We start from the raw sequence: 57671 nt of genomic DNA on the forward strand, positions 1-57671 counted from the left end.
GGTGGCATTTGCCACCTTTTTTAATACCTAAAATTTATAACACTCACGACATTTTACGAATTGTACTAAGTGGTGCTAAGCGTAAAATCCAATGCAGGAATGCCCACGGCCAGCTTGGCACAAAGCTGTTGGCTTTTTCTTTATTTATTGCTTTTACCAGTGCTTTGCAGCCAGTTTCGGTATCAACAATAAACGGCACTGTTTTTACTTTTTCGTTTATTTCGCTTCTTATAAAACCTGGATGTACACAGCTTACTTTTATAGGCGTGTGCATTACATCTATGCGTATGCCCTCACTTAATGAGGTAATAGCCGCTTTAGTGGCGGCGTAAACGGTCATGGCGCGCCTAAAACCACGTACAGCACTAATAGATGAAATAGTCACTAAGTGTCCATGGTTTTGCGCTCTAAAAATTTCCATTGCGGCCTCAGCTTGCGCCAGTGCGGCCACAAAGTTAGTTTGTGCGGTTTGTTTATTGGCATTAAAGTAACCCGTACCAATAGAAGCCCCCTTGCCCATACCAGCATTTATAATTACTCTATCAAGGCCGTTAAGCTCTTCTTTAAAGGCATTAAATACGCTAAATACTTGTTCGTGATCGTTAACATCAAGCACTTTTATGCTAATGGTTATGTTTGGGTTTATTTGTTCAAGCTCACTTTTTAGCTGCTCTAACAGCTCAAAGCGCCGAGCACATAAAGCAAGATTACAACCTTGTTTTGCAAACTCTTTTGCCATGCCTTTGCCTAAGCCTGAACTTGCACCTGTTATTAGTATGTTTTTGCGCATAATTAGATCCTTAGGTGTATGTAATTAATTTTTGTTGTGGGTGGCACTCTAAAAAGTGATGCTCGTTTAAACTACTTATCGTTAATTTTTGATTTTTTCCTTTGCCGCGCGCCACTACTTTGGTTACGCCTGCGTTTACTAAGCTCCAATTAATATCAATAAAGCGCTCGAGCTTTAGCCCCATTAAATGGCTGGTTATAATGCTAATAGGCCCGCCAGAGGTGTAAATAAGTACTTTTTTACCGTGGTTTTCATTGGCTATTTGTTCAAGTGCGCCCAGTACTCGCGCAGTAAATGCATTAAAGCTTTCGTTATACTGAGTGCTGTCGGGGTTGAGTACCCATTGCTGTATGGCGCTGATAAATACCGTTTTAAAGTATTCCATAGGCTCGGCTTGCTCGCTAAGTGCAGCACGCACTTGGCTTGGGGTGGCAAGCTGTGGGTTATAAACCGCTAAAATGTGTTCGTGATCGTACTCGTTTAAACGCGCATCGTTTATTACCACAGGCGTATTATTAACACTTGCTAAACTAAGCTCTGCGGTTTGATTATGGCGCAGCATAGTGCCTGCAAATACAGCATCGGGTGTTAGCTGCTTTTTAGCTAAATATTCACCCAGTAGTGTGGCTTGCTGTTGCCCTTTTGTTGAGAGCGTATCGTAATTATCAGCCGAAAAACTGGCCTGCCCGTGGCGTACAAAATATAAAATACACATTAGACTTTACCTTGGTTGTTAATGGCTTTTTTACAGCGCCATAAAAGGTAATGTACAAACACCCAAAAGTGTTTAAAGGCAGGGTTTTTAGTTTGCCCATGGTGATAGCGGTAATAAATTTGCTGCACAATGCCGGCAAGTCTAAATAGTCCGTACACTTCGTAAAAGGTAAAGTCATCTACGGTTATATTCATTTTTTTACAGTAGTAGGCCACCACTTCTTTGCGCGTTAGCATACCCTCTAAGTGAGTGGGTTGACGGCGGGTGGCTTGGGCTAAAAAGTCATCTCCTGGCTCTACCCAGTAAGCCAGTGTATTGCCCAAATCCATAAGTGGGTCGCCAAGGGTGGCAAGTTCCCAATCTAAAATACCCAGTACGTTGGTGTAGTCGTTTGCATCAAGCACAACGTTATCAAACCTAAAATCGTTATGTGTTATGCAAATGCGCTCGTTACTTGGCATGTTGTTTTCAAGCCATTTAATTACTTTTTTGCCGCTGGGTACATTCCAAGTTTTGGCTTTAGTAAAGCGCTCGCTCCAGCCGCTAATTTGGCGCTGTGTATAGCCTTTGCCTTTGCCTAAATGGCTTAAGTTGGCCTGTTTGTAATCTACTTTGTGTAACTCTACTAGGCAGTCGAGTACGTTTTCGCACAGCTTTTTGGTGCGCTCGGGCGTTAATCCGCGTGGTAAATTTTTACGCGGAATTATCCCCGTAAGCTTTTCCATAACGTAAAAATCGGTTCCGAGTATGTTTTCATCGTCGCAAAACGCCTCCATATTTGGCACATAGCCGTAAACTGGCTTTAGCGCCTGCTGAAGTTTAAACTCGCGGCCCATATCGTGTGCGCCTTTGGCTTTGGTGCCTTTGGGCGCACGGCGTAATATAAGCGACTGCTCTGGGTATTCTAAGCAGTAGGTCCAGTTTGATGCCCCCCCTGCGTATTGAGTAACACTTGGCTCGCCAGTTAATTGTGTAATGTGTTGCTTAAGCCAGGCATCTACTTTTTGTGTGTCGAGCTCTTCGCCTTGGCGTACGTTTTTGGCTTGATCTAATAATTGTGTGTTCATTGCTAGCCTTTATTATTTTGATTTTAAACGTTGCATAGAGCGTGTTTTTTTCAGCATGCTTTTAATGTACCACTCAACGGGGAGTAGTTTTTTCATTAAAAAGGCCTGTTTACCTAATTTATGGGTCAAAATTAAAAATGGGCGTTTAAGTGACTGCTTATAAATAATATCGGCAACTTGCTCTGCGTTTATGGGGGAGCGCTCAAAGGCACGGTTAAGCATGGTTTTCATGGCCGGCTCGCTAGTGCGCATTGATTCACCAAGATTGGTTTTAAAAAAGCTTGGGCACACTGCGCTTACATCTATATTATCGTGGGCGAGTTCAAGTTTTAAGGTTTCGCTAAAGCCAATAACTGCCGCTTTTACGGCGTTATAACTGCTCATAAACGGAATAGGGGTAAGCCCTGCTTGTGAGGCTATATTAATAAAGTAGCCACTGCCTTGTTGCTTAAAGGCGGGATAAAACGTTTGGCACATCCGCACCATAGAGAGCAAATTAATATCCATAATCCACTGCCATTGCTCAAGCGATTCGCCCTCAAGCGAGCCGCCCGTGGCAACACCTGCATTATTTATAACAATATCTACGCCCTGCCACTTGGTTTGGATAATATCGTAAAGCCCCTTTACATCTGCTTGCTTGGTTACATCGCAGGCGTAAAAAAAAGCATCGGCTTTTAGTGCTTGCAGCTCACTAATGGTTGTGGCTGCACGCTCGGCGTTTATATCGGCAATACAAATTTGTAAGTTAGCGCCCAAATTACTTGCGTAACTCAGGGCTAACGCTTTACCCAGCCCTGTGGCTCCACCTGTTATTATTAGTCGTGTTTTCATGGTGTTGCCTTAGCGGTATTTGTTAAGTTCGAGGCGCGAAACCATGCCCATATGTACTTCGTCTGGGCCATCTGCAAGGCGTAAAATACGCCCCATTGCATTAAACGAGGCAATAGGAAAGTCGCTCGACACCCCAGCGCCACCAAACACTTGTATTGCCATATCTGAGACCATTTGCAGCATATTAGGCACGACTACTTTTATGCTCGATATTTCGGTCATGGCGTGTTTAACGCCTTGAGTGTCTATTTTCCATGCCGCGTGCAGGGTTAATAAACGGGCTTGATCTATTGCCATACGCGCTTGCGCTACACGTTCTAAATTACCGCCTAATTTAAGTAAGGGTTTACCAAAAGCGCTGCGCGACAGGCCTCGTTTAATCATGAGCTCTAAACAGCGCTCTGCTGCGCCAATTGCGCGCATACAATGATGAATTCGCCCAGGCCCTAAGCGCCCCTGTGCAATGGCAAAGCCTTTACCTAACCCTAAAATAAGGTTTTGCTTTGGTACGCGTACGTTATTAAATTCCATTTCACCGTGGCCGTAGGGGGCATCAAAATCGCCACAGGCACTTAGCATACGCTTAATGTTTACACCGGGTGTGTTTAGCGGTACAAGTACCATTGAATGCTGGCTGTGTTTATCGTTTTCGGGGTTGGAAAGCCCCATAAAAATAGCCACCTGTGCATTGGGATGACCAAGGCCGGTGGTCCACCATTTTTTGCCATTTAAAATGAGATCTTCGCCATCAACATCTATGGTAGCTTGCATGTTTGTCGCATCTGATGAAGCGACATCGGGCTCGGTCATGGCAAATACTGAGCGAATATCGCCATTTAATAATGGGGTTAACCACTGCTGTTTTTGTTCATCGTTTGCAAAATGATAAAGCACTTCCATATTGCCGGTATCGGGGGCGTTACAATTAAATATTTCTGAGGCAAATAAGCATTTACCCATTTGCTCTGCAATAGGGGCGTATTCTAAGCAGGTTAAACCTTTTGCTAAATTGGCATCGGGTAAAAATAAGTTCCACAGGCCAGCGGCTTTTGCTTTCGCTTTTAATGGCTCAATGTGCTCACTTAGTTGCCAAGTGGTCCAATCGTTTGAATTATTTTTAGCATGGTTATGCGCAACTACCGCTTGCTCAATAGGCAAGATGTGTTCATCCATAAAGGCAGTTACACGCTTTAGGTAGTCTTGGCTTTTTTGGCTTGGCTCAAAGTTCATTAGGGTTGCCTGTTTATTTTTTAGTTAACCCAGCATAAAACATTCGCCTCAATGAATTAAATGAAATATATTACCAGTTAAGTGTGAATTACATTCATAGTATGAGCGGGTAATAATGATAGAAGCTAAAAATATTCAGCAGTTGGATTTAAATTTACTTAAAATATTTGAATGCCTATACCGTGAAAAAAACATGAGCGAAACCGCAAAGGTGCTGTACATAACGCCCTCAGCAGTTAGCCATGCTATAAAACGTTTGCGCACTGTATTAAACGATCCGTTATTTGAGCGCCAAGGGCAATTAATGCTGCCCACCCCTGCGTGCCAACGTATGGCACCCGAGCTAATAGATTTACTCGAAAAATTACGCCAAGTGCTACAAGCCTGCGGTGACTTTAATTTAGAGACCACAGCGCAAACCTTTAAAATAGCCCTGCACGATGCAATAGAGCCTATTGTTTTGCCTAAATTGCAACTTGCACTGGCAAAACATGCTCCCAATGCAAGCTTAGCGAGCGTAAAATTAAGCCGTGAAGATATGCATAAGCAATTAGCTAATCATCAAATAGATATGGCAATTGATGTAGCACGGCCAATAAAAGCGCCCATTAGCCACGCTGTTCTCTCAAGCGATCACTTTTGTGTACTCATGAAAAAAAACCACCCGCTTAAAAACCAACTCAATATAGACAATTATTTAGCGGCTAAGCATGTGGCGGTATCTAACCGGGCAACCGGTACTGTTATTGAAGATATTGCGTTATTGCAATTGAGCTTTAATAGGCAGGTGGCTATACGTTGTCAAAATTATTTTGCCGCGAAAGAGGTAATAAAAGACGCGCCATTTTTACTTACCTTACCTTCAATGGTTGCCAGTCAATTGTTGGATGACACACTAATAGCAAGGCCTGTGCCCACCACTATGCCTGCTATTTATCAGCATTTATATTGGCATCAAAGTACTGATAAAGACGACGCGTTAGTATGGTTACGCGGGCAAGTGCAGCATATTTTTAAACGTTAATAGCTATAAAAAAAGCGCCAAATTTAGTGAACTAAATTTGGCGCTTCGCATTATTTTTTAAGCGTTTACAAGGCGTTTGTTTTTAAACTTAAGCCCAGCAATTAATAACAGCGGCCCAATAAACATGGCAAGGCCATATACACCACCAGTTACGGCATACTCAGGCTTATTTAAAAAGCTTATAGCAATTAAAATAGCCAGCGATGCGTTTTGAATCCCTACTTCAATGCCAAGTGTTAGCGAATCAGTTAAAGATAGTTTTGAAAGCCTTGCTATTAGCAAACCAATGATCATTGAACCAATATTAAGTGCTATACACGCCCAAAATACATCGTTAAACGAGCTTGCCAGTAAGGCGCGTTCTTTTATTACTAGCGCGGCTATCATGGCAAGCATAAAAAATAACGAAAAACGCCTAAAAAACGGCTCGCTTTTAATCGCAAATTCGCTTTTAAAATGGCGCAGACTTATACCTATGGCTACAGGCACTAAGGTGATTACGAATAGCCCAAGTGATGTAGTTAATATTGAAAAGCTGGCATCGTCTTGCGGCGCAAATTGGTGCATGGCAAAGCCAATAATAAACGGGGTGGTAATAATGCTAATAGCAGTTGAGGCGGCGGTTAAGCTTACCGAAAGCGCTAAATTAGCTTTTGCTAGCTGGCTCACTACGTTTGACATAGTACCGCCAGGGCATGCGGCTAAAATCATTAACCCTATTGCAATTGGTGTGGGTAAATTAAGTAAATAGCATAAACCTAAAGCCAGTAGCGGCATGGCGATAATTTGGCCTACCAAGCCCATAGCAATTGCAATGGGCTTTTTAAAAAGTATTGTAAAGTCAGTAGTTGTAAGGCCTAAACCCATACCAAACATAATGAGCGCTAAGGCTAGGGGTAATATTATTTCTGTTAAAAAAGATGCATTCAAATTAGGCGACCTCGTTAGTTATTGTTTTTATAGCGAGTACTTCATAGTTAAATGAAAACGGGGTTAACAGCGCCTTTATTTGAGGCTGTAACTCGTTTATTTCGTTTTCATTTACAAAAATATTTGCTTTTATGCCTAACTTTTTATCAGCAAACACATTTATTTGCACGGCTTTGTTTTTTAAATGCGCGTTAATTGCCTCTGTAATGGTTTGTTTTATTTCTAGGCAAACCAGTTCAGGCTTATAAATTTTACCTACTGCGGTCAGTGGTATTTCGTCAATTATATAAATGGCTTTTGGTATTGCTGCTCGTTCAGGTATGTTGGCGCTAACGTACATGTTAAGATCATCAAGTTTAAGCGTGCTATGTGGGCTTAGCATGACGTAAAGTATCGGCACTTCGCCTGCGTAGCTGTCTGGGCGTGGCACGGCGGCTGCAAGTGTTACATCGGGGTGGCTGGTTGCGGCATCTTCTATCATTTTGGGGTCTATATTGTGCCCGCCGCGTATTATTAGCTCTTTTTGCCTACCGCATAACGATACATACCCGCTCTCATCTATTTTTCCTAAATCCCCGGTTCTAAAATATTGTTGGCCGTTTTCATCAACTACCCATGCGCCTTGGTTATGCGCATCTTCTACGTAACCCGGAAATACGTTATTACCGGTTATTATTATTTCGCCAACATCGAGTGTATCGCACATTTTAATAAGCGTGCCTTGCTCGTTTATATCGGCAATTTTAAGCGTAATCCCCGGTATTGGTAGCCCTACAGAAGCCTCTTTATTAATTGGATTTACAGGCATTAACGTACTTACCGAGCTGCCCTCAGTTGAGCCATAACCCTCTACCAGTGGGGTATTGGTGAGTTTAGTAAACAGGGCTTGTAAATCTGATGAAAGCGGCGCAGCCCCACAAATGGCAAACTTCATTTTAAGCGGTGGTACAGTAATTTTTTGCGAGGTAATTTGTTCAACCATAGCAGCGTAAACCGTGGGTACGGCGGTCATAACGGCTACATCGTAATTATTAATTAGGGTGAGCAAGTTTTGAATGATGTTTTTACCCCTAAAGCCAGAAGGGCTTGCGAGTAAAATTTTACAGCCTTTCATAACCGAGGCTATGCCCGTGGCTACCGCCGCATTTACATGAAATATAGGTAAGCCTACTAGCATGGTGTCGCCTGCGTTTACTGGCGAAAGTAAATTAACCTGCCCTGCATTGGTGAGCTGGTTTAAGTGCAAGTGCTTTGCAAGTTTTGGTAGGCCGGTGGTACCACCCGTATGAAAATACGCGCACACATCGCTTTGCTCAGGCAAAGTAAAATTAGCTGCTTGCGTATTTTGCGCAGCCAGTAACTTTTTAAACCCATACACGGGTACTTTATTATTTTGCGAGCACGCTATGTCGTCACCAAATAAGCTAATAACCGCTTTTAGGCCGGGAATATGCTCTTTAATTGCCATTACTTTCTGCCAAATATCGCTACCAGGCACTGGACCTAGGGCAATAATTACTTTGGTATTGGCTGAGATCATAATTTCTTTCATTATGGACTCATCAAGCAAGGGATTTATGGGGTTTGCAATGCCTGCGGCCTCTGCTGCCCAAAGCGAGACATAGGTTTCAGGGAAGTTAGGTAACACCAGCGAGGTTACCTCGGTTTTAGTAATACCCAACGAGTGCAATGCATTGCCAAGCCCTGTTACGTTTTTTGCGAGCGCTTTGTAACTCATTTTACGGTGCGGATTAGCAAAGCTTTTGCCTTTAAAGGTCATTAAAATACGGTGAATAAGCTTTTTTGCAAACGGAATTTGCGCTTCGCTAATACAGTCGCCATCTAAAATGTATTCAATAGCGGTTGCATCACCAAAGTTTTGGGCCGATTGTAAAATGGCATGATAAGTAGAGCGAGGAAGTTGCGCTGGTGATATTTCAGCAAGGTTTAAATTGCCAACATCGGCGTGGTTTTTAATTGTTGTTATAGTCATAAAACTCTCAACGTATTTTTATAATGTGTGTTTGCGTGTGAGTGCATGGTGTTTAACACGGCTTTGGTTGTGTGGGCCATTACCGCATAAAATTTAGTCTATCAAAAACTAAGTTATTGCCATTTTTTAATCTAAAAAACTGTTGTCTTGTGCAGCAACTACCTGATACATGGGCTGAAAGTTCCCCCATGTAACCAGCTCTGAGCCATTAGCATGTTTTGTATGTAGTGCTACCTCGTGCGAGATAAGCTTAGGTTCGCCTGCGGCTTGTGCTAATAACTGGCTTTGGCAGCAGCTATCTAGCAATACAAAGTTGGCAACTGCAGCATCAACCGACGAACCAGCGGTAAGTAAACCATGGTTTTGCAAAATAACAGCGCAGTGATCAGCCAGCGATTTAGCTATCATGTCGCCCTCTTCGCTGTCGGCTACTACGCCGCTAAATACATCAAAAACGCTGTGGTTTTCGTAAAATACGCAGGCATCTTGCGAAATTGGTTTAAGTAACTCACCTAATGCTGAAAACGCACGGCCATAACGTGTATGCGCATGGGCTACTGCGTTTACGTCGGGGCGCGCCATATGTATGCGTGAATGTATAGCAAACGCCGCATTATTAATCGGTGTGCTGCCTTCAATAATATTACCTTTATGATTAACCCGAATAAGATCTGACGCTTTAATATGCGCAAAGTGCATACCTACGGGGTTTACCCAAAATGTATCGGGCTCTATGCAATCGCGAAGTGTTATGTGCCCAGCAAGTCCTTCATCAAAACCGTACATAGCAAATACTCTAAAGCCCGCGGCTAGGCGTTGTTTTTCGTAGGTGCGTTGCTCGTTTAGGGTGTTAAATTTAGGCGGCATAATAAGTTTAAATTTATCGCTGCCTATGGTCATTTTTGCGGCTTGCTGCTCTAGTGTATTGCTCATAATAATCCTAAATTAAAGTCTATTGACTTTAGTTTAGTCTCGCTTAAGATAAATAGAAGTGATGTTAATTAATGGTTAAACATAAATGCTATGCATGGAAAGATAGATTTAAACCTGTTTGTAATACTCAAAACGGTATACCAAGAGGGGAGCATTACCAGTGCTGCAGATAAGCTGCATTTAACGCAACCAGCAGTTAGCCATGCGCTTTCGCGCCTAAGAGATAAGTTTGACGACCCCTTATTTATTCGCCACGGTCGGCGTATGGTGCCCTCGCCTTTTTGCCAAAAAATAATAGCCCAAGTGATTGAGTCGGTGCAGGCATTAGAGGCAACCATGAACAACGAGCGGCTTTTTGATATAGCCGCCTTTAAGCGCGAAATTAAATTTGGCTTTAGAGATATTTTAGAATCGATATTTTTTCCGCCGCTAATGAGCGACCTACTCACAAACACCCCTAATATCACGATTAACAGCCGACAGGTGTCGCATGTTGATATGGAAAAATCACTCGAAAACCAAGAGCTAGATATAGTCATTGATGTGCTTACCCCAACGAGCAACCATATAAAAAATACCTTTATTTGTAATGAGCATTTTTCGCTAATTTGTAGGCACGATCACCCAATATTAAATGACTTAACCGTACAAAATTACGCAAAGGCATCGCACGCGTTGGTGTCGTTAAAAGGTGCGCAGGTAGATATTATTGATATGGCGCTGGCAAAGCATGCACTTGCCCGTAATGTAGTGCTTAAATGTGAACATTATTTTGCGGCGACTAAAGTGATTAGCCAAAGCGACATGATAATGACAATGCCAAACGCGTACGCGCAGGTATTAAAAGAGCAAATGCCTGTGCATGTAACTAGCTTGCCGTTTGATGTGCCGTTAATGCCCGTGCACATGTATTGGCACGAACAAGCCGATGACGATTTAGTAAATAGTTGGATGCGAGAAAAGCTGCTAGGTTTAGCCCAGCAACTTATCCCTGCTGACAAACTTAAAAGCGGTAATTAAATTGTGCGTGATAACTGCGCCCACGCTCTGATAAAAAACGGTGTGCGTAGCTAATTACTGGCACATCGTTGGCCTGCGAAAAAGTGTGTTTATCGGTTAAATTTTTAGCCAATAACGCCACCGACCAATCTCCTTCACTGCTACCTAGCTCTATGCGTAAATTTAGCTTTTCAAAAGCGCTTTGCCTTGCTATTGGGTCAAGATCTTGCTCTAAAAAGTAATCGTCACTAAAGTTAAGCGCTAAATTGCTACTTAAAGTAAGGTTTGAAAACACCTCGGTATTGTAATCAATCGCTATATTGCCTGAGTAATCGGGAGCAAACGCGCCAGTTTGCCCGGTTAAATCTTGAAACGCTTGGCCAAGTAGCTCGCTTTGCATAACCGTTGGCGAGGCACTGGCGTATTGCTCGTATTCAAAATCAAGCACAGCAAGGTTTGCCGATAGCTGCCAACTTTGATTTATTGCCCAGCGCGAATCGAGCTCAATCCCTTTTACTTTGGTTTCGGCGGCATTTTTAACTACAAATGCATTACCATTAAATTCAGATACTTGTAGGTCATCGTACAGGGTGTAAAACAGTGTAGCGTTTACTTGCAGAGTATTTTTAATTGGCTCGGCTTTTATGCCAAATTCAAAGTTTGTGGCTTTTTCGTCGTCAAACTCAAAGCCTGAGTTTTCATCAACCGTGTTACCTTGTGAGCCATTTAAGCCAGAACCATCAAAACCACCGGCTTTGTAGCCTATGCCAGCGCTTGCAAATAATATGGTGTTGTTAAACCCTAAATACTGCACACTAATATTGGGTGATAAGTGCGATTCATCACGCTTAGCGTTAAGGTTATGTACCCCCGCGCCTGAGAGCTGCCCTGCAATAGTGGGCGCAGCCGCATTGGCAAATTGTTGTACGGCTTGCGGTGTGTTGGGCTCAAATACGCTATACACATTTTGTACGCTACTTACTTCTTTTTCTTCTTTTTGATAACGCAGGCCAAAATTAGCGCGCCATTGCGTGTTTACATTCCAAGTAAGGGCGGTAAATGCGGAGTAGCTTTGTTGGTCTTGATCAAACAGCGCATTTACGCCCAATGATGTACCCACTAAATCAGGAATAAGTAACGATGCGCCAAATAAAATATCGTTTGGGTGTTTAAGCTCGCTGCTCATGTAAAAAATGCCCGCTACGTATTCAAGCGTGCGCCCTGTTGGCGAGCTTACTCTAAACTCTTGCGTAAACTGGTTATAGGTTTCTAAGTAGTCTTGTTTTATAAGCGGAACTTCAGAAAAGTCGGCATCAAAGGTTGAGTCCCAATCATACTCGCTATACGTGGTTACAGAGGCAAATTCGTATTCGCCATGGTTATAGGTTAATTTAAGTGATGCGTTATCAAGCGTTGTTTTACTTTGCTCATTAAGCCCGCCTGGGTGGCCATCGCCCGATACCGAACTTGTGTAATCAAGGCCTGAGTTGTCGCTTAGTAAAAGTGAGCGATAGCCCACGTTACCCGGGTTAGTAGGGTCATTTGCTATTTGTAAGTCGCGGTCGGGAGTATCGATAATGTATTGGTAGCGCGAGCCATGCGATTCAAACTCACCGTGTTCCCATTTAAATAATGCATTTATATCATCGTTTATTTGCCAATCTATTGATAAACGCGCACCTGATGAGTCGTTAGATTGCTCATCGCTTTGGCGCGCTTGGTTATATAAAAAGCCATCAACAGAGTGGTCAAACGCGGCAATACGTATGGCTAAATCATCGTTAATAGGAATATTTATAACGCCTGTAAAGCGCTTTTCGTTATCAGAGCCAAACTCTGCCGATACGTTGCCTTCAAGTACATCGGTTGGCGAATTTGAGATCATACTAAAGGCACCTGCTGTGGCGTTTTTACCAAACATAACCGACTGCGGGCCTTTTATAAGTTCAAGGCGCTGCATATCTAAAAATGGAAATTTAGCCTGATGCCCGCGCCCTAAATACACGCCATCTTTATACATAGCAACCGATTGCTCAAAGCCTGAGTTAGTACCCGAGCCTATACCGCGTACAAAAATACGTTTACTGCTTGAGGTTTCGGTTATATGCACGTTAGGTAGGTTTTCGCTTAGGGCGAGTAAATCGTCAACACTGTTTTGCTCGAGGTAATCGCCAGAAAGCGCTTGAATAGAGGTAGGAATATCTTGCAGTGATTGCACCCGCTTTTGCGAAGTGACGGTAATGGTTTCAAGCTCACTTTTATTTACTTTATTCTCGGCGGCTTGTGCCATACCCACGCTTAATGCGCTGAGCGTAAATAAAGTCAGTGCTTTTTGCTTTAAAAAAGCTGGCTTTAAACGTGTGTGTGACTGTGTGTGTTCAGTTGTCATAGCTGCAACTCCATTATAGAGGTTATTTTTATTGGATAATTTTGCGTCTATTTCATACTGACGAGTCTTAAAATAAATAACAGTGATGTTTATTTATTCAACACTATTAGTAATATTTATAGTTAAGCGAAAAAGTGTTGTGTTAAAGGGGGTTATAGCGGGTTTAAAGTGGGTTAAAAAATACTTGTGGATTAGCCGTTTTATTAGCGATTGCCGAGCTTGGAGTGTTTGCTGCATTGATAAAGGCGGTAAGCTGTGGTGCATTTTCGCAAAAAATAATATCCAGTGCTAAACGGTTTTTGCCGTATAAGCCTCGGTGAATCATATTGGCTGAAAATAGCAGTAAGTCACCCGCATTAAGTTTAATAACTTTGCCTGTAGTTAGGTTATCGCTTGGCAGTTTATTATTTTTTGCATGACGTACATTTAGCTCGTTGGCGCTGTAAAGCCCCTTTACAAGCATATAACCGTTTGATTTATAGCTATTCATTGTGGCTCTTTGTTTAATACTTTAGCAACACGCTCAGCAAGTTCTGGCAGTACATCTTGTGCAAACCATGGGTTCTTTTTAAGCCAAATATTATTGCGTGGGCTTGGGTGTGGTAGCACCAAATGCTCCGGCCAATACTCACGCCACGATTTTACTAACTCGGTTAAGGGCCTGTTTTTAGTATGCGGTAAATGATAAGCCTGTGCGTATTTACCGAGCACGATTGTCAGTTCTAAATTTGGCAGAGCGGCCAGTAATTGCGCTCTCCATGCGGGTGCACATTCTTTACGCGGAGGTAAGTCGCCCGACTTACCTTTACCTGGGTAGCAAAAGCCCATAGGTAAAATAGCTACTTTTTGCGGGTCATAAAACTCATCAACACTTAGCCCAAGCCATTCGCGTAGGCGGTTTCCGCTAGCATCGTTAAAGGGCTTGCCAGTTTCGTGTACTTTTATGCCCGGTGCTTGGCCGGCAATTAAAATACGCGCATTGGCATTAAATTGTATAACGGGGCGAGCACCTAACGGTAAATGAGGTTCACAGATCACGCATTTACTAACTTGCTCAATTAAATTGATCGGATCCATATAAATTTGGCCTTAAATGCTTAAATTTTGTTCTAAATGGCCATTTAGACCTAATGAGTTGGTAAAAAATCGGTTTATTTTACTCAAATTAGTTATTAGTTGGTAAAATTGTGATCTCATCTAAAAATAACAACTAATCACTTGATATATTTATTGTTTTTCTGACCATACGGCAAATTCGTTACCACTAGGCTCGGTAAAATGAAAGCGGCAACCACCGGGGAACTCAAAAATAGGTTTTACTATTTTGCCGCCATATTGCGCTACTTTTTTATAGGTTGCGTGAATGTCGTTACTGTAAAACACCAGCAGTGCGGCTCCATGTTGAGTAAGTGATTTAAGCGGTGCTTTAAAAAAGCCACCATCAAGTCCTTGGCCGCTAAACGCCGTATATTCTGGGCCGTAGTCGGTAAATTGCCAGTTAAACACGTTAGTAAAAAAGTTTTTTGTGGCTGATAAATCGCACGTGGGAAACTCTACATAATTTAGTTTTTCGTGGTTGCTCATTTTAAATTTACTCTTTGGCTTGCCAGTATTGACCACTGTAAACCTTCGTTATTAGCTAAGCAATAACCCTAAAAGAGCAGAGATCAGTATTTTACTAACATGCTAGGGATTAATGTAAAATTATCTATAATATACAAATGAGAATCACTATCTTTTGTATTTGTAAGCTTTATAATAACCCCTTATTTTTATCCTCGTATTTGAATAAGGGATTTGTTAACTATGCAGGCACCTCTGCACATAGTACCTTTTACAAAAACTAACCTAGCTGCGCTTTTAAAGGTGGCCCAAAGCTATAGAGTGTTAGTATTTTTGCGTTTTATTATTGCCATAGTGGGTGGCTATGCGTTTACCTCAGCGTGTATTTCATTATTAAGTGTGCTGCTGCCTATTGCTAAGCAAGATGCCGTATTACTGTGTGTGTCTATCAGTATTTTAATTTACGCCGCAGTGTTTATTTATGCGTTTTCGGTTAAGTCGTTAAAAACTGCATGGATCAGTATTTTACTAAGTACCGGTTTTTTTGTTGCTGTATTGGCGTTACTGAAGGGTTGGCTATGAAAGACAGCTTTTTTAGGTCGATGACCTGGCTGCATACCTGGGTGGGCTTACTTACCTGTTGGATTATTTACGTAATATTTTTTGCAGGTACAGCGAGTTTTTTTAGAGACGAAATAAACCTCTGGAATCAACCTGCTATACACAATGTGCAAGCCCAAACCGACAGAGTGGCCGCGCAAAGGCAGCAAATTATAAAGGGCTTTGATTATTTAAATCAGCACGCTGCAAACTCCCCTAGTTGGCGTATTACCTTGCCCGAAGAGCGAATACCGTATTTAGTATATGGCTATGCAAAACCTAAAGAGCCAGGACAGCGCCGCAGCCAGTTTGTAAATACCCAATTAAACCCAAACACCATGCAAGCGCTGCCCCCTTTTGTTGAAACCAAAGGCGGTAACTTTTTTTATCGCTTGCATTATCAGCTTTATTATTTAGATGCCATAACAGGGCGTTGGGTGGTGTGTTTTGCCAGCTTTTTTATGCTGCTGGCAATAATTTCGGGCGTGGTTATTCATAAGCGCATATTTAAAGATATGTTTACTTTTAGGCGCAATAAAGAGACTCGTAGCTGGTTAGATGCGCATAATTTAAGCTCGGTACTTGCCTTGCCGTTTCATTTAATGATTACCTACACAGGCATTATTACGCTTATATTTATGTTGTTCCCCTACCCTGCGTTAACGACCTACGACAAGGGTATGCGTGGCTTTTTTAACGATGTAACACCTAGCAATAACGTGACTAATAACGCCCAAGGCAGTGCAGATTTGCTCCCTATAAACACTATTTTGGATCAAGTTTATACTAAGTGGCCTAGTGCAGATATTACGCGTGTTCAGGTTAGTAAACCGAATATGGCCGCTTCAACAGTAACGGTATTGGTAAGCCCTGCAAAGGCGCTTCGCGATCAATCTCCGCGGCTTTTGTTTAGTGGTGCTACCGGCAAATTAGTTGCACAAACTGATGACGAACTTAGCAGTAGTAAAGCACTTTATGAGTCACTTAACTCTATGCATACAGGGCGCTTTGCTACGCCTTTACTGCGCTGGTTATACGTACTTGGCGGTATTGCAGGCTGCGTAATGATTGGCTCTGGCTGCATAATGTGGGCTAAACGCATACGCGAGCGTAATAAGGGTAAAGACTCATTTGGCTTACAATTAGTCGAAGGTTTAAACCTTGCCACTATTATGGGTTTACCACTGGCTACTTGCGCCTTTTTTATTGCCAATAGATTACTTAGTCCGACCTTAGCAGGGCGTGGTGAAAAAGAAGTTACAGCGTTCTTTTTAGCATGGTTAGTGGTTGCCCTTATGGCACTTTTAAAGCGCGATAGGCTGCTATGGCGTGTAATGGCTGCCATAAATGCCCTCGCGTGTTTGAGTGTACCGGTAATAAATGCGCTTACCACACAGGGCAATATAGTGAGCTACTTACTTAATAAACAATGGGCTTTGTTTATTTTCGATGCGGTATTTTTACTGTTTAGCATACTGTTTTTAGTACAAACCGAAAAATTACGTACTGCTTCTAGCGCTTCTAAAAAAACAGCTAATAACCTAACCAATAATAAAAAGAGGCAAAAAGCATGATTGATTTACTTAGCTTTAGCCTCTGTTTGTTTGCTTTTAATGGTTTTGCTTTGGCAAAACCAGTGCATTTTAAAACGGTGTTTACAACGCGTCCCTCTAATCTGCAAAGTAATTTGCTGCTAATAGTTGCTTGGATCAGTATTTTACTAAGTTTATTGTTCTGTGTTGTTACGCAGCAAGGATATGGAGCTTTACTGTTTTGTGGTTTTATGGGGTTAAGTGTATTAATTATAACGATTTTTTATAATTTTATAGAAAAGTTGATTAAGCCATTTAGCTTTTTAAATATGCTACTGATTGGCTTATCAGGGCTATTACTGGCAGTAGACTCACTTTAGTTAGTAAAAATCTGATCCAAAGAAAGCCATTAATTTTAGGCAAAAAAAATGGCAAGCTATAAAGCTTGCCAACAATAGGGGGGATATTCAGTATGTCCAACACTTGCATGTCTCGTTGCAAGTGCAGCTAATATAGCCCAAACATATTTAACTTACCTTACAGTAAGATGATCGTTTTATTACAGCTGTAACAATCATTAGCACAACAACTGTAAAGCCCCTTTACATAGCTAAATAGCCTACTGTTTAACCCAAATAATTTGTTCTGTGGCAAAGCCTAGTTTGTTTGCTTTAGCTATAAAATGCTGTTTAAGCTTGTCACTAACGGTAGGTGTACGTGATAAAAACCATAAAAAGTCTCGGTTGTAACTGGTTATAAACGCATATTGGTAGTCGTCTTGGTCTAATTCAAAAATTACGTAAGCACCATAAAATGGGCCAAAAAACGAGACTTTAAAATGGCCTGTGTCAGTCCCTTCTACAAATTTTGCTAAGCCTTCTGCTTCATCCCACTTTTGCTCTTTAGTTATGAAACCTTTGTTGAGCACTTTTACTGTGCCGTCGTCGTTTACTGTGTAAGTTGCGGTTACTTGCTCCATGCCCTCTTCAAATGAGTGATCAAGGCGGGCGATTTCGTACCACTTACCTTTGTACTGCTCAAGGTCAAAGTTTTTAACGGGGGTAATTCCTTCAGGTGCACTTGTGCAGGCAGTGAGTAAAAATAACCCTGTAATAAGTAAAATAGTCATAATGGCCTTCATGAAAGCTCCTTTTTAAATGTGATGCAGTTTGTACGGCTTTAACCAAATAAAGTTTGCTAGCCGATTAAAATAAATTGCTATAGGATCAGCTAAATACTAGAGCAATTAAAAGATTTAAGCATGAAAATATGGGTAGATGCCGACGCATGCCCTGTGGTAATAAAAGAAATACTTTTTAGAGCCGCTGAGCGCACGCAAACACCAACCATTTTAGTGGCTAACCATGCAATGCGCATTCCGCCTTCAAAATTTATAAGCCGCGTACAGGTTTCGAGCGGGTTTGATGTGGCCGATGACGAAATAGTAAAGCGTGTAGAAAAAGGCGATTTAGTTATTACTGGCGACATTCCCCTTGCCAGTGAAGTTATAGATAACGGTGGCCAAGCACTTAACCCGCGTGGTGAGCTTTACACGCCAGAGAATATTCGCTCGTTATTAAACGTGCGCGACTTTATGGATACCATGCGCTCAAGCGGCGTAGAAATGAGTGGCGGGCCACCACCGCTTAGCCAAACCGACCGCCAAAACTTTGCCAATAACCTCGACCGTATTTTAGCGCAAAAAAAGGCGAGTTAGTGTGATTGAGCAAGCTATTGGCCTAGGTGAGCATGATTTTAATGTAGCCGTGTATGTCGCAAAAGCACCGCCTATGCCCTACTTTGAAACCCTGAAAAGTGTTGAGCCTGTAATAAACGAGCAAATAAATACCATAAACCAGCACTGTGGTAATGGCTGGCGTAAAGTGTTTAACGTATACGCTAAAGTATTGTTTGCGCTACCGAGTGAGCATTACAGCTTTGCTAAACAAGCCGATAGCTGGCAAGCGTATCGCGATACATTTTTACTGCAAAAAAACAGTAAAACAGCGCTGCTATTTAGTGTCCCCATTATTAACGGCACTAATAAAAACCAGCTACATATTATTGCTGGGCGAACCCATGCTAAAAACTTATTACAACAAGGTAAGCTTAATGCGCAATTTAATTGGCTAGACGATGAGTTTGCAATTGATACAACGAATAACATTATTGTGTGCCCATACTTTGATTACAGGCAGTTAAGTAATATTAAAATAGCCCGATTAAGCGGGCTTGTAGCTAAGCTTAAAACAGCTAATTAAAAATGTAAGGAGTCAACATGGTGGGAATATTAGAGCTAAATACGTTATTAAAATCAATGAACCCCGAGCTTAAACAGGGTGAATATATATTTTGCTGTTTAGCAGGTAGCCTTGCTGACTACGCTCATTTAAACCCGCTTGCTAGTTACGTTGAAGAAGAAGGCCTAAGCCTTATTTTAAATGCAGATACCGCCGATAAAGCCGGTATTACTTACGAAGGTAAATATAATTTAATAACCCTTAATGTGCATTCAAGCCTTGAGGCTGTTGGCTTAACCGCTGCGGTATCGGCCAAATTAACCGAGCATAATATTAGCGCCAATGTAGTGGCTGCGTTTTATCACGACCATATTTTTGTACAAATAGATAAAGCACAGGCGGCGCTATCTGCGCTTAAAGAGATTGGTTAAACTTAATTTCATTAAAAGTCCCCGGTTCTGGGTTGTTTAACGTTCAGTAACCGAGCTTTTAATATTTTAATTACACTATAGATTCAACAATTTTCAATGCTTTAAGTTCGTTTTCGTGGGTTATGCCATCAGCTTCAATTACTTGCTTAAGAAGCTCTAAAACAAACACCCTCATTGGTTGGTCAATAATGTGCGACATACGGTGTTGAATAAATGACTCTATTTCGTTTGTTTGCACCGCTGAAACACATTTTTTAGTCATTTCTATTATGTAATTGTCTATTTCTATTGCTGAGTTCCATTCAATTTTTTGTGCCCAAGCACTCACTACATTTAGCTCTTCGTCAGCAATAGAACCATCAACAGTGACAAAAAGTAAAGCCAGGTCTAATAACGACTCTTTTTGAAGTTGCTCAACACACACGCCCATATCAAAATTATTTAATAACTGTTCAAACTTCATAGTGCTTCCTTGATGGATAAAAATACTGCTAAAGAGCTTATACCAAAGCACACCAAAAAGTAATTTTAATGGGTTTGTTTAATTGCAACATTTTGTAAGTAATTAATAATACGAGCCTTGAAGCTAGATTAGCTTTTGGTGTTATTTATATTTAGGCAAAAGCTGTCATTAGCCGCTTCTAGCTTTACTTTATTTCCTGTTTTTACTCTTACACAGCGAGTATTTTTCGGCAGTTTTGTCTTTTGAATTACATTAAATTCGCCGTTATCTACATCGTTAAGTGTGTATTGGTATGCTGTGTTACCGCCTTCAAATAATGCCGTAAAAAGTCCGCCAATCAATGCTCCGGCAATTGCACCGCTGATCATGTCTTCGGTGTTACCATCTAAATCCTCGGCTAAACCAATGCCTGCACCAACCATGATTCCGGTTCCGATTTCTGATGACAGCTTTACCTTTTCAATTGATTCGACCGTAGCATAGTAATGCTTAATGATATGACCTTGGTCATCGCGATCAACGCCCTGAGAGGCACAGCCAGACAGTAATAAAAGGGCAATTAAACTTTTTTTCATGATTATTCTCTGTGTTGGTAATGAGTATAATCATATTCACTAATTAGTAATAAAACTGTGAGAGCTTTGTTTGTACCTGTTAGAAGATGTAAGAATGTGTTCAAAGGAAAACACCGACTGAAGCCAGATCGGTGCTAAGGTTAAGACTATTTAACAACGTATCCGCTAAAACCAAGCGCTTTAAAATAAAGCTTAGGAATACCGTATTTGCACTCGTTAAGTAATTCACTTAAGCGCATTCTATCAAGTGGGTAAAACTCACTTTCTAAATTTTGAGCTGTGTAGGCTTGCCCTGCGTCACTTAAGCCTAAATCGGCACACACAGTAATTTGTGCTTCGCGCTCAAAGTCGGTTTCGGGTTTCATTAAATCGCTAATAAATAAGTTTGCGCCTTTATTTAAATTAGCTTTAATATTTTTTAGTAGCTGCTTTTTGCTGCCGTCGTCTTTTAAAAAGTGCATTACGAGTAGACATAGCGCCGCATCAGCCTTAGTTGATAGCTTATCGAGCTCACCTTCAATAACGTTAACGCGCTTTGCTATGCCGTGCTCTTCAAACGCTTGTTTAGCAATTACGAGCATATCCCTTGAGGTATCTTGCGCGGTAAATTGCCAAGTAGGGTTAAGCGCGGCAAGGGCGAGTATTTCTTTACCTGTACCGGCTCCTACTACTAAAATATGGGCGTTGTCTGCTAACGTAGCGAGTAGTTGTGCATTGGTTAGTTGGTGTAATAGCTCGTAACCAGGTACTAAGCGGGTAATGCGACTATCGTAATGTGTTGCTTGCTCGCCTGTAAATGTCGGCATTTTTAACTCCTTTAATCAGCTTATAAAACTTCAATAGTGGAGTATCCACCACTTTGCTTACTTACATGAACTTGCGTGGCTACACGTTCGCTCATTTCGCTCACATGCGATATAACCCCTACTTTGCGGCCCTGTGCTTGCAACGAATCGAGCGCGTCCATAGCAACGCTGAGTGTTTCGCTATCTAACGTACCAAACCCTTCGTCAATAAACAAAGAGTTGATTTGTACTTTGTTTGACGAAAGGGATGCAAGCCCTAATGCCAGTGCTAGTGATACTAAAAACGATTCACCGCCAGAGAGTGTATTAACCGAGCGTTGTTCGTCGGCCATATCGCGGTCAATAATGGCAATATCGAGCGATTGCGCAATGGCTGTAAGCTCGTAGCGTTTATTAAGGGTTTTTAAGTGGCTATTAGCGTAATGCAGTAATATTTTTAGCGTTTGTGTTTGCGCTAAGTTACGCATGGTTTTACCGGTTGCATCGCCCAATACTTTATTAAGTAAGTGCCATTGTTCAACTCGCTTTTTAAGGGTGGCTAGCTCAGTTTGCTTACCCTCAAGTGCTTTGGCATTTTGATTGTGCTGTTCTATAGCAGTATTGGTGATAAGTAAGCTGTTTTGCTGCTCAGTTTGCTTTGCATTTAATGCCGCTAATTGCTCGGTGAGTTCAGTATGGTTTTGTGATGGCTTGTTGGTATTTTGGTGATCTGTATGCGCACTTTGTTGCTGTTTAAGCGCTGCATTTGCATCAGTAAGTGCAGCTGAAAGCTGCTCAAACTGGGTTAAATGGGCTTTAATTTGCTCACTGCTTAACGTTAGTAAAATTGTGATCTGCTCGTGCGTTGCCTCACTGTACTGGGCTTTAAAGTCGCTAAACCATTCGTTGTAGCGCTCTTCAAGTGTTTTAAGCTCCGTGCTTTGATCGGCTAAACGCAGCTCTGCGTTTTTAAGCTCAATTGCATGCTCGTCTCGTTTTTTTACAGCGTTATCGTAAGTTTGCTGGCTGTTAGTTAACTGAGCTTGGCATTGCTCAAGCTGGGCATTAATTTTTGTTTGGTAGTCGTTTACGCTTATTTGCTCGTTATTAAACAACCCAAGGCGCTCACTTTGGGTTGTATTTTTTAGCTGTTGAGCATTGTCTAAATCATCTTTTAGCGTTTTAAGTGCACTTTCGCTTTTAGTTATTAATGGCGTAAGCTGCTGTAATTGCTGATTGGCTGTGTCTATTTGTTTTTGACTTTGCTCAAGTTGCGCATATGTATGCTGATACAGCTCAACCTGTTGGCTTAAATCATTTAAGTTAAGCGAGCCAGTTTGCAGCTGTTGCCAAAAGTTGCTGTTTTCAAATTGTGCATTAAGTGTTGTAGCGAGCTCATTAATTTGCGACGTTAGCTCAGCGTGCTTTGTATTCACTTGGCTTAGTTTATTGGTTAGTTCACTGTTTAAATTATGCAATTGCTGTTGTGTTTGTTGCTCTGCTTTCAAGGCGTTTGTTTGCTGATTTACTTTTTCTTGCAAGGCTGTTTGCTGTTTTTGTGACTCAAAATAGTGAGACTTTTGGTTGCTGAGCTGGGCGTGGGTTTCATCAAGCTGCTGCTTTGTTAAATCGTTAAGCTCTGTACGCGTTCCTTGCATTGTTGTTTTAATTTCTAGCTGTTTTGCCTGTGCGCTTTGTATGGCCTGACTGTGCTGGGCGTGCTCAGTGACAAGTACAGCATGTTGTGTTTGATGCTGATGCAGCTTAGTTTGAGCGCTATCGTGTAGCTGTTTAGCCTGATTATAACTTGCTTCAAAATCGGCTATTAAGTTAATTAATTGCGGGCTTTGGCTGCTTGCATACGGGTGCTCTTTTGCCCCGCACACTACACATGGCTCGTTTGAAATAAGCTGAGTGCGTAAATGCTCTACGTTTTCGCTGGCACGCAGGCGTGCTTGGTTTAATGCGTATTCGCTGTGTTTAAGTGCTTGTTCGCATGAAGCTAAGCTTTGTTGCAATGTTGTTTGCGTTTGCTCACTGTTTACAAGTTTGGCTGCAACCGCCGCTTGTTGTTGTGAGCTGTGTTTTATTTCTTGATTAAACTGCTGGTAGCGCAAGCGCTGATCATTTAAATATTCAATATTTTTAAGTTTGCTATCGCATTGCTCAATATTGAATTGACGTAGTTGCTCACTTAATTGTTTGAGATCTTTCTTCTGATGCGCAAGTTGTTGTTCTTGTAGCTCTACTTTTTTAGTTTGATCTGCTAACTGTGTCGCGTGTTTAGTTTGCTCTTCTAGCAGCTGTTTGCTTTGAGAAGCGGTTGCCTTTATTTGCTCATTGGCACTTAAATACGTATTAAAGCTGTGTTGGTAAAAATTCCAATCATTCGCGAGCGGGTTAAGCTGCGTATGTTCAGTAAGCCATTGCTGATGCTGCGTATTTAGCTTAGTTGCTTCATCAAGCGCGGTTTGGCTGTGTTTAAACTGAATTTGTAATTCGCTAAGTTGTTGCTGCTCTTTATCACTTTGCTGACTAAGGCTAGTAATGCTTTGTGCGTGTATAGCAAGCTGACTGTCGAGCTCGCGGGCTTTTGCAATAATTGGCTCTGCAGATTGCTTTTGCTCTTGCGCTGTTTTTAATTCGCTTTGTTTGGTTTTAAGTGCCTTTGCTTGCTCTTCAATAAGCGTTTCATGGTCAATATTTTTTAAGTCACTTATTTGTTTATTTAGTGTGTTATTTTGCGCCGTTAAATACTCATGTCGTTTTCGGTTATCTTTTATCTCAAGTGCGCTTTGTGCTTGTTTTGCTTGTTCACTCTGTTGAGCAATTTTTGCAAGCTCGTTGGTAGCATGCTGCTGACTTTTTGTTGCCTCTTTAAGTGCTAGCTCAAGTGCACTTGCTTGCTTGTACCAATTTAGGTTTTGTTCTGTGCTTATTAGCGTTTTTTTAGTGTGTTCTATTTGCTGTTTTAGCTCATTAAGTGTGGTGTGTTTTATTGCTAATTCGTCTTCACTCAATAAGGTATAACTTGAAAGGCTTGCTTGTAGTAAATCAAACTTATCTTTTAACTCTTTGTTACGTTCAAAAATACGCTTACCAATCAGGCTAAATTTGTCGGTGCCCGTTAAGCACTCTAATAATTGCGCGCGTTCATCGCCAGTGGCTTTCAAAAACGCAGCAAATTCGTGCTGCGCTAATAATACCGCACGCGAGAATTGCTCAAAGCTTAGCCCTATTTTATTTTCTATTTGTTTTAAGGTTTGGCTTTTGTCGGCTATTAATGTTTCATCTGGTAGGGTAACTAACGTGTGCTCGGCGACTTTTAATTTACCGGTTACTTTTTTATGGGTGCGCTGTATAGAATAACGGGCGCGGTAAAGGTGTTTGTCTTGCCCTACAAAGTCAACCTCAGCAAAGCCTTCCCATTTTCCACGGCGTAATAAGTTACGCGCATCGTTTAATTTTATGCTGTCGCCATTAAAATCAATTAGGTTACCTTTATCGCCTTTTAGGCGTGCCGTTTTTGTATAAAGTGCTAAACAAATAGCATCTAAAAAGGTACTTTTACCCGCGCCGGTGTCGCCGGTTATTGCAAATAAGCCCGCATCTTTTAATGGGGCTTGAGTAAAGTCGATTTCGGCGTCTACTATTGATGCTAAGTTATGAATGCGTACTGCGGTTATTTTCATAGTTGGTCTTGCTCCGTCAGTTCACTTATTACATCGTTTAAAAGCACTTTTAGTTCATCGGGTACGTTCTGCCCTGCCATGTCTTTATCATTTGCAAAGGCTTGTTCTAATAAATTGAGCGGATTGAGCATTTCAACTTCACTTAAATCTTCAAATACTGTGTCGTTGTCGGTATGGGTTGTTTGTTCACGAACGCGTTCGATACCGCAAAATTTTACGTGCTTACCTTCTAGTGCTTGTTCTATTTGTTCTCTGAAGGTGGTGTCGGTATCACTTGATTTAAGTTTTACGCGTAAATAAGGGGCAATAGTATGTTGTGATGTATCGAGTGCTTTAATTTGTTCACATAAGTCATTCAGTGGCACACACTCCCCTTTTGGTAAAATAATAACGTCGGCCGAGCGCGGAATGTAAAGGGGGTTTACAGTTGTGCTAATACTCTGTTTTTTATCGCTTTTAAATTCGACAACATTAACTTGGTGAGTATAGTTACGCTCTGAAAACGACATGGGAATAGGCGTGCCGCTGTAGCGAATAGCCTCGTTTTTAGCAACTTGTTGCGCTTTGTGTAAATGCCCCAGTGCTACGTAGTCTGCCTTGTTACCAAATACACTGGCTGAAATAGACTCTTCACCACCAATCACTAAGTTGCGCTCTGAATCGCTTGATATGTCGCCGCCTTTAGCGTGTAAGTGCCCCATTACAATTAACGGTGATTTTTGCTCATTAATTTTATAGGCATGCTCTAAAGCAAGCTCATAGGCATTTGCAACGCCTTGTGCATAGCTAGGGCCGTTTTTTGTTTGGCTTAGTGAGCTGACATCGCTTGAGCGCAAAAAAGGCATAGCGACGATTACAGCGCGTTTATTATTAGTATTTATTTCTATAATAATATCGCCAGGCGCTGATACATCAAAACGCCCTACTACGTGGGTATCAAATTGAGCAAGTAAGGGCTGAGCCGCTAAAATACGATTTGCAGAGTCATGATTGCCAGCAATAATTACCACGTGCATGTGTGGGCAATGTTTTTTAGCGTCTTTTATAAACTGGTAAAGTTGGTTTTCGGCGCTGGCACTGGGTGTTGCCGTATGATAAATATCGCCTGCGACTAATAACAAATCTATTTGCTGCTCAACAAGTGTGGCAAGTAACCAGGTAAAAAATGCTTGATGCTCAACACGGCGGTCGTGTTCGTAAAATTGTTGGCCAAGGTGCCAATCGGAGGTATGAAGGACTTTCATGTCGCGCTCTTAAAAACCAGTAAGAGCGCCAATATACCCAAGGCTGCTAAAGATGCAAGCCTCAGTATAACTAAACAGTTAGCTTAAGCTGTACCAAATGCCAAAAATTACTGGCAAAGCAATCAATGCGATGAGTAGAGGTTTTTTTAACGTTTTAGTTTGTTTGGATTGTAGTCTTTTAAGTGCGTTAGTTTCGTTACAAGCAGCTACTTTATCAATGTAAAAATAACCTGAATCAAGGTACTGCTTACAGCTATTTTCGTTGGCTGGGATTGCAATTAGTTCTTGTTGTTTTTTTAGGATATAAAAATCCATGAGCCCACCGCATTTCTTACTTGTAATCGATAATATTTGAGGATAAATAGTCGTTATTTATTTGCCTCAAATAAAAAGGTGGGCGATTTTAAATACAAATGACTACAAAGATCAACCAAAAACTACGGTAATTTCAATTTATCGTACAAATAATTAAAATTAGTGAAAACACCGCAATATTTACGCCAATTATGAGCTGTTTTTTACTGTGTTTTTGTTCAGTGGTTAGCCGTTTTAGGGCATCTTCTTTGTTGCAGGCCGACACAATATCTACATAAGAATAATGGTCAGCTTTATAGCGCTCAAGTAGTTCTTTATCAGCAGGAATTGCGTCTAGTTTGTTTGCCTTTTTTACAATATAGAATTTCATAGCGTGGACCTTTAAAATCTCACTTAACTCCACTGTAATCTCATTTGATGAACTTGACCTGAAGTTGGCTAATACGTGAGTGTTTTAATGCTCTAGTCGGTTTAAAATTTGTAAACCCCCTTTACATTTTTAAATGAATTAAAATAGCTAACAAATTATTGTTATTTGTGCGTACAAAACTTTAGTGAATATCACCCTAAAAATAGGGTGTTTGGTCGCTATTTAATTGAAGAAAACGGCTACATTTGACACAGTATGATCACAAAATTATTTTAGGACTAACAATGAAAAAAATAAGTCTTACGCTTAGTGCTCTTTTATTGCCAATGGTAATGTCGGGTAGTGCTATTGCGTCTTCAGTTGAACAAACAAAAGGCTCGTTTGTTGATAAGTTTCGTCAGTTAGATGAAGCATTGCCGACACCAAATGTTTACCGCAGTGCTGCGGGAGAACCAGGTGAAAATTACTGGCAGCAAAAAGTTAACTACGATATTGACGTGAAGTTAGATGAAAAAAAGCGTCGTCTTAGTGCAAGCCAGAGCATTGAGTATAAAAATAACTCACCGCATACATTAAAATATTTATGGTTACAGTTAGACCAAAATATTTTTAAAAGTGATTCAATTGCTGAAACCACTAAAACCTTTAAAAGCACGTTACAAAGCCTGCCTGCGCAAAAGCCCGCAAAACTGAGCCTAGGGCAGTTACGTCGCCATCAATTTATGAGTGACAACGAACTTGGCTTTGCAATAAGCAATGTTAAAGACGAAGACGGTAAAGCACTACGTGTAACAATCGTAGATACATTAATGCGTATTGACTTGAATGAGCCGTTAAAGCCAGGTAAAGAAGTTGAGTTCAGCATGGACTTTGCGTTCAATATTGTTGAAGAAGATGCTGTTGGCGCACGCTCAGGTTATGAGCATTTTGAAAAAGATGGCAACGATATATTTTTACTTGCCCAGTGGTTTCCGCGTTTAGCGGCGTACACAGATTACGAAGCTTGGACGAATAAAGCCTTTTTAGGTTCGGGTGAGTTTACGCTTGAATTTGGCGATTACGACGTAGAAATTACAGTACCCGCTGATCACATTGTATCGGCGACGGGTAAGTTAGATAATCCAAGCAAGGTACTTACAAGCACGCAGCGTAAACGTTTAAAGCAATCTGAAACTGCTAAGCGTCCTGTGTTTATTGTGACCGAAGAAGAAGCACTCGAAAACGAAAAAGAAGGCACAGACAAAACGAAAACATGGCGATTTAAAGCCGACAATGTGCGTGATTTTGCATGGGCGTCTTCACGTAAATTTATGTGGGATGCAAAAGGTTACCAACAAGGCGGTGATGTTCAACCACTTGTTATGGCCATGTCTTTCTTCCCTAAAGAGGGCGGTGACTTATGGAAAAAGTATTCTACTGAATCTGTTGTGCACACAATGGAAGTGTATTCAAAGTATTCGTTTGATTACCCTTACCCAACTGCACAATCGGTAAATGGTCCGGTAGGTGGTATGGAATACCCAATGATTACTTTTAATGGTCCGCGTACTAAATTACAAGATGACGGTACACGCACCTATTCTCAGTCTGAAAAACGCTTTTTGATTGGCGTTGTGATTCATGAAGTTGGCCATATTTACTTCCCAATGATCGTTAACTCTGATGAACGTCAGTGGACGTGGATGGATGAAGGCTTAAATAGCTTTTTAGATGGTGTTGCTGGACGTGAATGGGATCCTACTATTCCGTGGGGTGTTGAGCCTCGTGATATTGTTTCGTATATGAAATCTGAAGTTCAGGTGCCTATTATGACGCAATCAGATAGCGTACTTCGCTTAGGCCCTAATGCTTACACTAAACCTGCTGCCGCGCTTAATATTTTACGTGAAGTGATTTTAGGCCGCGATTTATTCGACTTTGCATTTAAAGAGTACGCACAGCGCTGGAAATACAAGCGCCCTACCCCCGCTGATTTTTTCCGTACTATGGAAGAAGCGTCAGGTGTTGATTTAGATTGGTTTTGGCGCGGCTGGTTTTACACTACCGACCATGTAGATATCTCGTTAGATAAAGTGTATCAACTGCGTTTAGATACTAAAAATCCAGATATAGATTACAGCCGCCTACGTGATATTGAAGCTGACAAACCAACATCGTTATTTGTTGAGCGTAACCGTGCAGAAGGTAAAAAAACATGGGTTGAGAAAAACCCTGATATTACTGATTTTTATGACGAAAATGACCGTTTCACGGTAACGAATAAAGAGCGCAATGCGTACAACAAGTTTTTAAAAGGGCTTGAGCCGTGGGAGCGTAAAACGCTAGACCGTGCTTTAAGTGACGATCAAAACTATTACGTGATGGAATTTTCAAACTTAGGCGGTTTGGTGATGCCAATTTTACTTGAGCTCACGTATGAAGATGGCACTAAAGAAGAGCGTTACATTCCTGCTGAAATTTGGCGTCGTAATCATAAAAATGTACAAAAGCTTATAGTTACTGATAAAAATAAGCCGCTTGTATCAGTAAGTGTTGATCCACGCTGGGAAACTGCAGACGTTGATGTAGAAAATAATAACTACCCACGTCGTATTATTCCTTCACGTATTGAAGTATTTAAAAAGAGTAAGAGTAAAGCTAAAGTGAGTCGCGATATCATGCAAGATATTAAAACAGAGCTTAAAAGCGATGAGAAAAAAGACACAAAGGATGAAGTAGAGGAACAGCAATAATGCGTTTTTTGCTTATTGTTGTTTGCTTTTTAATTGCTGCGCCAAGTATGGCGCATCAATTAAAATCATCAGTAACGACTGTGCTTTTTAACAAAAGAACGCATAATGTTGAGCTTATGCATCGGTTTTACTTACACGATACTGAGCATGCTGTTAGCAGCTTATTTAAAGGTAAAATTGATATAATTAGCAATAAAACCGATCAACAACGCTTTGCCAAATATGTTGAGTCACATGTGGCTTTGCAAACATTAAATGGTGATGTTGTGCCGCTTAACTTTGTTGGCGCTCAGGTTGATGGTAAGTTTTTTTGGGTTTATCAAGAAGCGCCTATCCCAGAGGGAATTCAAGGGATAAAAATGAGCAATGGTGCGCTGCGTGATTTATGGCCATCACAAGTTAATATGGTGAACGTTGAAGGCAAAGGTAAAGTTAAAACCCTAAACTTTGCTCAGGATGATACCTGGCTTGAAGCTCGCTTTGAGGCTAACTAACTCATTGTTAATATAAAATACGCGCTTATTTAAGTGCGTATTTTATTACACTATTTAACGTGCGTTCATAATTGATCGGTAAAATACCAAGTTACGTAAAAAGTTGGGTTGTTTATATTTACCTTGTTTTGCGCAACATACAACTAGCTGCTAAGCTTTTGTTCATTGGTAGTTGCAGTGAAGTTACTGACCACCTCGCACTATTAATTTAAATATAATTAGTATTAATTGTTCCCACTTAAGGGTGTAAGCTCAGAGTATTTTTATGTTTGAAAAAAGCTCAACTAATTATTTTCACAAACAAGGATTGGTATGACGACTCAGGTAGAGGCTATCCATGGTGTTATTTTTGATTTAGATGGTACTTTGGTATCGTCAGAACTCGACTTCTCACTTATTAAAGCCCAAATTGGCTGTCCCGATAACGAAGATTTACTCGACTTTATTGCGCAACTTCCTTCTCCTTATATGCGCGAAGAGGCAATGAACATTGTTCACCAGCACGAATTATTAGATGCACAACATGCCACGTTGTTGCCAGGTGTAAGTGAAGCCATTTCACTATTAAATGACCGAAATATTCCTATGGCAATAGTGACGCGTAATTTTGACAAAGCCGCTGCACTTAAATTAAAAAATAACCCGCTTCCTATCAGTACAGTACTTACACGAAGTGACGCACCAGCAAAACCCGATCCAAGTGCATTAAATGCTATTGCTACGCTTTGGAATATTAGCGCAGATAACCTATTGTACGTAGGCGATTACTTATACGATATTCAAGCTGCACACAATGCTAATATGCGTGCCTGCTTATATGCTCCCAATGAAACGCCTCCTTATGCTGATCAAGCTGATTATGTGTTGCATGATTTTTACGATTTGGTTGCTTTAGTTGAAAGCTACTCCAAAAAAGTAGAGTTATGTTAAATTGGCGCTTTATTAGCTTTAGTAAATTTACCTCTCATAATATGGGCGCTCATTCACTAAGGTTTACTAGCCCAATACGTTTTGAATTGGTAAAATAATAAAAAATGTAATGTATTTATTAGAGGCACAAAATGGGTAGAGCATTTGTAGTTCGTCAAAGTTCTATGATCAAAACAGCTAATGCAAAAACAAAAGTAAACTCAAAGTACGGTAAAGAGATTTACGTTGCTGCTAAAAATGGTGAACCCGATCCTGAAGTAAATCAAACTTTGCGTCGTCTAATCGAAAAAGCTAAAAAAGACCAAGTTCCTGCGCACGTTATCGAAAAAGCAATAGAGAAAGCCGCCGGTGGAGCAGGGGAGGATTACTCGGTTGCTCGCTACGAAGGCTATGGGCCTGGTAATTGTATGGTGATTGTTGACTGCTTAACTGATAACCCTAACAGAACCATCAAAGATGTGCGTTTACCGTTTACTAAAACTGATTCAAAAATAGGGACGCCTGGTTGTGTAGCCCATATGTTTGATCATTATGCAGTATTAGGCTTTGCAGGCGATGACGATGAAGTTGTTTTAGAAGCGCTAATGATGGCCGACGTTGACGTTGCTGACGTAGAAGCTGAAGATGGAAAAATTTCGGTTTTTGCACCGCCTACAGAATACTTTAAGGCTAAAACAGCTCTTGAAGACGCATTTGAAGGTATTAACTTTGAGGTAGACGAAATTACTTTTATCCCTCAAGTTAATATTGAAATTGATGATGAAGAGGTTATTGCTAACTTCGATAAATTTATAAATATGCTTGAAGACTGTGATGACGTACAAAATGTGTATCACAATGCAATTATAAAAAAATAATTTTAACGTCGTTTTTTATTAGCAAATAGAAATTAAAAAGACGTGTTTTGTGTATACAAAACAACGCTTTTTTGTTATTTACAGAAATGTTAGGTATTCATAGAGGTTATTGATTTATGTGTTTCTATTTTAAAATGAGTTGTTTTAATTATGTTTAAACACATTTTTATGAATATTGGTGTGCTTATTTGTTGATTTAAAAATAAAAAACCAGCCCTAAGGCTGGTTTTGACACGAAATAAACAATTAAGATACAGCGTTAAACATTTGGAGTGTATTAACTTTGCTGTAACTTATACTGTATACGGTAGCTATGTAATAACGGTTCAGTATAGCCACTAGGTTGTGTTGTTCCTTCAAGTACTAAGGCGAGGGCTGCTTGAAACGCAATACTATTTTTTAGTGTTTCAGGGCTGCTTGCCATTGGGGTATAGGCTTTATCGTGTTCGTTTTGGCCGTCTACTACCTTGGCCATTTTTGCCATAGTGGAAGTAATTTGCTCTTGTGTACATATGCCATGTAATAACCAGTTAGCCATATGTTGACTAGATATTCTAAGTGTTGCTCTGTCTTCCATTAGCCCTATATGGTTAATATCGGGTACTTTAGAGCAGCCCACACCTTGGTCTATCCAGCGTACTACGTAACCCAAAATACCCTGTGCATTGTTTTCAAGTTCGCTTTGTATATCTTCTTTAGAGAGTGTTGACGTATCTTGCATAAGTGGCGGAGTAAGTAAGTCGTCAAGGCTTGCTATTGTACGCTCAGCAATTGCGTGTTGCTCAGTAAAAACATTAACATCATGGTAGTGCATAGCATGAAGCGTTGCGGCAGTAGGAGAGGGCACCCAAGCTGTATTAGCACCCGATTTAGGGTGTGCTAACTTTTGCTCCATCATCAGCGCCATTTTGTCAGGCATAGGCCACATGCCTTTGCCTATTTGAGCTTTTTGGCTTAATCCACAGGCAAGGCCAATATCTACGTTGCGATCTTCGTAAGCACTTATCCAAGGCTGTTGTTTTATTTCAGCTTTAGGGAGCGCAACACCTGCTTGCATTGAGGTGTGAATTTCATCGCCTGTACGGTCTAAAAAGCCGGTGTTAATAAATACAACACGTTGTTTTGCTTCATTTATACATGCTTTTAAGTTTACAGATGTACGGCGTTCTTCATCCATAATACCCATTTTTAAGGTGTTTTTAGGTAAGTTTAAGGCTTCTTCTACATGGGTAAATAGTGTGCTTGTAAAAGCAACTTCTTCTGGGCCATGCATTTTAGGTTTTACAATATTAATGCTCTGCGCGCTGCTGTTTTTTACGCCAGAATTTTTATTTAAGTCGTGGAGGGCGGCTGTGGCGGTAAACATTGCATCCATTATACCTTCAAAAACAGGCTCGCCATAAACGTCTGTAATAGCTGGGTTTGTCATTAAGTGGCCCACGTTTCTTACAAACATCATGCTTCGGCCTTTAAGCGTTATGGTACCGCCATCAATGGAAGTATACGTTTTGTCGCTTTGCAACGTACGTTCTACAACTTTGTCGCCTTTTTTAAACGATTCGACCAAGTTACCTTGCATTAAACCAAGCCAGTTTTTGTAAACTTGCACTTTATCTTGTGCATCTACGGCGGCTACAGAATCTTCACAATCCATAATAGTAGTTAGGGCTGCTTCAAGTACCACATCTTTTAAACCCGCTTTGTCAGCTTGGCCAATAATATGATGGTGATCTATCTGTAATTCTATATGTAAGCCATTGTTTTTAAGTAATACAACGCTTGGGTTTTGGGCTTCGCCCTGGTAGCCAATTAACTGAGATGGGTCAGCTAAAGTGGTTTGAGAGCTGTCACGCAGCGTAATAACTAATGCGCCGTTTACAACAGAATAATTGGTGCTTTCAATATGTGAGCCGTTTTCAAGTGGCAGTGCTTTGTCTAAAAACTGGCGTGCGTATGCCATTACTTTAAAGCCACGAACCGGATTATAGGTAGTGCCTTTTTCTGCCCCGTCATCTTCACTTAACACATCTGTGCCATATAAGGCGTCGTATAACGAGCCCCAACGTGCGTTAGCTGCATTAAGTGCAAAGCGTGCGTTACTTACTGGAACAACTAACTGTGGGCCTGCTGTAACCGCTATTTCGGGTTCAACCTGTTGTGTTTCAATTTTAAAATTTGCAGGCTCTGGCACTAGGTAGCCAATGTCACTTAAAAAACGTTGGTATTGCTTGCTATCCCACGTTTTATTTGCAATGTGGTACTGATCAATTTGCTGTTGCAGCTGTTCTCGCTTAGCCAGCAACGCTTTATTTATTGGCGTGAGCGTTTGAACAATCTTTGCAAAGCTTTGCCAAAATTGTTGTTCTGATAAGTGTGTACCAGGTAATAGTTTAGTTTTAACAAAGTCAGCAAGCTCTAAATCTACGCTGAGTCCTGAATGTGTGAGAGTGTGGGTCATAATTGCCTTCCTTAAACGGTCGCCATAGTATTTGTGCGTTTGAGCAACAATAACGTAAAAAAGCCATGTTGAGTGTGTTTTTGATATTCACAAAAAATATAGTCGTAATAAAAACTATAAATTTACTAAATCTAAAAATAAGCCTAATGTTGAATTAAGCGCTACGGAGCACTAGCAACGTTGCCACTCTCACAACATTAAATTATTTATATACCCGTTCGAAGGACTTTATTATGACAACATATCAACGCGAAACCGACACACTTTCTACTTTATGCCAATCTCAAGGTAATGCATGGCAGGCAATTAACCCAGAGTATGCAACTCGCATGCGTTTACAAAATCGCTTTCGTACTGGGATAGAGATTGCACAATACACAGCTGACGTAATGCGTGAAGATATGGCAGCTTACGATAAAGATACAAGCCAGTACACACAGTCTTTAGGATGTTGGCATGGATTTACTGCCCAGCAAATGATGATGGCTATTAAACGCCACCAAAAAACAACTAAACGTAGTTATGTTTACTTAAGTGGTTGGATGGTTGCTGCACTTCGCTCTGCGTTTGGTCCGTTACCTGACCAAAGTATGCACGAAAAAACATCTGTTCCAGCGCTTATTGAAGAAATTTATACATTCTTAAAGCAAGCCGATGCCCGTGAGCTTGACCACTTATTTAATGACCTAGATGAAGCAAAAGCGAATGGCGGCAACGTTCAAGCTGTGCTTGATAAAATTGACAACTTTGAAACACATGTTGTGCCAATTATTGCTGATATTGATGCAGGTTTTGGTAACGAAGAGGCAACTTACCTACTTGCTAAAAAAATGATTGAAGCAGGTGCATGTGCTATTCAAATCGAAAACCAAGTATCTGATGCCAAACAATGTGGTCACCAGGCGGGTAAAGTAACCGTGCCTCACGAAGACTTTTTAGCAAAAATTAATGCGGTTCGTTATGCATTCTTAGAGCTAGGTATCGACAACGGTATTATTGTTGCGCGTACTGATTCGTTAGGTGCAAGCTTGACTCAAAAAGTACCGGTATCACAAACGCCAGGTGATTTAGCAAGCCAGTACAATGCCTTTTTAGAGACTACACCTATTAATGGCGTAGAGGACTTAAACGAAGGTGATACGGCAATGAAAATCAACGGTGAACTGTGTAAACCTACTCGCCTTGAAAATGGCCTATACCAGTTCCGTGAAGGAACAGAGAAAGACCGCGTAGTACTTGACTGTGTAACTAGCCTACAATCTGGCGCTGATTTATTGTGGATTGAAACAGAAAAGCCACACGTAAAACAAATTGCTGAGCTTGTAAACCGTGTTAAAGAGCAAGTACCAAATGCTAAACTAGTGTACAACAACTCACCTTCGTTTAACTGGACGCTTAAGTTCCGTGAGCAAGTGTACCAAGAGTGGCAAGAAGCGGGTCGCGATTTGAGCGCTTACCCAAGCCTTGGTGATAACAAAGGCCTAATGGCACCAGAAATGGATGCAACAGAGCTTGCAGCCGCAGCTGATGTATTGGTACAAAATTTCCAACGTGATGGTGCACGTGAAGCGGGTATCTTCCACCACTTAATTACGCTGCCTACTTACCATACTGCAGCACTTAGCACAGATATTTTATCAGAAGGTTACTTTGGTGACTTAGGTATGCTTGCTTATGTACGTGATGTACAACGCCAAGAAATTCGCCGTGAACAAGCATCTGTTAAACACCAAGACCTGGCAGGTTCTAACATTGGTGATACACACAAAGAGTACTTCTCTGGTGATAACGCGTTAAAAGCCGGTGGTGAAGATAACACCATGAACCAGTTCTAAAAATTTCTAGATAGTGTTACTCAAGGGCCGTAAGGCCCTTTTTTTTATGTGTCATAAATATTTTTACTGCACTCACTAATAGTAAAGCCTTTATTAGTGTTAAAAGCGGATAGTGTATGAGAAATAAAACTTACAGTAGGTTACTTAGTTAGTTGAGATCAGGTTTTAACCAACTATAGATATGCGGATCACGTTTTAACTAGCTAACCGAATTTGTAGATCAGAGTTTAACTAACCCTTTAATAAAAGCGTTTTGTAAGTGCTTTTTTGCTGTAAAGGGGCCTTAAAGAGCTATTAAAGTAATCAAAAACGTTATTTTTTGTTTTTTTTGGTGTTTAAATTCGATTTATAAACCGATTTTTTACTAACGTATACCTTTCACAAAACAAAATTTTACCAACTGAAAGGCTATAAACAGTGACTCAAACCGATTTTTTACTAACTCAAACTATAAAAAAGCTATAAACCGAAATTTTACTAACTGAGAAATAGACTAAGTCCGATATTTAATATGCCCTAAAAGTGTAAAGGGGGTTTACACTTTGCACATACGTAAAAGCCACTTTTAAAAAGTGGCTTTTAGTAATTTAATTAATGTAACGCTATTTACTGTGCTTATCAAACCACCATTGAATGTAAGCAACTTTAGTCATTAAATTAGAAGGGCGAGCTGTAATACCATGCGATGCATCTGGTATGCGAACCATCGCGGTGTCAACACCTTGTAATTTTAGTGCTTGGTAGTATTGCTCTGTTTCAGAAATAGGTGTGCGGTAGTCTGCTTCACCTGTAAGCAGCATTGTGGGTGTAGTAACATTACCTACATAACTAATTGGCGAACGTTTCATGTAATGCGCTATGTGATCCCATGGTTTGCCTGGGAACCAGTAATCAGCAAAAAATGGATAAAAGTCGGCAGTTAGTACAAAGCTGATCCAATTTATAACAGGTTTAGCAACAACAGCTGCAGCAAATCGATCTGTATGTCCAACAATCCATGCTGTTAGTACACCTCCGCCAGAACCACCGGTAACAAATAGTTTAGACTCATCAATAAACCCTTTTTTAATAAGCGCATCAACCCCAGACATTAAGTCATCAAAGTCATTACTTGGGTAATTATGATGAATGGTTTGTGCAAACTCTTTCCCATACGAATCACTTCCGCGCGGGTTCATGTATAACACCACATTACCTTTTGCTGCAAAAAGCTGAACTTCGGCACTAAAGTGAGGGCCATAATTAGCGACCGGCCCGCCGTGAATTTCGAGCACTAGAGGATACTTTTTAGATTTATCAAACCCTGGCGGGTAAGCAATCCATCCTTGAATAGGTAATTGGTCGTGGCTTGATTTAAGCCAAATCTCTTCCACTTTTGCCAATTGTTTATCACCTAGCGCATCGTTATTAAGCGTGGTTAAGCGCTGAGTTTTACCGCGTTTAATGCTCGCTACATCCGCAGGGCGTTGAGTGTCAGCAAGTGTAAACGCGATATCGCCGTTGCTGCTTACATCAAAATCTCCGCCTGAGTATGGTCGTCCAAATGCTACACTGCCAATTTGTTCGGTGATCACTTTACGCTTGCCACTTCGAGGTTGATAAGCAAGGGTAGTTTGACCTTCATTGGCATAGCTAAAGTAAACCCCTTTAGAGTTTGCAGCCCATTTTATTTTGCCCAACGCTTCTATCAAAATTGGGGGTTAAGCTTTTGGTGTTACCCGTTTTTAAATCACGAATGTAAAGTTGAGTATTTTCGTAGTTAGTGCGTTTATCGTCATATCCTGTATACGCAAGGTAACGACCATCAGGAGAGACTTTGGGTTGTTGATCTGGGCCATTTCTATTTGTTACAGCTTCAATGGCTAATGTATTAAGGTTTAGCTTATACACTTCGCTGTTTGTAGGCTTGAGTTCACCATTTTTATGCCTATTGGCTGAGTAGTAAAGTAAGCTGCCATCTTTGCTAAAGCTGACATCGCCTGCGTTATCAAATTCATCGCTAGTAAGTTGCTTAGCATTTCCGCCATTAGCATCAAGAGTAAATAATTGATTAAAGCCTTTTTGCGAGTATCCACCACCATCAGCTCGATAGTATACGTCATCAATAAATTTAGCTGGCTCTGCCCACGTTGCGCCTTTCGGTTTTCCTGGCAAATTAACCGGTGGCGTGTTTTTACTTGGTACAAACATGCTGAATACAAGCTGGCTTGAATCGGGGCTCCAACTAATAGCGCGAGGGCTACTGGTTAAATTACTTATTTTGGCAATGGCACCGGTTTTAAGCCACTTCATATAAATTTGGCTGCTGCCATCGCGGGTAGATATAAAAGCAAGGCGCTGCCCATCTGGAGAAAGTACCGGCGAGTAATCCATATGAACGCCTGAAGTGAGCGGCTGCATTTGTTTGGTTTTGTAATCAACAGACCAAATGTTTCCCACTTTTCGGTCTGTTTTTATATCCATGCGGTTTCGCACAAAGTAAACGGTTTTTCCGTCGTCAGTAATATCTATTTGATTTGCATATTCTAAATCAAATACATCTTGAAGTTGCAATGTGTGTGTATTGTCGTTTGCGCTGGCCAAATGGCTTGCGCTTAATATAAAACTAAGTGCTAAAAGTTGTTTCATTATTAATCCCTGTTGTTAACTTATGTACAGTTATAAGTGAGGGATTATTAAATTAACAGTGCAATGCGATGAAGCTCATATTTAACTCTATGGGTGTATTTAACAAGTTGGGGTAAAAAGCTGTAAAGGGGGTTTACAGCTTTCGTATATTACTAAAGGTCAGTCACACAGTGCTTTTATTTCTTTAATGAGTTCAATTGCATCGTTATTGTCTCCATGCACACATAAACTATGTGCATTAAGCATAAGTTGCTTACCTGAGCGTGTGGTTACACTACCTGTTTGTAAGAGCTGTTTGACCTGTGCAAGTATGGCCGGTTTATCATGCACGCTGCCATCAAGTTTGCGAGAGACCAAAAAGCCCTCATCAGTGTATTGCCTATCTGCAAATGCTTCGAGTACCAGTTCTACATTAAACTGTTTAGCTAACTGGATGTGTTTATCTGCTTGATTAGTCGCTAAAATCATCAGCTTTAGTTTACTAGGGTAGCTCGCGACAGCAGATAATATGGTCGCTAATACGTCGTTGTTAGCCATCATATCGTTATAAAGTGCACCATGTGGTTTTACATAGCTTAACTCAAGCCCCTGTATTTTTGCCATGCCTTCAAGCGCTGCTATCTGATACTGAATACAATTAGTTAGTTCGCTTTTTGTTAACGCCATAGAACGTCGTCCAAATCCTTGAAGATCAGGGTAACTGGGATGCGCGCCTACCGTTACGTTGTTTTTTTTAGCTAACGTTAATGTTGTTGCTATTACATCAGGGTCACCGCCGTGAAAACCACAAGCAATGTTCGCCATATTAATATGAGGCATAACTTGATCATCTAGCCCCATTTTCCATGAACCAAAGCTTTCGCCCAAATCACAATTTAATTTCATGTTAATTGCCTTTTTGCGGTTTAATTGTAACAGGCAAGGTGCCATTGGCAGTGGCTTGCCCAACTATTACTTTAGCGAGTGCGGTAAACGCTGGGCCTGAAACACGTTCGTGCGTGTCTATATCAATATTGTAAGCATAAGAGGCCAGTACACTGTGAGCATAGTCGCCAAATTTAGCAATGTCGTAAGGAGCCCTCAAACTTATAAATACAGTACGCTTATTAAATTTGTTAGCCATGGCAAGCAGTGACTCAAGCGCTTGTGGCTGTTCGCGCGTATTAAGCGCAAAATTAGGGTCATCTTTTAAATCATCCATGCCACCAATTTCAACCGCGCTTTGATTGGGCGTGGCATTACCCGCTATAACAATATCAGCTGTTTTAATGCTCTGGGTTGCTTGTGCTGGGTCAAACCCTTGTAAGCTGCTGCAGCTGAACGTAATAGATGATGAACTTGCAGATTCAATTGCTTGCTGCATAGCCATACATTTACGGGTGTCGGGCATAATAATATGAATATGTTGGCCATCATTTAAATTTAGTGGCAATGTGTTTTCTGTGTTTTTTACCTGTGTTATTGCTGCTAAAGCAAGCTCAGCTTCTATTTTTCTGTGTTGTTTATTGCCTATTATACTTTTTGCATTAACTACTGCATTAATAGGGTCAAACTCAGTAGATAACTCAAATGCATTTTTAAGCGAAATAATACGCGCAGCCGATTGTGTTATTTCTTGCTCATCTAACTGATTTGACTCGACAGCATGAACTAACGATTTAATAAGCTCATCAAGCTTTTTTATATCATCGGGCGTTCTTATTTCTATAGGCATAAGCGCAATATCAACGCCGGCTAAAAATGTATTTATAACAGCTTGAATGGGTGTGAAAAACTGACTAATACCTGCCATATCAAGTGCGTCGGTAACCACTACGCCTTTATAGTTAAGCTCACCTCTTAAAATGTCGGTAATAATAGTGCGCGACATAGTGGCGGGTTTAATCATTGTTTTGCCTTCTACAGAGACAAAGGTTGAGTTATCAAGCGCAGGATATTGTATGTGCGCTGTCATGATCATACCGGGATTTTGCTTAGCAATAATGTGTTTAAAAGGGGCTAAATCTTGTTCGTAAATGGTACTTTTTGAGTGGGCAACGTTAGGGAGTCCTGTGTGGCTATCAACGTGAGTATCGCCATGTCCCGGAAAATGTTTGAGCGATGTAATTATGCCATTGCTCTCAAACCCAGCAACTTGTGCTGCGCCAAGTTCACTCACTCGTTGTGGGTTCTCACCAAACGAGCGTACATTTATAACGGGGTTGTCTGGGTTCATATTCACATCAATGGTGGGTGCATAATTTACATTGATCCCCAGAGCTGTTAGCTCATTGGCAATAACCGTTGCTGATTTAGTAGCAAAGTCAACGCCGTGCTGTTTATAGGTTGCACCAATAGACATATTGCCCGTGAATGACGTTGCAATATCACGCGGCAGACGCGCAACTCTTCCGCCCTCTTGGTCTATTGATATAAATAGTGGCAGTTTACTTAAAGATTTACTGGCAGCCACTTGAAGTTGATGGCTAAGTGTAATGGTTTGTTCAATTGACTGAGTGTTTTCTGAAAATAATATAACGCCACCAATATTATAGTCGCTGATTACGCGCGCTAATGACTCTGGTAGCTTTGTCATTGGTGTTCTGCAATGTTGACCAGTGCCTTGTTCACAAAAATAGCGAAAATCGAGCATTAACTTTTGCCCTAGTTTTTGCTCAAGAGAAAGAGCCGGTTTTGCAACCGCTTTAATTGATGGCATTAAGCACCCAGATATAAAAATAATTGACGATAAAACATACTTATTTAGCAAAATACACTCCAAAGCTAAATAAAATGAACAAGTGAAAGCAGCTTATCTATTTTTTTATACAACTGCAAAATAAGCGCACCCTAGTTAGTAGAGGGAATGTAACGTCACAATGTAATAAAAAGTTATTTGGCTGGTTATTAAAAATACACTATGTGCTCAAATATTAGATAATTAATAAATGGCGGGGTATAATTGTAAATACTTTTTAACAAAGTACTTGCTTTAATAGCAGTGTACTGTGGGCTGTTTACTTTTGCTGAATAAATTATTTCCTGTGCTTAATCTGCGTCTTCTTATTGTGCTATTGGCTTTTTCTGCGGCTTTAGCCACGCTTATTAGTAGTTTTCATTCAACGTACCAAGTACAAAAAGAGCAGTTAGTAAGCCATACATTAGAAAGTAACTTCGCTTACGCTAATAAATTAGCTTCAGCAACCGACAACTTTTTAGAGTCGGCAAAACAACAACTTGCATATTGAGCAAAACATAAATAATGCAGCATTACTGCAAGAAGAAGTAACGCGTTTAAATTTGCAAACAAATAGCTTTAATTCAGTAGTTATAAGTAAGAATGGGGTTATAAATGCCACATCCCCTTATTTACCTGAAATCATAGGAAAATCAATTTCCTCTCCCGGCGCAACACAGGCTTTAAAAGAAAAAAAGTCACTTATTAGTATGCCGTACATGTCAGCAGCCAATAATTTAATTATATTTATATCGCATCCCTTATTTAACGAAGAAGGGAATTATTTAGGCTACGTGGGCGGCTCGTTATATTTAAAAGAAAGAAATATTTTAAATGATCTCCTAGAGCAACACTTTTACGAAGGGGGATCGCACCTTTATGTCGTCGATGCTAATAAGCAAATCCTGTATCACCCAGATAGTAAACGAATAGGTACAAGCGTTGCCAATAATAAAGTAATTAATGCGGTTATTACAGGAGAGGCGGGGCAAGCCGTTGTTGTAAACAGCAAAGGGGTAAAAATGCTCGCAGGATTTTCACCCGTTATTAATTCAAACTGGGGCGTAGTTGCCCAACGTCCCATCAAAGCAACACTTGCGTCTCTAGATACATTAATCATGGAAGTATTTGCAAGAACGCTCCCCATGGCGTTGCTCACCTTCATACTCATAGGTGTATTTTCGTATTTTATTTCACGCCCATTAAAGCAACTCGCTAGTAGCGCAAACAGACTCGACGAAGTAAACAGCATAGAAAAGCTAAAAAGAATAAAAGCGTGGTACTTTGAAAGCCAAAGATTGAAGCTGGCCATGCTTAATGGCGTCAATATTTTACAAACACAAATAGGGCAACTTAAGCACGATGCCCAAACCGATCCGCTGACAAACACCCACAATCGTAGAAGCTTAAATGGTTTACTTAGTCAGCTAATGTTAAAGCAAACACCTTTTGCTATTTTAGAAATAGACATCGATTTTTTTAAACGTGTGAACGATACCTTTGGGCACGATAAAGGCGATGAAGCACTTAAAGTATTAGCCGATATTATAAAAAAGATCTCTCGAAAAGGGGATATTGTATCGCGTATTGGTGGTGAAGAGTTTTTACTTGTATTGCCTCATGAAGATAGCCAAAGCGCTCTAAAAATAGCAGAGCGATTACGCACCACTGTTGAAACAACGCAAATGGAAACAATCGGTTTTATTACCGTTTCAATCGGAATTGCAACGTGGCCAACCCACAGCAATAACATCGACCAAGTATATAAATGTGCAGACAAAGCGCTTTACCATGCTAAAGAGCATGGCCGTAATCGCTGCGTAGTGGCCGAGCCTAGTTAGTATAGATAAGCTCATATACTAAAATTGCGTATTTATAGGTGAGTAATTTACTGAAATCTCCACATTAGAAATTTGGTCATGGCTATTCAGGTAAGTAACTAATTCTTCAATATCACTATTTTTTTCTGCTAATAATTTATAATTATTCTGAGTAAGCTTTGATAGTTTAAATTTTTTACTTAAATCCATTGGGATAGAGTTACCCTGAAGTGTTACAATAATTGACCCCGTTATAACTCCCTTTTGCCCCATTGTTTGGTTAAATACGACATCACCTTTTTTTAAAATCTGAGATGAATAAGTTAATTTGTCACCTGATGAAAAAATACTTCTAACTTGCTGCTCTCTATTTTTTTTAATATATGTTTTTACACTTCTTTCATCAATAGTATCAACTAAGTTTTCATCGCTAGTCAATCGGGTATCTTTAGGTTGATTATCATTTGTACATCCTATCAATATGAGAGTTGTAATAATTGTCATAGATGAAAAAATATTTTTTGTTTGCATTTCTTTACCTTAATTTGAAAATTAGATTGGTCTGTGCTTTGTATTTATAGATTATGTTGCTACTGTTTACATGTATTGCATTTAAAATGCAAAAATCAAACAAAAATTACAAAATATAAACAGGGTGTTTTATGTCTAGTTTCAAAGTTTCTACTGTGGCCGCAATGGTTGCAGCTACATTATCAGCAGGCCAACTAACCGCAGCTGAATCAGCGCAGTATTTCGATGTTACCGCACAATCTAAATCACAAACAATGGTTCCAGCTGCAGTTCAGCAACGCGCCTTAGCAGCACGAACTACAGTTTCAGGCCATAATTCCATTTTTGATGCTCAAATGGGTAAAGCCACATTTTTATGGCAAGCTATTGGTCAAGCTAAACCGGATATGGCTCTGATTGAGCCTGCTATGCGAAATAAATATGCAGCTGACTTTTATCTAGAGTCATTAACGGGTGTAAGTAGCCAAAAAAGTACAGTAGTTTCAGCTGTATTAGCTGATTTACATCAGCAAAAGCGTGGCTCTATTACTGCAAAGTATAGACAGCAAGTACATGGTATTGAAGTATTTAACCGCGAATACAATTTAGTAATGGATAAAGAGTTTAACCTAGTTGCTGGCTCTGGTTATTTTGCCGACACAGCTTCTGTTGATGGTTCATTTGCAGTATTGAATAACTTTTTAACTGCAGAGCAAAGTATTCAGGCTGTTTTTAGAGAGTTGGCAGGAATTAATGTGTCACTTACAAAAATTGGTGAACAGAGTGGGTATGCTAAGTACAAAGCAACATCTGCAGATGATTCAAAAGTCATCATCGGTGAGCCTCGAGCTAAAAAAGTATTTTTCGAAGTTGCTGGCGAATTAGAGTCTGCTTATTATATAGAAATAGAAGTTGCTGATGCTAACTCGCTAGAAAGTGATTATTACAGCTACGTAATCGGCTCGCAAAATAATAAAGTTTACTTTAAGAAAAATTTAAAATCACATGCAACAGATTTCAACTATCGCGTTTACGCTAATCAAGACGGCTACCCAATGGAAAGTCCTCATGGTGATGTAATCCCTGCAGATGGACCAGAGCAGATAGATGAAACAGAGATTTTAGATGCGCCAATGGTTTCTTTATCTTACTACAACAAAATAAGTACTATGGATCCATGGTTAGCTGACGATGCAACGACAACATCGGGCAATAATGTATTTGCTTATGCCGATGTTGTAGCGCCGCAAGATTTTAGTGAGGGGGATTTTACTGCTGAAACAACTGCAGATTTTACTTTCGATTATCCATATCAGGTTGACCAAGTAGCAAACAGTTACGAAAATCGAAAAGCTGCTATTGTAAACTTATTTTACATGAATAACTTTCTGCATGATTTCTTTTATGATCATGGCTTTGATGAAACGTCAAATGTTGCTCAGTTATCTAACTACGAACGTGGTGGGATTGAGGGCGATCCAATAGAAGCTCAAGCGCAAGATAACTCTGGTCGTAATAATGCAAATATGTCTACCCCAGCTGATGGCGCTAGCCCACGTATGCAGATGTACCTATACGACAGTAAAGATGCAATGGTAGGCGTAGATTTTGGTGTAACAGTTACATCAAATGCAAGTGTAGGGCTATTAAACTCAACACAACCATCAAGTTTTGGTCAGAATCAATTTAGTGATATCGAAGGTGAAGTTGTTCGTATCGACGATGGTAATGCTACAGACTCTGAAAGTATCAACGACGGATGTGAGCCTGCTGTAAATGCAGTAGATCTCGCTGGTAAAATTGCAATTATTGACCGTGGTTCATGCGCGTTTACTCAAAAAGTACTTAATGCGCAAGATGCAGGTGCAATCGGTGCAATTGTTGTAAATAATAACCCCGATACAGATGAGCCAGCCCCAATGGGTGGGGCAGACGATGCTGTATCTATTCCTAATCTGGGCTTAAATTTTGCTGATGGTAAAGCTATCTATGACTTAATTGCTGCAGGTGATATTGTTACTGTTGATATGTTTAATAAGGCAACATTGAAAGACGGCACCTTTGATAACGGTATTATTGCACACGAATGGGGTCATTATATCAGTAACCGCTTGGTTGGTAATTCATCGGGGTTAATTAACTTCCAAGGACGTGCAATGGGTGAAGGATGGGGTGATTTCCATTCATTAATGTTTATTGCAAAAGCTGATGATATTAATATTGCAGGTAACGACAAGTTCCAAAAAGCTTACGGGAGTGGCACATTCGTAGAGGACTTCTACTACGGTATTCGTCGTGTACCATATTCTACAAATACAGATGTTAACCCTCTTTCATTCCGTCATATTACAGAGGCAGCAGGTGAAGATGTAGGTATTTCTCCAACTAACGTAGCTTCGCCGCATGCTGCAGGTGAAATATGGGCAACTATGCTATGGGAAAGTTATGTAGCGTTAATAAATGCACATGGTTTTGAAGATGCACAAAGTCGTATGGCAGATTACCTTGTAGCGGGTTACAAATTAACACCAGTAGCTCCACTATATACTGAAGCTCGCGACGCAATATTGGCTGCTGCCTATGCTGTTGACCCCGCAGACTACACACTAATTTTAGAAGCATTTGCTAAACGTGGCATGGGCCTAGGTGCAGAAGCACCTGAGCGTTTCAGTACCGATTTAACTGGGGTTGTGGAGTCAGACAAAACTCAGCTTGCAACCTTTGCTTTATCAGATGTAATGGTTAATAACGCATTTAATGGCGCAGAAGTTGGTTTTTGTTCAAATGACAATATCTTAGATAAAGGTGAAACAGGGTCTATCAGTGTAAGCATAGTCAACCGTGGTAGTGAAACGCTATCCGGTACTAAAGCTCAGCTGACAGTTGTTAGTGACCATGATGTGACTCTTGAAAATGAAGGTTTGGTCACTTTTGGTGAAACAGCGCCATTTGCTACATCAATAAGCGAAGAAATCATGCTGACTCTAAATGATGCAGGTACCGCTGAAACGCTAGAGATACAAGTAACTTTCCCTGAGCTAGAAACTGATGATGATATTGTTGAAGCACTAGAAGATTCTATTTCATTCACTGTAAATATGGCATTTGAAGATAAATCACCAGTGAATGCAGTAGTGTCAGATGATATGGAAGTATCAGCCTCATCATTATTTGACCTATCTGAAAACGTAATGTTTGGTGGCTCCAACGCTGTTGGTACTCAGAGTATGGATAATAGTGGCAACATAGGCTTCTTTGACCAAGCTGGTTTTGGCTTGGGGGCTCAGACCATGTTCTTAAACAATAATGGTTTCCAATCAGATGTAGCAATCGAGTCTAAAACGTTTGAAATTGGTTACGCTGGTGATTTCGAAATTTCATTCTGGCATCTATACCTTATAGAGCAAGACTGGGATGGTGGTGTTGTAGAAATTAGCGTAAATAATGGTGATTGGACTGATGTTACTGAAATGGGAGGACAATTTTCTGTAGGTTACGATGGTGAGCTTATAGAAAACACATCTCAGGCTTTACAAGAGCGCGGTACATTCACTGGTAGAAATATTCAGGAGTCTGGTGCATATGGTAATTATGAAACAATCAACTTTGGTACTGCATTAAATGGTAACCAAGCAAAAGTACGTTTCCGTATTTCATCCGACGCTGTAGTTTCTGATTTTGGTTGGTGGATTGATAATTTAACAATGTCAAATGTATTGTCACCTGTGTTCTCAACAGTTGTAGCAGGAGATTCAATCACTTCTTGTGACAATGCGATGCCGTTATTACTAGTTGAAAACGCATCAAGTGAAATTAGTGAGTCAGAAACAGGAACCATTACAGCAAGTGCATCAGATCGAAATGGCGATACGTTGACATTTGCATGGACTCAAGTAAGTGGTTCTGCAGCAACATTATCAGGGGAAGATACAGCTACACTCTCATTTACACCAGCAGCAATCACCGCTGATGAAGATCTTGTTTTTGAAGTTGCGGTTAGTGATGGCACTGCAACTGTAATGCAACAAACTACTGTTACGGTTAAAAACGAAGCTGAACCGGTAGCACCTGTTGTAGAGAAAAAATCAAGCAGCGGTAGTGTTGGCTTTATTGCCTTACTACTAACACCATTAGTTTGGTTTAATAGACGCCGTAAACGCGTTGCCAAATAGCTAAAAATAAACTTTACTTTAAAAGCCCTTAAATTTATTTAAGGGCTTTTTTGTTTTCTTAAGTTTTTTTTAAGTTTCGCTCTTTAACTTATAAACATACTCCTTAAACGGGCGATGTTTATGCAATTAGCACAGTCAAACTTATCACTAGATAACATATCAAATTCGGCACATTTAATAACTGCTCGAGAAAATGGTGAGCATCGTAATGCACTAGAATCTGCGGTAAAAGATGGCTTTTTAGTAGCTTACAATGCAACGCTTAAATCATTTATGCCACTACTTTGCCAATACACAACAAGTGAGGGGCAATGTACGTTAGGTTTAAGGCAAGCTACCTCTCCCTTATTTATTGAGCAGTACACTGCAGAGCCCATTGAGCACTTTTTATTAGAACAAACTCCGCGTAGCAAAATATTTGAGCTAGGTAACTTATGCTCTACACATCGCAGGGCAACGCTTGGTCATTTTATTGTTGTTAACGAGGCACTTTACAATGCTGGAGCTAAGTATTTAGTATTTTGCGCCACAAAAAAAGTAAGGGCGATGGTTCGAATGCTGGGGGTTAATTGCACTGAGGTTGCTGTTGCAAACAGCTTTGTGGTTGAAAACCCATTAAGTTGGGGAAGTTATTATGCAAATCAACCTACGGTGTGCATTGTTAATTTAGCGCAGGCACATCAGCAAGTACTTAACACACCCATGCTGTTAAATATTAAACAGCAAAACACACAACAAATTAATGCCTTAATGACCGCGTTGGGGAGCTTATGAGCCTATTAAATAATATTAATAAGGTAGCGAATGGGCCAGTGGTTGTTAGTTACTTAGCCAATAAAGTGATGCCTATTAGCGCTTTGGAGTTACAACAAGAAACTAATAAGCTAACAGCTATTTTTAACGCTTTAGACTCAGGTGCAATTGCCTTCCAGCTTGATAACACTCCAGCTTGGCTGGTTGTTGATGCCGCAACCAGTGCAGCAAACAAGGTTACGGTGCCTATCGCCCATTTTTTTAGTCAGCAGCAAACACAGTATGTGCTAGCGCAATGTGGTGCGCAGTTTTTTATTAGTGATATGCCTCGTTATTCGCTTGGCAAGCATTCATTGTCGGTAACATTATTTGAGCATTATACCCTTTATATTTATCAGCTCGATGCGATTGAACCCGTGGGCTATTTTACTGGTACGCAAAAAATTACATTTACTTCAGGTTCTACTGGCGAGCCAAAAGGGGTGTGCTTATCAACACAAAGCCAAATGCAGGTAGCTCAGTCATTATGTGAGCAAATAAACATTAGTAACCCCGTGCATTTATGCTTACTTCCGCTGCCAGTATTACTGGAAAATATAGCGGGTGTGTATGCGCCTTTGTTAAGTGGCGGTTGTATACATTTAATGCCGCTAAACGAATTAGGTTTTGTTGGCTCAGGGTTAAAAAAACCTAACAAACTCATTGGTGCAATCGATAGTGTAAAACCTAACACCCTTATTTTAGTGCCTGAGTTATTAACGTGTTTAGTTGCCTTTGCAAAACAAGGCTGGCAGCCACCAAAGTCACTTAAGTTTATTGCTGTTGGCGGAGCACGGGTTAGTGAATCTTTAATTTTAACTGCACGAGAATATAACCTACCGGTTTATCAAGGTTATGGTTTGTCTGAGGCTGCTTCAGTAGTGAGTTTAAACACCCCCAACTATGACGACATAAATAGCGCTGGTGAAGTATTAGGGCACGTTGAAACGAAAGTTGAAAATGATGAGTTATTTATTAAAGGAGCGTTATTTTTAGGGTATTTAAATCAAGCGCCGCATAACCCAAATACCTGGTACGCCACTGGCGACTTAGTATCTAAGCGTAATAATAAGCTGTACATAAAAGGGCGAGTAAAAAATCTCATCATCACCAGTATGGGGCGTAATGTTAGCGCCGAATGGCCTGAATCATTAATTTTAAGCCAAAGTGCGATACAGCAAGCGGTGGTGTTTGGTGAAAGCCAGCCATTTTTAAGCGCGCTTATTTATGCGGCACCCGAGTTTAGTGATGAGCAATTAAAAGCACATTTAAAAACAGTAAACCAGCAACTTCCTGACTACGCACAGATTAAAAAGTGGCATCGTTTGGCCCAACCTTTAAACGAGCAGCAAGGATTATTAACCGCTAATAATCGCCCTAAACGAGCGGCAATTAGCCAGCACTACAGCCCTATTTTTGAACAGTTTTACCGACTTGGAGAAGTGATCCATGAGTGATTTTTTTAATACATTAAAAGCACAAACTCAAAACGAGCGTGAGTACTTATTAGCTGCGCCAATTATACAGCGTGTATTTAACGGACAAGCAACGCTTGAAGAGTATGCCTCGTTTTTAGCGCAGGCTTATCATCATGTAAAACACACTGTTCCATTAATGATGTCACTTGGCGCATGTTTAACTGATGAGCAAGAATGGTTACGAGAAGCGGTAGCTGAATATATTGAAGAAGAAATTGGTCATCAAGAGTGGGTGCTTAACGATATTGCCGCGTGTGGTTTTGATAAAGAAAGTGTGCGCCATAGTCAGCCACAATTTGCTACCGAAATGATGGTCTCGTATGCCTACGACAGTATCGCTCGTAAAAACCCATTAAGCTTTTTTGGCATGGTCCATGTACTCGAAGGGACCTCAATTGCGCTTGCTGATGGAGCCGCATCAAACATAGCGAATGCAGTTGGGCTTCCTAAAAAAGCGTTTAGCTATTTAACCTCTCACGGCGCGCTTGATATAGAGCATGTTAAGTTTTTTGAAAACTTAATGAATCAAATTACCGACGAGGCGGATCAGCAGGCTATTTTACATGGCGCAAAATGTTTTTACCGTTTGTACGGCGATATTTTTCGCGCTTTAGACAACGAGCCGTTTTTTAAAGCATCAGAACAAGAGCAACACGCATGAATACCGGCTTATGTGTATTAACTGGTGCGACAGGTGGAATTGGTCAAGCGATTGCTAAAACCTTACACGGCCAAGGTTGGCAACTACTCTTGGTGGGGCGAAATAGTGATGCCCTCAATACGTTGAGTAGTCAATGTCCCGGTAGTATTGTTTTTGTGGGGGATTTAACGGTTGCCGAAAACATGTTGGCACTCGCCATTAAAGCCAAAAAATTAGGGGGCGCTAAGTTACTCATAAACAATGCAGGCATTAATATAATGCAAAGCTTAAGTGCATCGAGTAGTGAGCAAATTGATAATCTACTGAGCACTAATTTAGCCGTCCCTATGAAATTATGTCAGCTGTTTTTAGCGCAGTTGCACGCGAATAAAGGCTCCATAGTTAATGTTGGGTCGTCATTTGGCAGTATAGGTTACCCGTATCAAACACTTTACTGTGCTAGTAAGTTCGGTTTACGTGGTTTTAGCGAAGCGCTATCACGAGAGCTTTCAGATACACCCGTTAAAGTTAGTTATTTAGCACCAAGAGCAACCGATACAGATATTAATGATGCACAAACACGAGCAATGAATAAGGCGCTTGGTAATCAAATGGACTCCCCGCAGTTGGTGGCTGATGAGTTAGTTGCGTTATTAAACTCAAATAAAACCAGACGATTTATTGGTTTTCCTGAGAAACTTTTTGCACGTATCAATGGCGTTTTTCCACGTATTGTGGATAACGCAATTGCTAAACAGCTTCCTAAAATAAAACAGTTTTTAGGTTAATAGAGGATTTATTATGAAAAAATTTACTTTAGTAGCTTATTTAAGCATTGTTAGTGTGTTTTCATCGGGGGTATTTGCAGACGAACAAAGCGATTTACTCGCTATTCAACAGCAGTGGGCGGTTGCTAATTATGAGCTTGAAGGTGATACACAAATCAAAGCCTTTACTCAACTGAGTAAGCAAAGTGCTCAATTTATTGAAAACTACCCTGATTCAGCAAATAGCTATACGTGGAACGGCATTGTACTGGCCAGTTTTGCTGGCGCAAAGGGCGGGTTAGGGGCGCTGGGCTATGCTAAAGATGCAAAAGCGTCATTAGAGCAAGCCCTTAAAATAGACGACAGTGCTTTAGGTGGCTCAGCGTATGCCAGCCTAGCAACCTTATACAGTAAAGTACCGGGGTGGCCTATTGGTTTTGGTGATGATGACACCGCCAACAAGTTTTTTAAGCAAGCGCTCGCTTTTAACAAAAAAGGCATTGATACTAACTACTTGTATGGTGAGTTTTTATATGACGAACGTGAATATCAGCAAGCTAAAGCCCATTTGTTAGTTGCGCAAGCAGCAGGTATTCGTAATACTCGTGCTAAAGCTGATAAATATCGTCAACAAGCAATTAGCTCTTTATTAGCTAAAGTAGATAAAAAACTAAAGAGATAACAAAATAAACAATGCATTTATTATTAGTTGAAGATGATCATCTTGTGGCGCAAGGGCTTTGCCGCTCATTGCGCCAAGAAGGCTACAGTGTAGAGCATAGCGCAACGGTTAAGCATGCATTGCAATGCTTAGGCAGTGGTGAAATAGAGTTGGTTATACTTGATCTAGGTTTACCCGATGGTGATGGTTCACAAGTTTTAAAGCAGATAAAGTCGCAAAAAAAAAATCATTCCGGTGGTTATACTAACTGCACGAAGTAGCATTGATGACAAAGTGCAAGGGCTTGATATGGGCGCTGATGATTATTTAGCTAAGCCATTTGAACCAGCCGAATTATTTGCTCGTTTGCGCGTAGCGAGCCGCCGAGTAAATCAAGCTCAGTCGAGTTTATTACAGTGTGGCGAAGTGACTATGGACACGTCAGCGCATAGTGTCACACTCAACGATGAGCTACTTTCTCTGCCACGAAAAGAATACATGCTGCTAAAGGCGCTGTTGGAAAACCAAGGTCGCGTGCAATCTAAACAGCAGTTAGAAAATAAACTCTATCAGTGGGGAGAAGAAGTTGGCTCCAACACCATTGAAGTACATATTCATCACCTACGAAAAAAATTCCCCAGCGATTTTATTAAAACTCTCCGTGGTATTGGCTATGTCGTGGGAAAGAGATAGTTCACGTGATTAAAACGCCCCAAGATTGCACAAACTTGAATTTACAAAGGTAACCATACTCTATGTCAATTCGTAAGCGTTTAACCCTTATTTTACTGTCAATGATGGTGTTAACCTGCTTTTTAGCTTTAGTCAAAGGCTACCAAAAAAGTATGAGCCATGGTGAGCAATTACTCGATAGTGAACTAAAAGTGGTCGCTGGAGTGTTGATGCAACAGCCTTTATCTATAAACGCCATGGCGCCAAAAATACAAGACAGCGCCCAGTTACTGTATCAAATTTGGCAAGCTGGTGAGCTCCTTAGCGGCTCTGACGAATTAAATCTTGATTTGAGCCAGTATCAAGCGGGTTTTCAAACGCTTAATATTGCAGGGCAGCGAATGCGGGTATTCGTTTTTGCCACTTCTTTACGCACCGTTATTGTTGCCGAGCCGATTGCTAAGCGGTTTGAACTTGCCGAGGCGGTTATTTTATCAGCTATGTTGCCTATGCTCTGGGCGGTTCCTTTGCTTGCGCTATTTATTAGCTTTTTTGTTAAATATGCACTGGCACCATTAACCCGTTTATCAAAACAGTTAGCTCTGCGCCAAGCAAATGACTTTACTGCGATCAATTGGCAGGTGACAGATGAAGAAATAAAACCGGTGATCAGCCGCTTAAACGATTTATTTAAACGCGTAGAAACCGCCTATTTACGAGAGCGTTTTTTTGCCTCTGATGCGGCACATGAATTACGTACTCCCCTGAGCAGTTTAAAAATTAATGTGCACAATTTGGCAGCTCAACAAGGAGATAACCAAGAACTACAAGCCATGACCCAAGGTATTAATCGACTGTCCAATATAGTCGAGCAAATGCTAATACTAGGGCGTACTCAGCCAGAGCAGTGGCAAAAACAGTTTAAGGAGCAGTCATTATTAGCGATCACGCAAGAAGGTGTTAGCCAGTTGTATGAAAAAATAGAGGCTAAAAATCACACTATCAGTCTTGAAGGAGATGATTTTATCATTAACGGTGATGAATTTACCTTAGTGACGCTAATTTCAAACCTACTTAGCAATGCTATAAAGTACGCACCAGCCAATGGACAAATAAAAATAACACTAAAGCAGATGCACAAGCAGCGTATTTGGCAAATAGAAGACAGTGGCCCAGGTATGACGAACGATCAAAAACAACGGATATTTAACCGTTTTTATCGTGTTGGCGGTGACCAACACCCTTCGGGTGAACAAGGTGCGGGCTTAGGCATGGCAATAGTGCAGCATATTATTGCTATTTATCGCGCTGAAATTCACTTAACGGATAGTGATTTGGGTGGCTTAAAAGTACAGGTAGTTTTTGCAGGAGCTAAATGTGATTAAACAACTTATTAGGCCTTACTTATATTGTTGTGTATTTTTATCATTTAACGCCGCCAGTAAAGACTATCGTATTGTACTTAAAGATCATTTGTTTTACCCCGCAGAAATTGTCGTGCCGGCCAATAAAAAGGTACGCTTGTTAATCGAAAATCAAGATAGTACGCCTGAAGAGTTCGACAGTTTCGATCTCAATCGAGAGAAAGTACTTTACCCAAAGCGCAAAAGCGTTATTTATATCGGGCCATTAATCCCTGGGCGCTATGAATTTTTTGGCGAATTTTCGCCCAATACGGCGCGTGGTGCTGTCATAGTGACTGAAAAGGAGCGTTCTAATGCTAATAACTAGCCTAGTGATGAGTCTAAACCAGTTACTGCCGGTGGCCATTTTACTTATTTTACTCCAAGTTGTAGCCAAGCAAAGTTTAATGAAATTGCTGGGAGGGCTTATTTTAGGGATCGGGCTTTCATTTTTGTTTGTAAAAAGTGCGCCGTTAATGAGCCCCTTGTTTGACTATCAGGGTTTAGAATATGCCCAAATTGGTTTGTGTATTTTAATTTTTATTAGTGCACTGTACTACGCCATTAAACAAGCAACAGCTGCTTTTATGATTGCGATTATCAGTGTAATGACACTTTATTTAAGTCACTACATTATTTACCTGATTGGCTTTTGGCAAAGCAACGAAGCGGCTCAAAGTTTATTTATTGGCACTTTTTTAGGATTGGGAATATGCAGCAGCTTTAGCGTCTTGTTGTATTTTTTATTGAGTGCAATCAAACAGCGCTTTGGGCTTACCCCTTTATTGGTATTGTTAGCTTTAAATAGTGCGGCAAAACTAGTTGTGGCGCTTGATTTGGCGAGCCAAATTGATTTGATAGCAACAACGGTAACCGTATGGGATTTACGTGACATTTTAACCGAAAACTCAGAGTTTGGGAGAGTATTGCGCGCTCTGATCGGTTATGAGGCTACACCAAATTTAACCAGTTTTTTAAGCTATGTGCTGAGCAGCGTATTATTTTTATCTGGTAGTTATTTTATTCCTAAATCAATTACTAAGGAAAAATCATGAAAGCAATAAACCTATTTGCAGCTACTGTATTAATTGGTTTTTGTTTATTAATACCTAAGCTCGCTTATGCTGATGGCATAGTAGTAGATAAAGTTTATCACCCGTATGTGTTGCCGTTTGAACGAGAGCTTGAGTGGCGCCTTGTGTCGCATCAAACCGACAGTGGCAATATTTTAGCTCAACGTATTGGTTTAGGTGGCGCCATTAACGACACTATGGCACTCGAAGGTTATTTAGTGGGTGAGCGAGATGATAACGGCGACTTTGGCTTGCAAGCGTATGAATTGGAGCTTAGATGGCAACTAATAGAGCAAGGCCGGTTATGGGCCGATTGGGGCGCTTTGTTTGAATTTGAAAAACAGCATGACGCCGACGCATACGAAGCAACCTCCGGTTTTGTAATTGAAAAAGAGTTTGGTCGTGCAAGTCTCACCATGAATGCTTTTTTGGTATACGAATGGGGGCAAGACATAGAGAACGAATGGGAAACAGAGTTTAGGGCACAATATCGTTACCGATACTTGTCTGCGTTTCAACCCTCTATTGAGTTATATGCAGGGGAAGATTTTATCGGAATTGGGCCCGGGTTTATTGGGCTATACCGGTTTGAAGGCCAAAAACAGCTAAAATGGGAAGCTGGCTTTATAAGTGAAATTAGCCAGTCTGAAAAAAACCACAGTTTTAGACTTGCCCTAGAATTTGAATTTTAAGCATATAAATACAGGTTGGTTATTTATTGCTCAATAAAATAAGGAAGTGCTTGACTTATATTTGGTTATCTATATAGTGGGCCGCAGCTAGAAAGAAAGCATGTAAGCTATAAATCTCCATTTCGATGTTGTATAAGTAATACTTGTAGTACCGTCCTGAAGTTTTTAAAGTACCATCTCATTTTTTGCTACACCCGCTCATATGAGCATATTTTTTATTTTTATATCAGGATATTACAATGTCTAACATCGTATCAGGTACAGTTAAGTGGTTCAACGAGTCTAAAGGTTTTGGTTTCATCGAGCAAGAAAATGGCCCAGACGTTTTCGCACATTTTTCAGCAATCAAAAGCGAAGGTTTCAAAACTTTAGCTGAAGGCCAACGTGTAGAGTTCACTCTTTCACAAGGTCAAAAAGGTCCTCAAGCTGATAACATCACAGCTGTATAATTTTACTTTTAAGTAAAATAAAAAAAGCGCCTAGGGCGCTTTTTTTGTGTCTGAAACAAACCTAACTTATTCAACAGCCCGACCAAATACCAAGGATCACAATTAAAGTGGTTCTACTTGACCCCAAGGTCTAATATAAACACCTATTTAGTGACAGGGTTAGGCGCTATAAAAAGTCTGTATAGCTTTAATTAGTAAAAGCGTAAAAGAGAGAGTTCAAGCACCGCTGAGCGAATTCCACTTATTGTTAATTATTTACCTCACCTGCACATCATTTAATTCAAAAGCCGCGTGTAATTTAACTCATTTACCGTAAGGGCTTATTTGAGTTTTACTCACTTGTTTGTGCGCTTCTTCCATTTTTTCTATAAGAACTTTATCTGTATCTTTATTTGCAGCTAAATAAGCAACCGTTGTTAATGCATCTATTTTAAAAATAAATTTTAAGTGGCCCGGTTTAAGTTTAAAGTAATCACTATATTGGAGCATATAAAGCGGATCATCCAATATTAGGTCTACTTTTTTGGCTAGTAGTAACTTATAAGAATGCTGTATATCTGAAGTTATAACGCCCTCAAACCCCATTTTAGTGAGAGTTTGGGTCGAGAAGTCGTTATGTTGCATAGCTATTTTGTAATTTTTTGCTTGGTTAATATTATTGATTACTATATCGGTTCTGTCTGATAGCCCAACAAATCCCATTTCAAAGCGACCAATTTCCCCTACCCACTGAAATTGCTCTTCACGTTCTGGCGTGCGAGCAATGCTGTAAATAAACGTGTTTTTTCCTCGCTTGCCATTTTATAGGCGCGGGCCCAAGGGTACATTTGTATGTCTGGTGTTAAACCAGCCTGTTTAAATATATCTCTTATGTACTGTGTTCCTTTACCTTGAACTTCACCGTCTATTAAAACTTGATTAGGTGGTGCTAATTCTGTAACAACCAGCAAAGGCTCTTCAGCTAAAGTACTAAATGATAAAAAAAGGATAAAAAAGGTCAGATTATAATTCACTACAACTAGTCAATTTAGGCTTGGAAACACTTAATTAAGTGTGGTTTAAAATTGTTAAATTTACAAAGTATTAGTGGTTATTTGAGTTGTAAAAATCTCATAATGAAAATAAAGAGAGGATATAGGAAGGAAGGTAACTTTATTAAAGCCCTAAAACGATAAAAG

50 protein-coding genes and 3 pseudogenes are annotated in these 57671 nt (G+C 40.4%); 27 read left to right on the forward strand and 26 right to left on the reverse strand.

The genetic code is table 11. The features are described from left to right. Positions 1-43: 43 nt before the first annotated feature. From P20480_RS01190 to P20480_RS01170, 5 genes are read right to left on the reverse strand one after another with little or no spacing between them, the layout of a single operon-like run. A complete protein-coding gene (locus tag P20480_RS01190) occupies positions 44-790 on the reverse strand; it encodes an SDR family oxidoreductase (protein WP_008132839.1) in 747 nt (248 codons plus the stop codon). A gap of 10 nt (positions 791-800) precedes the next feature. Continuing rightward, positions 801-1505 carry a histidine phosphatase family protein gene (locus P20480_RS01185; protein WP_008132844.1) on the reverse strand — a complete coding sequence of 235 codons (705 nt, stop codon included), beginning with the start codon at positions 1503-1505 and terminating at the stop codon, positions 801-803. Next, on the reverse strand, positions 1505-2572 hold the full coding sequence (locus tag P20480_RS01180) for a phosphotransferase family protein (RefSeq protein ID WP_008132846.1): 1068 nt from the start codon (positions 2570-2572) through the stop codon (positions 1505-1507). Before P20480_RS01180 ends, P20480_RS01185 begins: the two co-directional genes overlap by 1 nt. Before the next feature lie 12 nt (positions 2573-2584). Next, positions 2585-3406: an SDR family oxidoreductase gene (locus tag P20480_RS01175; protein WP_008132848.1), complete on the reverse strand. Its 822-nt coding sequence runs from the start codon at positions 3404-3406 to the stop codon at positions 2585-2587. Between the two features lie 9 nt (positions 3407-3415). Next, positions 3416-4636 carry an acyl-CoA dehydrogenase family protein gene (locus P20480_RS01170; protein ID WP_008132850.1) on the reverse strand — a complete coding sequence of 407 codons (1221 nt, stop codon included), beginning with the start codon at positions 4634-4636 and terminating at the stop codon, positions 3416-3418. A 115-nt stretch (positions 4637-4751) separates the two neighbouring features. Between P20480_RS01170 and P20480_RS01165 the strand changes: the two genes are divergently transcribed. Further along, positions 4752-5660 carry a LysR family transcriptional regulator gene (locus P20480_RS01165; RefSeq protein WP_008132852.1) on the forward strand — a complete coding sequence of 303 codons (909 nt, stop codon included), beginning with the start codon at positions 4752-4754 and terminating at the stop codon, positions 5658-5660. A 57-nt stretch (positions 5661-5717) separates the two neighbouring features. Here the strand turns inward: P20480_RS01165 and P20480_RS01160 are convergent, their stop codons facing one another. The 3 genes from P20480_RS01160 to P20480_RS01150 all read right to left on the reverse strand — a co-directional run bounded on the left by P20480_RS01160 (position 5718) and on the right by P20480_RS01150 (position 9516). After that, complete coding sequence (locus P20480_RS01160) at positions 5718-6590, reverse strand: bile acid:sodium symporter family protein (RefSeq protein WP_033025890.1); 873 nt, start codon at positions 6588-6590, stop codon at positions 5718-5720. 1 nt (position 6591) lies between these two features. Beyond that, entirely contained in the window at positions 6592-8583 is a 1992-nt protein-coding gene (locus P20480_RS01155) for an AMP-binding protein (RefSeq protein WP_008132856.1), read from the reverse strand. Positions 8584-8709: 126 nt separating this feature from the next. Then, positions 8710-9516: a class II aldolase/adducin family protein gene (locus P20480_RS01150; RefSeq protein WP_008132858.1), complete on the reverse strand. Its 807-nt coding sequence runs from the start codon at positions 9514-9516 to the stop codon at positions 8710-8712. Positions 9517-9606: 90 nt separating this feature from the next. Here P20480_RS01150 and P20480_RS01145 point away from each other — a divergent pair, with 90 nt between their 5' ends. Beyond that, entirely contained in the window at positions 9607-10536 is a 930-nt protein-coding gene (locus P20480_RS01145; RefSeq protein WP_008132859.1) for a LysR family transcriptional regulator, read from the forward strand. Here P20480_RS01145 and P20480_RS01140 read toward each other — a convergent pair. From P20480_RS01140 to P20480_RS01125, 4 genes are all read right to left on the reverse strand, one after another. Then, positions 10520-12904: a TonB-dependent receptor gene (locus P20480_RS01140; RefSeq protein WP_008132861.1), complete on the reverse strand. Its 2385-nt coding sequence runs from the start codon at positions 12902-12904 to the stop codon at positions 10520-10522. The genes P20480_RS01145 and P20480_RS01140 overlap by 17 nt on opposite strands. A gap of 163 nt (positions 12905-13067) precedes the next feature. Continuing rightward, entirely contained in the window at positions 13068-13394 is a 327-nt protein-coding gene (locus P20480_RS01135; RefSeq protein WP_008132863.1) for a hypothetical protein, read from the reverse strand. After that, entirely contained in the window at positions 13391-13981 is a 591-nt protein-coding gene (locus tag P20480_RS01130) for a uracil-DNA glycosylase family protein (protein WP_008132865.1), read from the reverse strand. The genes P20480_RS01135 and P20480_RS01130 overlap by 4 nt, the downstream gene beginning before the upstream one ends. Before the next feature lie 150 nt (positions 13982-14131). Further along, positions 14132-14488, reverse strand: coding sequence for a VOC family protein (locus tag P20480_RS01125; protein ID WP_008132867.1), 357 nt, complete (start codon positions 14486-14488; stop codon positions 14132-14134). A gap of 222 nt (positions 14489-14710) precedes the next feature. Between P20480_RS01125 and P20480_RS01120 the strand changes: the two genes are divergently transcribed. From P20480_RS01120 to P20480_RS01110, 3 genes are read left to right on the forward strand one after another with little or no spacing between them, the layout of a single operon-like run. Continuing rightward, on the forward strand, positions 14711-15049 hold the full coding sequence (locus P20480_RS01120) for a hypothetical protein (RefSeq protein ID WP_008132868.1): 339 nt from the start codon (positions 14711-14713) through the stop codon (positions 15047-15049). After that, the gene (locus P20480_RS01115) at positions 15046-16641 is read left to right on the forward strand and encodes a PepSY-associated TM helix domain-containing protein (RefSeq protein WP_008132870.1); all 1596 of its coding nucleotides are present in this window, start codon (positions 15046-15048) and stop codon (positions 16639-16641) included. Before P20480_RS01120 ends, P20480_RS01115 begins: the two co-directional genes overlap by 4 nt. After that, the gene (locus P20480_RS01110; RefSeq protein ID WP_008132872.1) at positions 16638-16979 is read left to right on the forward strand and encodes a DUF3325 domain-containing protein; all 342 of its coding nucleotides are present in this window, start codon (positions 16638-16640) and stop codon (positions 16977-16979) included. The genes P20480_RS01115 and P20480_RS01110 overlap by 4 nt, the downstream gene beginning before the upstream one ends. Before the next feature lie 239 nt (positions 16980-17218). Here P20480_RS01110 and P20480_RS01105 read toward each other — a convergent pair whose 3' ends face one another. Continuing rightward, positions 17219-17740, reverse strand: a complete 522-nt coding sequence (locus P20480_RS01105; RefSeq protein WP_008132874.1) for a lipocalin family protein — start codon at positions 17738-17740, stop codon at positions 17219-17221. Between the two features lie 120 nt (positions 17741-17860). Here P20480_RS01105 and P20480_RS01100 point away from each other — a divergent pair, with 120 nt between their 5' ends. Genes P20480_RS01100 through P20480_RS01090 form a run of 3 tightly spaced genes read left to right on the forward strand, consistent with a single transcriptional unit; the run spans position 17861 to position 19270 of the window. Beyond that, positions 17861-18316 carry a YaiI/YqxD family protein gene (locus tag P20480_RS01100; RefSeq protein ID WP_004588273.1) on the forward strand — a complete coding sequence of 152 codons (456 nt, stop codon included), beginning with the start codon at positions 17861-17863 and terminating at the stop codon, positions 18314-18316. Between the two features lies 1 nt (position 18317). Then, on the forward strand, positions 18318-18860 hold the full coding sequence (locus P20480_RS01095) for a DUF6942 family protein (RefSeq protein ID WP_008132878.1): 543 nt from the start codon (positions 18318-18320) through the stop codon (positions 18858-18860). Positions 18861-18877: 17 nt separating this feature from the next. Then, positions 18878-19270, forward strand: a complete 393-nt coding sequence (locus P20480_RS01090; RefSeq protein ID WP_008132880.1) for an ACT domain-containing protein — start codon at positions 18878-18880, stop codon at positions 19268-19270. A 70-nt stretch (positions 19271-19340) separates the two neighbouring features. Here P20480_RS01090 and P20480_RS01085 read toward each other — a convergent pair whose 3' ends face one another. The 7 genes from P20480_RS01085 to P20480_RS01055 form a co-directional block, all read right to left on the reverse strand. After that, on the reverse strand, positions 19341-19733 hold the full coding sequence (locus tag P20480_RS01085; protein ID WP_006793298.1) for a tellurite resistance TerB family protein: 393 nt from the start codon (positions 19731-19733) through the stop codon (positions 19341-19343). A 128-nt stretch (positions 19734-19861) separates the two neighbouring features. Next, the gene (locus tag P20480_RS01080; protein ID WP_008132882.1) at positions 19862-20308 is read right to left on the reverse strand and encodes a hypothetical protein; all 447 of its coding nucleotides are present in this window, start codon (positions 20306-20308) and stop codon (positions 19862-19864) included. Between the two features lie 146 nt (positions 20309-20454). Next, a complete protein-coding gene (locus P20480_RS01075; RefSeq protein ID WP_008132883.1) occupies positions 20455-21114 on the reverse strand; it encodes a class I SAM-dependent methyltransferase in 660 nt (219 codons plus the stop codon). Positions 21115-21134: 20 nt separating this feature from the next. Continuing rightward, complete coding sequence (locus P20480_RS01070) at positions 21135-24785, reverse strand: AAA family ATPase (RefSeq protein WP_008132884.1); 3651 nt, start codon at positions 24783-24785, stop codon at positions 21135-21137. Continuing rightward, on the reverse strand, positions 24782-26029 hold the full coding sequence (locus P20480_RS01065) for an exonuclease SbcCD subunit D (RefSeq protein WP_008132885.1): 1248 nt from the start codon (positions 26027-26029) through the stop codon (positions 24782-24784). Before P20480_RS01065 ends, P20480_RS01070 begins: the two co-directional genes overlap by 4 nt. A 78-nt stretch (positions 26030-26107) precedes the next feature. Further along, complete coding sequence (locus P20480_RS01060) at positions 26108-26344, reverse strand: hypothetical protein (protein WP_006793303.1); 237 nt, start codon at positions 26342-26344, stop codon at positions 26108-26110. 133 nt (positions 26345-26477) lie between these two features. Continuing rightward, on the reverse strand, positions 26478-26714 hold the full coding sequence (locus P20480_RS01055) for a hypothetical protein (RefSeq protein ID WP_008132886.1): 237 nt from the start codon (positions 26712-26714) through the stop codon (positions 26478-26480). 284 nt (positions 26715-26998) lie between these two features. On the opposite strand from P20480_RS01055, the gene P20480_RS01050 reads away from it, so the two are divergent. The 4 genes from P20480_RS01050 (at position 26999) to P20480_RS01035 (ending at position 31727) form a co-directional block, all read left to right on the forward strand. Next, entirely contained in the window at positions 26999-29446 is a 2448-nt protein-coding gene (locus P20480_RS01050; RefSeq protein ID WP_008132887.1) for a M1 family metallopeptidase, read from the forward strand. Continuing rightward, positions 29446-29940 (forward strand): DUF6702 family protein, encoded by a 495-nt coding sequence (locus tag P20480_RS01045; RefSeq protein ID WP_006793306.1) that lies wholly within the window; start codon positions 29446-29448, stop codon positions 29938-29940. Before P20480_RS01050 ends, P20480_RS01045 begins: the two co-directional genes overlap by 1 nt. A 312-nt stretch (positions 29941-30252) precedes the next feature. Next, the gene (locus P20480_RS01040; RefSeq protein WP_008132888.1) at positions 30253-30870 is read left to right on the forward strand and encodes an HAD family hydrolase; all 618 of its coding nucleotides are present in this window, start codon (positions 30253-30255) and stop codon (positions 30868-30870) included. 131 nt (positions 30871-31001) lie between these two features. Continuing rightward, on the forward strand, positions 31002-31727 hold the full coding sequence (locus tag P20480_RS01035) for a YebC/PmpR family DNA-binding transcriptional regulator (RefSeq protein ID WP_008132889.1): 726 nt from the start codon (positions 31002-31004) through the stop codon (positions 31725-31727). 277 nt (positions 31728-32004) lie between these two features. Here P20480_RS01035 and P20480_RS01030 read toward each other — a convergent pair whose 3' ends face one another. Continuing rightward, a complete protein-coding gene (locus P20480_RS01030; RefSeq protein ID WP_008132891.1) occupies positions 32005-34185 on the reverse strand; it encodes a malate synthase G in 2181 nt (726 codons plus the stop codon). A gap of 233 nt (positions 34186-34418) precedes the next feature. Here P20480_RS01030 and P20480_RS01025 point away from each other — a divergent pair, with 233 nt between their 5' ends. Continuing rightward, on the forward strand, positions 34419-36020 hold the full coding sequence (locus P20480_RS01025) for an isocitrate lyase (RefSeq protein ID WP_008132893.1): 1602 nt from the start codon (positions 34419-34421) through the stop codon (positions 36018-36020). Positions 36021-36622: 602 nt separating this feature from the next. Here P20480_RS01025 and P20480_RS18855 read toward each other — a convergent pair. From P20480_RS18855 to P20480_RS01015, 3 genes and pseudogenes are all read right to left on the reverse strand, one after another. Further along, positions 36623-38648, reverse strand: a pseudogene (locus tag P20480_RS18855) (S9 family peptidase). A gap of 159 nt (positions 38649-38807) precedes the next feature. Then, positions 38808-39533, reverse strand: coding sequence for a 5-oxoprolinase subunit PxpA (locus P20480_RS01020; protein WP_008132898.1), 726 nt, complete (start codon positions 39531-39533; stop codon positions 38808-38810). A gap of 1 nt (position 39534) precedes the next feature. After that, positions 39535-41346 carry a glycoside hydrolase family 3 protein gene (locus P20480_RS01015; RefSeq protein WP_008132900.1) on the reverse strand — a complete coding sequence of 604 codons (1812 nt, stop codon included), beginning with the start codon at positions 41344-41346 and terminating at the stop codon, positions 39535-39537. A 304-nt stretch (positions 41347-41650) separates the two neighbouring features. Here P20480_RS01015 and P20480_RS20155 point away from each other — a divergent pair, with 304 nt between their 5' ends. Beyond that, complete coding sequence (locus tag P20480_RS20155; protein WP_474089448.1) at positions 41651-41875, forward strand: hypothetical protein; 225 nt, start codon at positions 41651-41653, stop codon at positions 41873-41875. Next, the gene (locus P20480_RS01010) at positions 41865-43205 is read left to right on the forward strand and encodes a sensor domain-containing diguanylate cyclase (protein ID WP_008132905.1); all 1341 of its coding nucleotides are present in this window, start codon (positions 41865-41867) and stop codon (positions 43203-43205) included. The genes P20480_RS20155 and P20480_RS01010 overlap by 11 nt, the downstream gene beginning before the upstream one ends. Before the next feature lie 18 nt (positions 43206-43223). Here P20480_RS01010 and P20480_RS19060 read toward each other — a convergent pair whose 3' ends face one another. Then, a complete protein-coding gene (locus tag P20480_RS19060) occupies positions 43224-43715 on the reverse strand; it encodes a hypothetical protein (protein WP_050547953.1) in 492 nt (163 codons plus the stop codon). 131 nt (positions 43716-43846) lie between these two features. Here P20480_RS19060 and P20480_RS01005 point away from each other — a divergent pair, with 131 nt between their 5' ends. The 12 genes and pseudogenes from P20480_RS01005 to P20480_RS00955 all read left to right on the forward strand — a co-directional run bounded on the left by P20480_RS01005 (position 43847) and on the right by P20480_RS00955 (position 56493). Beyond that, complete coding sequence (locus P20480_RS01005; RefSeq protein WP_008132908.1) at positions 43847-47866, forward strand: rhombosortase-dependent M36 family metallopeptidase; 4020 nt, start codon at positions 43847-43849, stop codon at positions 47864-47866. 120 nt (positions 47867-47986) lie between these two features. Next, positions 47987-48640 (forward strand): thermostable hemolysin, encoded by a 654-nt coding sequence (locus P20480_RS01000; protein WP_008132910.1) that lies wholly within the window; start codon positions 47987-47989, stop codon positions 48638-48640. Further along, positions 48637-50115, forward strand: a complete 1479-nt coding sequence (locus P20480_RS00995) for an AMP-binding protein (protein ID WP_008132911.1) — start codon at positions 48637-48639, stop codon at positions 50113-50115. Before P20480_RS01000 ends, P20480_RS00995 begins: the two co-directional genes overlap by 4 nt. Next, positions 50108-50797, forward strand: coding sequence for an iron-containing redox enzyme family protein (locus P20480_RS00990; protein WP_008132912.1), 690 nt, complete (start codon positions 50108-50110; stop codon positions 50795-50797). Before P20480_RS00995 ends, P20480_RS00990 begins: the two co-directional genes overlap by 8 nt. After that, complete coding sequence (locus tag P20480_RS00985; protein ID WP_008132913.1) at positions 50794-51564, forward strand: SDR family oxidoreductase; 771 nt, start codon at positions 50794-50796, stop codon at positions 51562-51564. Before P20480_RS00990 ends, P20480_RS00985 begins: the two co-directional genes overlap by 4 nt. 13 nt (positions 51565-51577) lie before the next feature. Continuing rightward, positions 51578-52225 (forward strand): tetratricopeptide repeat protein, encoded by a 648-nt coding sequence (locus P20480_RS00980; protein WP_008132914.1) that lies wholly within the window; start codon positions 51578-51580, stop codon positions 52223-52225. An 11-nt stretch (positions 52226-52236) separates the two neighbouring features. After that, positions 52237-52897: pseudogene (locus P20480_RS18865) on the forward strand (response regulator). 62 nt (positions 52898-52959) lie between these two features. Continuing rightward, entirely contained in the window at positions 52960-54261 is a 1302-nt protein-coding gene (locus P20480_RS00975; RefSeq protein WP_008132922.1) for an ATP-binding protein, read from the forward strand. Further along, entirely contained in the window at positions 54254-54607 is a 354-nt protein-coding gene (locus P20480_RS00970; protein ID WP_006793322.1) for a cupredoxin domain-containing protein, read from the forward strand. The genes P20480_RS00975 and P20480_RS00970 overlap by 8 nt, the downstream gene beginning before the upstream one ends. After that, positions 54594-55334 carry an FTR1 family protein gene (locus P20480_RS00965; RefSeq protein WP_008132924.1) on the forward strand — a complete coding sequence of 247 codons (741 nt, stop codon included), beginning with the start codon at positions 54594-54596 and terminating at the stop codon, positions 55332-55334. The genes P20480_RS00970 and P20480_RS00965 overlap by 14 nt, the downstream gene beginning before the upstream one ends. Continuing rightward, entirely contained in the window at positions 55331-56044 is a 714-nt protein-coding gene (locus tag P20480_RS00960; protein ID WP_008132926.1) for a hypothetical protein, read from the forward strand. The genes P20480_RS00965 and P20480_RS00960 overlap by 4 nt, the downstream gene beginning before the upstream one ends. 239 nt (positions 56045-56283) lie before the next feature. Beyond that, positions 56284-56493 (forward strand): cold-shock protein, encoded by a 210-nt coding sequence (locus P20480_RS00955; RefSeq protein ID WP_002959120.1) that lies wholly within the window; start codon positions 56284-56286, stop codon positions 56491-56493. Positions 56494-56796: 303 nt separating this feature from the next. Here the strand turns inward: P20480_RS00955 and P20480_RS18870 are convergent. After that, positions 56797-57506 (reverse strand): annotated as a pseudogene (locus tag P20480_RS18870) (substrate-binding periplasmic protein). Positions 57507-57671: the final 165 nt, after the last annotated feature.

Origin of the sequence: Pseudoalteromonas sp. BSi20480, assembly GCF_000241365.1 — a bacterium.
GTDB lineage: Bacteria > Pseudomonadota > Gammaproteobacteria > Enterobacterales > Alteromonadaceae > Pseudoalteromonas > Pseudoalteromonas marina.

Coding starts and splice junctions, on each gene's coding strand:
- P20480_RS01190 (WP_008132839.1), bottom strand. CDS start 790: ATGCGCAAAAACATACTAATAACAGGTGCAAGTTCAGGCTTAGGCAAA.
- P20480_RS01185 (WP_008132844.1), bottom strand. CDS start 1,505: ATGTGTATTTTATATTTTGTACGCCACGGGCAGGCCAGTTTTTCGGCT.
- P20480_RS01180 (WP_008132846.1), bottom strand. CDS start 2,572: ATGAACACACAATTATTAGATCAAGCCAAAAACGTACGCCAAGGCGAA.
- P20480_RS01175 (WP_008132848.1), bottom strand. CDS start 3,406: ATGAAAACACGACTAATAATAACAGGTGGAGCCACAGGGCTGGGTAAA.
- P20480_RS01170 (WP_008132850.1), bottom strand. CDS start 4,636: ATGAACTTTGAGCCAAGCCAAAAAAGCCAAGACTACCTAAAGCGTGTA.
- P20480_RS01165 (WP_008132852.1), top strand. CDS start 4,752: ATGATAGAAGCTAAAAATATTCAGCAGTTGGATTTAAATTTACTTAAA.
- P20480_RS01155 (WP_008132856.1), bottom strand. CDS start 8,583: ATGACTATAACAACAATTAAAAACCACGCCGATGTTGGCAATTTAAAC.
- P20480_RS01150 (WP_008132858.1), bottom strand. CDS start 9,516: ATGAGCAATACACTAGAGCAGCAAGCCGCAAAAATGACCATAGGCAGC.
- P20480_RS01145 (WP_008132859.1), top strand. CDS start 9,607: ATGCATGGAAAGATAGATTTAAACCTGTTTGTAATACTCAAAACGGTA.
- P20480_RS01140 (WP_008132861.1), bottom strand. CDS start 12,904: ATGACAACTGAACACACACAGTCACACACACGTTTAAAGCCAGCTTTT.
- P20480_RS01135 (WP_008132863.1), bottom strand. CDS start 13,394: ATGAATAGCTATAAATCAAACGGTTATATGCTTGTAAAGGGGCTTTAC.
- P20480_RS01130 (WP_008132865.1), bottom strand. CDS start 13,981: ATGGATCCGATCAATTTAATTGAGCAAGTTAGTAAATGCGTGATCTGT.
- P20480_RS01125 (WP_008132867.1), bottom strand. CDS start 14,488: ATGAGCAACCACGAAAAACTAAATTATGTAGAGTTTCCCACGTGCGAT.
- P20480_RS01120 (WP_008132868.1), top strand. CDS start 14,711: ATGCAGGCACCTCTGCACATAGTACCTTTTACAAAAACTAACCTAGCT.
- P20480_RS01115 (WP_008132870.1), top strand. CDS start 15,046: ATGAAAGACAGCTTTTTTAGGTCGATGACCTGGCTGCATACCTGGGTG.
- P20480_RS01110 (WP_008132872.1), top strand. CDS start 16,638: ATGATTGATTTACTTAGCTTTAGCCTCTGTTTGTTTGCTTTTAATGGT.
- P20480_RS01105 (WP_008132874.1), bottom strand. CDS start 17,740: ATGAAGGCCATTATGACTATTTTACTTATTACAGGGTTATTTTTACTC.
- P20480_RS01100 (WP_004588273.1), top strand. CDS start 17,861: ATGAAAATATGGGTAGATGCCGACGCATGCCCTGTGGTAATAAAAGAA.
- P20480_RS01090 (WP_008132880.1), top strand. CDS start 18,878: ATGGTGGGAATATTAGAGCTAAATACGTTATTAAAATCAATGAACCCC.
- P20480_RS01085 (WP_006793298.1), bottom strand. CDS start 19,733: ATGAAGTTTGAACAGTTATTAAATAATTTTGATATGGGCGTGTGTGTT.
- P20480_RS01080 (WP_008132882.1), bottom strand. CDS start 20,308: ATGAAAAAAAGTTTAATTGCCCTTTTATTACTGTCTGGCTGTGCCTCT.
- P20480_RS01075 (WP_008132883.1), bottom strand. CDS start 21,114: ATGCCGACATTTACAGGCGAGCAAGCAACACATTACGATAGTCGCATT.
- P20480_RS01070 (WP_008132884.1), bottom strand. CDS start 24,785: ATGAAAATAACCGCAGTACGCATTCATAACTTAGCATCAATAGTAGAC.
- P20480_RS01065 (WP_008132885.1), bottom strand. CDS start 26,029: ATGAAAGTCCTTCATACCTCCGATTGGCACCTTGGCCAACAATTTTAC.
- P20480_RS01060 (WP_006793303.1), bottom strand. CDS start 26,344: ATGGATTTTTATATCCTAAAAAAACAACAAGAACTAATTGCAATCCCA.
- P20480_RS01055 (WP_008132886.1), bottom strand. CDS start 26,714: ATGAAATTCTATATTGTAAAAAAGGCAAACAAACTAGACGCAATTCCT.
- P20480_RS01050 (WP_008132887.1), top strand. CDS start 26,999: ATGAAAAAAATAAGTCTTACGCTTAGTGCTCTTTTATTGCCAATGGTA.
- P20480_RS01045 (WP_006793306.1), top strand. CDS start 29,446: ATGCGTTTTTTGCTTATTGTTGTTTGCTTTTTAATTGCTGCGCCAAGT.
- P20480_RS01040 (WP_008132888.1), top strand. CDS start 30,253: ATGACGACTCAGGTAGAGGCTATCCATGGTGTTATTTTTGATTTAGAT.
- P20480_RS01035 (WP_008132889.1), top strand. CDS start 31,002: ATGGGTAGAGCATTTGTAGTTCGTCAAAGTTCTATGATCAAAACAGCT.
- P20480_RS01030 (WP_008132891.1), bottom strand. CDS start 34,185: ATGACCCACACTCTCACACATTCAGGACTCAGCGTAGATTTAGAGCTT.
- P20480_RS01025 (WP_008132893.1), top strand. CDS start 34,419: ATGACAACATATCAACGCGAAACCGACACACTTTCTACTTTATGCCAA.
- P20480_RS01020 (WP_008132898.1), bottom strand. CDS start 39,533: ATGAAATTAAATTGTGATTTGGGCGAAAGCTTTGGTTCATGGAAAATG.
- P20480_RS01015 (WP_008132900.1), bottom strand. CDS start 41,346: ATGCCATCAATTAAAGCGGTTGCAAAACCGGCTCTTTCTCTTGAGCAA.
- P20480_RS19060 (WP_050547953.1), bottom strand. CDS start 43,715: ATGCAAACAAAAAATATTTTTTCATCTATGACAATTATTACAACTCTC.
- P20480_RS01005 (WP_008132908.1), top strand. CDS start 43,847: ATGTCTAGTTTCAAAGTTTCTACTGTGGCCGCAATGGTTGCAGCTACA.
- P20480_RS01000 (WP_008132910.1), top strand. CDS start 47,987: ATGCAATTAGCACAGTCAAACTTATCACTAGATAACATATCAAATTCG.
- P20480_RS00995 (WP_008132911.1), top strand. CDS start 48,637: ATGAGCCTATTAAATAATATTAATAAGGTAGCGAATGGGCCAGTGGTT.
- P20480_RS00990 (WP_008132912.1), top strand. CDS start 50,108: ATGAGTGATTTTTTTAATACATTAAAAGCACAAACTCAAAACGAGCGT.
- P20480_RS00985 (WP_008132913.1), top strand. CDS start 50,794: ATGAATACCGGCTTATGTGTATTAACTGGTGCGACAGGTGGAATTGGT.
- P20480_RS00980 (WP_008132914.1), top strand. CDS start 51,578: ATGAAAAAATTTACTTTAGTAGCTTATTTAAGCATTGTTAGTGTGTTT.
- P20480_RS00975 (WP_008132922.1), top strand. CDS start 52,960: ATGTCAATTCGTAAGCGTTTAACCCTTATTTTACTGTCAATGATGGTG.
- P20480_RS00965 (WP_008132924.1), top strand. CDS start 54,594: ATGCTAATAACTAGCCTAGTGATGAGTCTAAACCAGTTACTGCCGGTG.
- P20480_RS00960 (WP_008132926.1), top strand. CDS start 55,331: ATGAAAGCAATAAACCTATTTGCAGCTACTGTATTAATTGGTTTTTGT.
- P20480_RS00955 (WP_002959120.1), top strand. CDS start 56,284: ATGTCTAACATCGTATCAGGTACAGTTAAGTGGTTCAACGAGTCTAAA.